Genomic DNA, 54,382 nt, shown 5'->3' on the forward strand with positions numbered 1-54,382 from the left:
GCGAAGAAGGCACCCCCGAGGAAAGCCACGTCCAAGAAGGCCGCAGCGAAGAAGGTATCGCCCAGGAAGGCACCCGCCAAGAAGACCGCGGCGAAGAAGACGGCTTCGCGCAAGACGGCCGCCAAGAAGACGACCGGACGGCGGAGGTAGGCCATGGCCAAGGAATCAGGTGCCGCCAAGGGCGGCGAAGGCTCCGGTCTCGACCTCCTGCGCAACGAGTTGGTCGACTTCCTCGGCGCCCAGGTCGAGAACCTCGCGGACAAGGCCGGTGACAAACTCTCGGGCCTCACCGACCAATTGCTCGACGCGGCCCAGAACGGCGGCCCGCTGCCCGGCGGCGGCATCATGAAGGCCGTCATCGGGAACAAGGGCAAGGGCATCAAGGACAACGTGGTCGACAAGGCCAAAGGGCTGCTCGGCGGCGGCAAGGGCAAACGGAAGTCCGGCGGCGGCAAGTCCATGAACATCCTCGAGGTCCAGGACGTGGGCGTGCCCCTCCGCGCGGCGTACGACCACTGGACGGCATACGAGGACTTCAGCGACTTCGCCAAGGGCGTGCGCAGCGTCTCCAAGGACAGCGACGACGTGCACAGCGACTGGAAGGTCAAGGTCGGGCCCTCCACCCGGGGCTGGAAGGCCACGGTTCAGGAGCAGGTACCGGACGACCGGATCATGTGGACCTCCGAAGGCGCCAAGGGCAGCACGCGCGGCTGTGTCAGCTTCCACTCCCTGGCACCGTCGCTGACCCGGATCGTGCTCGTCGTCGAGTACTACCCCTCCGGATTCTTCGAGAAGACCGGCAATCTGTGGCGTGCCCAAGGACGGCGGCTGCGGCTGGACTTCAAGAATTTCGTCCGCTACGTCTCGTTCGCCGATGAGGAACCAGAGGGATGGCGCGGGGAAATCCGTGACGGTGAAGTCGTACGCAGTCACGAAGAGGCACTGGAGGAAGAAGAACAGGGCCAGGAGGAGGACGAGGAAGAGTACGAAGAGGACGGCGAGTACGAAGAGGACGAGGAAGGTGACGGCGAGTACGCGGACGAGGACGAGGAACCCGAGGACGGCGAGTACGAGGACGAATACGAGGAGGACGAGGAGGAGGACGAGTACGCCAAATGACGTTTGAGCGGACTCGTCCGAGGTAGCAGCATTGAAGTAGCCGCAAGAAACGTCGGACGCTCAAGGGGCTGACTCACATGGCTGCACAGGGAAAGAAGATTCGCGGCAAAGCCCAGGAGACCGTCGGCAAGGCCAAGCAGAAGGCCGGCGAGGCGACTGGCAACGAGGAGCTTCGCGCCAAGGGCACTGCGGACCGATTGGCGGGCAAGACCAAGGAAAAGACCGCCGAGGCCGAGCAGACGGTGCGCGGCACCGCGGAAGAGCTGAAGGGCAAGGCCCGCAAGAACATGTAGGGCTCTCCCCCATGGGTCCCGGGACGGCCGGAAGGTCGGCGGTCCCGGGACCCGGTGACGTCGTTCTCGGTCTTCGCCCCGTCGTCTGCCCGTACCGTCATCCCCCGTCGTCGGCACGTCTCCGCCCCGTCGTCTGCCCGGAAGATCCGGAGGCGGTCCGCCCGTCTCGCAGCGAAGGAGGCCGACATGCCGGGGAACGACCCACTGCGTGATTACCACCGCAAACGCCACTTCGGCAGGACCTCCGAGCCTGAGGGCCGCGGCGAACGGCAGAGCCGCGGAACTCTCGACGAGCCCGCCTTCGTGGTGCAGATCCACGACGCGAGCACGATGCACTTCGACTTCCGGCTCGAGGTGGACGGGGTGCTCAGGAGCTGGGCGGTTCCGAAGGGGCCGTCGTCGGACCCGCACGAGAAGAGGCTCGCCCTGCCGACCGAGGACCACCCCCTGGAGTACGCGGACTTCGAAGGCGTCATCGCTGCGGGCGAGTACGGCGGCGGCACGGTCATCGTCTGGGACGAGGGCACGTTCCGGAACCTCACCGAGGACCGCCACGGGGACGAGGTCCCGATGGCCGAGGCGCTGGAGCGGGGGCACGCCTCCTTCGCCCTGCACGGTCGCAAGCTCCACGGCGGCTACGCGCTCACCCGCACCGGCTCCGGCTCGAACGGCGGCCGTGAACGCTGGCTGCTCGTGAAGAAGAGCGGCTCGAGCGGCGCCGCGCACGACGCCCCTCAGCCGCACCGTGCCCGGTCGGCCCGAACCGGCCGCACGCTCAAGCGGGTCGCAGAGGACGCCGCGGGCGGCAGCTGACCCCGCGCGGTCTCAGGCGCGCTCCCCGCCGGTGAGGCGCACGCACTCCGTGACGACCTCCCGCAGACTGCCGGTCCGCTCCAGGATCGTGCGCTGGACGGCTGCTCCGTTGCCGGTCCTCAGCACCGCCGCGAGCGCATCCTGGGCGTGTTTCGTGTCCCCGGCGCCGTCGAGGGCATCGCGCACATGGTCGAAGAGTGCCCGCACCACCGTTTCGGCCGGCGCCGGGCGCATCGTCCGGGGATGGAGCAGGCGGCCTTCGAGGCCGTAGCGGGCGGCCTGCCACGCGGCCAGCCGCAGCATGGACTCCCCGTGCCGCGCCGGCGGCTCCCCCGCCTGCCACTGGCGGGCCGCCGTCTCGACCAGCCCGCGGACGAGGACCGCGTGGAGCACCGTCGAGTCCGGATCCAGGCAGACGTCCGCGACCCGGATCTCGACCGTGGGATACCGATGGGACAGCCGGGCGTCGAAATAGATCATCCCTTCGTCCCGGAGGACTCCGGTGCCGACCATGTCCCGCACCTGCCGGTGGTACTGGTCGGCGGAGCCGAAGATCCCGACGGGGCCGGCCGACGGCCAGCGTCCCCACACCTGACTCCGGTAGCTGCTGTAGTGGCTGTCCTGTCCTTGCCAGAAGGGGGAGTTGGCGCTCAGCGCGAGCAGGACGGACAGCCAGGGCCGGATGCGGTCCAGGACCGCGACGCCCTCCTCGTCGGAATCCACGGAGACGTGGACATGGCACCCGCAGGTGAGCTGGTCCTGAAGGGTGAGCCCGAAGCGTTCGGCCATCCAGTGGTACCGCGTGCCGACGGCGACGGAGGGACTGACCGGGAGGGGGAAGGTGGCGAGGGCGGCGACGGCGACGCCCGTGTCCTCGGCGTGCTGCGCAGCCTCGGCCCGGCACCGCCGGATCTCGGCCGCGAGTTCCTCCATCCGGGTCCGGGGCCGCGTGGCGAACTCCAGTTGCTCGCGCTGCAACTCCGATTCGAAGACCTGCTCCTCCCCCGCCGTCTCCCTGGCGGCGGTGTCCAGGACGGCCGCCGACACGGCGCGGGGCTCCCCGGTCTCCGCGTCCACCAGGAGGAGCTCCTCCTCCACTCCCACGCTGCGCACGGCTTGCTCGCTGCCCTTCGCCGGTGTGCCCGGTCAGGCGGACCCGGCGCCGATCGCGTCCAGGGCCTCTCCCAGCGAGGTGACGGTGCGGACCGAGGCGCCGGGGCCGGCCGTATCCAGCAGCTCCCGTACGGGCGGCGAAGGCGCCGCGACGTACAGCGACGCCTCCCCCTGGAGCCGCGTCAGCAGGGCGAGCATGGCCGGATCGGCGGAGGTCACCGACTTCGTGTCCATCACGATGGCCCGGCTCTCCCCCTCCAGCACGTCGTCGAGCCGCTGCGACACGCCGGCCACTGCGTCCGGCCCGAGGTCGCCGCCGAGGGTGATGACCCATGCGTTGCCGCGCCGGCTGCAGCTGAGCACGCCGAGCGGCGGGGTCGATGGGCTGCCGTCGTATTCATGCATCCCCCACGTCTAGCAAACTCGTCCGCGCACTTCCAGACGGACTCCGTCGTCACCCCGGTCCGGGAAGGCGGGCGACGGCTCGGCGAACCGCCGGGCGAACTCCCGACGGACGAGGGGGATCCGGTGGCCGCGGTGGAGCCCGACACGCGCATCTTCAGGTGTCCTCGTCCTGACGTTCGAGCGGGCGGACCGCGGGGCCCTGGAGCACCCTGCCGTCCACGTCGAAACGCGAGCCGTGGCACGGGCACTCCCATGTCGTCTCGGCGTCGTTGAAGTGCACGATGCAGCCGAGATGCGTGCAGCGCGCCGAGACCCGGTGCAGCGCACCGGACCGGTCGCGGTGCACGGCGTGGAGACCGCCGTGCGGGCCCCTCACCACCGCGCCGCCACCGTCCGGGATGTCGTCCGCCGAGTCGGCGTGGCCGCCGGGCAGCCGGTCGGCGACCAGGTGCCTGGCGGTCTTCGCCCAGAGCCTCAGGGCGTCGGGCGCGTCGCCGGGGTGGAGCCGGACGGGGTCGTAGAGCCCGGCCCAGGGCGACGACCCCCCGGTGACCAGTGCGCTCAGCAGCCGCCCCGCCATCAGTCCCCCCGTCATGCCCCAGCCGCCGAACCCGGTGGCGACGTGGACCCGGCGGGTCAGGGGGTGGAGCCGGCCCACGTAGGGCACGTGGTCCGTGGAGAACGTGTCCTGCGCGGCCCAGCGGTGGGTGACCGCGAAATCCCTGAAGTGCTCCTCCGCCCAGCGTTCGAGCCGGTCGAAGTGGGCGGTGGCACCGCCGTCCTTCGGGTCTCCGGGAGTGAACTTCTCGCCGGTGACGACGAGCATGCGGCCGTGGCTCTCGTGCAGGGCGCTGCGCACCGAGCGGGTGCCCTCCTCCTCGGTCAGGAGCATGCCGGCGGGTTCCCCCGCCCCGGGTGGGAGGGGCCCGGCGACGACCGCCTCGCGGCGGGACTCCAGACGGGTGAAGAGCAGCGCCCGGTCGAAGACCGGGTAGTGCGTGGCGACGACGACGTGCCGCGCTTCGACGGTCCGGCCCGCGCTCGTGGTCAGACGGCACGGATCGCCCTCGTCGAGCCCGGTGACCCGGCTGCGTTCGACGATCGTCCCGCCGCTGCGCACGAAGTCCGCGGCGAGTGCGAGCAGGTACTTCCGGGGATGGAACTGGACCTGGTCGTCGAGCCGTACGGCGGCCGCGGCGGGGACGGGGAGGTCGGCGTCGCCGAGGAGGGACACCGCCAGCCCGGCTTCCGCGGCCGCTTCCGCCTCGCGCCGTATGACGTCGGCTTTCGCCGGATCGGCGACGTACGTGTATGCGGGCACATGTTCCAGGTCGCAGTCGATCCCGAGTTCCCCGGCCACCTCCGCGACGCGGCGCACCGCGTCGGCCTGGGAGGCCGCGTACAAACGGGCCGCGTCGGGGCCGCGCGCCGAGCGGATGCGGCTGTACGCCGTGCCCTGCAGCGCCGACACCTTCGCCGACGTGTGGCCGGTGACGCCCCGCGCGATCCGGTCGGCCTCCACGAGCACCACCTGCCGGCCCGCGCGGGCGAGCTCCCAGGCCGTGCAGATCCCGGCGATGCCGCCGCCCACCACCGCGACTTCGACGCGGACGTCCTCGTGCAGTGACGGATACTCGGGCCCGGGGTCGTACTCCGTCCACAGCGAGCCCGCGGAACGCTCGGAGATGGCCATCGGTGTACTCCTCGTCGGGACGGGCGGCGAACGCCGCCGGGCCGGGCCGGCACTCGGTGGACTCACCGCGCACCGCTCGTGATCGCGGTTCTCGCCGCGCGCGTCTTCGCGTCCCGGCTCATCCGCCGAGTCCGCCGCTGCCGAAGGAGCCGCCGCCCTGTTCGTCGCTGCGACGGCGCTCCTCGGGGCCGGGATGGGTGCTGTGGGATCCCAGCTGATGCGGGGTCAGTCGGGAGCCGTCGTCCGGGAAGGTCTCGCCGTCCGGTTCCCGGTTCTCCTCGATGTGCGTGCGTGCGGCCGGACGCGTGGGCTGCTCGGAGGGCCGGGGCCGTCGCGGCTGCGTCCTCCGGCGCCGGATGGCCCAGGGGATGACCCCGATGAGCACCGCGACGATCACGATTCCGGCGATGAACGGGCCGATGCCGCCCAGGGCCGGATTGCTCGCGGCTTGCGTGACGGGCGAGTCCTGGCTGACGATCAGTGGATTCATGTCCTCCGCCTTCTGCTGAGGTCGCCGACGAGGGCCGCTGGGGGCGTGCCCCGGCAAGGGAACGCCGTTCCGAGGCTCTCGGCCCGCGTCGGCCTTCAGGCATCCGCCTGCCCCGCAAGTCATTCGACACACATGCCGCCTTTGTCCGAGGACCGCCGCAGGGGGCCCGAATCGGTCGTCAGGACGGTGTGCCACCTGGCTCGAGCGCGTACAGCAGTTGCTGGGTCTCCGCCACGACGCCGCCCAGGGATGTGGCTGTCTCCGGGTCCTCGCTGGTCACCAGGGCCTTCAGCCGGCCGTGGGCGCCCCAGGCGTCCGGCAGCGCATCGGCCCGACGCTCCTGCGTGCCCGTCCCGCCGGGGCCGGGCGCGGGCACGGTCACCGGCACCGGCTCGGGCACGCAGACCTCCGCCGCACGGCGCAGCACCTCGCCCAGCGGTTCCAGCGCGTCCGAGTGCGGCGGTCGCAGGGAAGGGCTGCCGCCGGCGGCGTCGGCGAGGAGGCGCGTCAGGGACATCAGGTGGTGGGTGGCCCGTTCCCAGGCGGAGTCGCGCTCGGACGGCGGCAGGGCGGGGCCGCGGCGGCGAAGGCGGCGTCCCGGGTTGAAGCGGTAGCTCTCCCGCGTCCAGCCGCGTGCTTCGTGCAGCGCGGCGATGGTGGCGTGGAGGCTGCGCGCCCGGTCGTACCACCGCTCGGCGTCCGCCCGCTCGTAGCCGTGCTCCATGCCCGAGGCCATGGCGCGCAGGAGCTCCGCGGTCTCTCGGGGCAACCGGTCCAGGTGGGCACGTACGTCCTTCAGGTGCACCGGAGGCAGGACGAGCGCGTTCACACCGATCCCGATGAGGGCGCCGATCAACGTCTCCAGCAGCCTGTGGGCCACGTCGGCGAAGGACGTGGAGCCGTAGGCCAGGACGAAGAGAGCCGTGGTGGGAGCGTAGAGGCCCTGCGTTCCGAAGCGGGTCCAGTTGCCCAGCAGGACCGTCACGGGCAGGACGAGCGCCATGGCCACCGTGGTGTTGCCCGTGGCAGCCGCCGCCCCCGCGGCGAGGACGGCGCCGAAGCCGATGACGGCCACCTGCTGGACCGCGGACACCAGGGAGCGGTACACGGTGCTCTGCACCAGCGCCACGGCCGCCCACGGCGCCATCAGGGCCATGGGCGCCCCCCACCACCAGCCCGTCACGGCCCAGGCCAGTACGGCCGCCGCCGCGGCCTTCAGCGACTGGACGAGGGTGTTGCGCTCGCTCCCCGGCCCTCGCACGGCCCGGAGGGCTGAGCGCCGGATCGCCGCCGCTTCCCACCGCAGCCGACTCCACCACTGCACGTCTTCTCTTCCTGTTCCGTCGGGTCGTCCGCGCGCGCCGCGCCCGCACGGGACGTCCCGGGCACGGCGCGCCCGACGCGGCGGGTGCCCACCGGGTGTGCGTCGAAACGGCACGTGTACGGGGTGGCCGAGGGGGCACGCGCCAGTCGGGACTCCCCGGGAGGCGCAGCGATGCGCCCTCATGGAGGACGACGAGGTGTGCACGGCACGGAAACAGGTGAAGGGGGACCCATGAACAAGATGAAGCTGAAGAGGAAGGGCAAGGTGCCGCTCGTCTACAAGCCGGTCGGCTTCGCCCTGAGCTGGGGCGGCGGCGCGCTCGCCGGGCTCGCCTTCCAGAAGGCGTGGAAGGTGCTGCGGCACGAGGACAACGCGCCCGACGCGCTCGACCGGGACCGGAAGTGGGGCGAGATCCTGCTCGCGGCCGCCGTGCAGGGCGCCATCTTCGCCGTCGTGCGCAGCGTGGTCGACAGGTCGGGGGCCAAGGCCGTGCAACGGGCGACGGGCGTCTGGCCCAGCGGCGACAAGAGCGGCAGGGACTAGTCCGCCGCCGGGGTCGGACGCCGCACCCGGTCCGGCGTCCGGCCTCCGGCCGGCGGCTCGTACGCGGTCGCGCCCCTGCGCGGCCCCACATGGGTTGGAGGCGGTCACGATCCCACCGCAACCGGATCATTCGCACGCGCCCGTGCTGGAGGCGCTGGATGCCTACCACCGCAGCGGGCAGACGCCCTTTACGCCGCCCGGCCACAAGCAGGGCCTCGGGGCGGATCCGCGTGCCGTGGCCGTGCTGGGGCCGGGAGTCTTTCGGTCCGACCTCCTCGCCACCTCCGGGCTCGACGACCGCAGTGCCTCGGGAGGCGTCCTGGAACGGGCTCAGCGGCTCATGGCAGACGCGGTGGGCGCGACCCACACGTTCTTCTCCACCTGCGGCAGTTCCCTGTCCGTCAAGGCGAGTATGCTCGCCGTCGCCGGGCCGGGCGAGAAGCTGCTGGTGGGCCGCGACGCGCACAAGTCCGTGGTGGCCGGGCTGATCCTGTCCGGAATGCGGCCCGTGTGGGTGGATCCGCAATGGGATGCCGAACGGCATCTGGCGCACCCTCCGTCGGTGGACGCGTTCGACGAAGCGCTCCGCGAGCACCCCGACGCCAAGGGCGCGTTGGTGACCAGCCCGACGCCGTACGGCAGCTGCGCCGACCTGTCCGCGCTGGCCGCACTCTGCCACAGGCACGGCCTGCCGCTGCTGGTGGACGAGGCGTGGGGCGCCCATCTGCCCTTCCACGACGACCTGCCGACCTGGGCGATGGACGCCGGCGCCGACGTCTGCGTGACCTCCGTGCACAAGATGGGCAGTGGGCTGGAGCAGGGTTCGGTGTTCCATCTCAGCGGTGGACTGGTGGACCCCGCAGTGCTGAAGTCCCGTGAGGATCTGCTGGGCACCACGAGCCCTTCCGTACTCATCTACGCCGCCCTGGACGCCTGGCGGCGCCACATGGTCGAAGAGGGCAAGGAACTGCTCCAGAACGCCCTCGAACTGGCCGGAGCCGTCCGGTCGTCGATCGCCTCCATCGACGGGATGCATGTCGACGGACGCCCCGACTACGTCGGACCGGGGCTCGCGGCCGATCTGGACCCGCTGCCCGTCGTCATCGATGTGTCGGGCCTCGGCATCAGCGGCTACCGGGGCGCGGACTGGCTCCGTCGGCATCACCGCGTGAACCTGCATCTCGCCGATCACCGCCGCATCAGCGCACAGCTCACGTACGCGGACGACCACGACTCGGCGGCCGCGCTGCTGACGGCCCTGCGGGACCTGGCCGACAACGCCCCCTCGCTCCGCCCCGCGACCGCCGTCCACGTGCCGCCGCCCGTCGAGTTGCGCCTCGAACAGGCCGCCCTGCCGCGGGACGCGTACTTCGGCCCCACGGAGCAGGTTCCCCTGCGGGACGCGATGGGCCGGGTCGCGGCGGAGATGGTCACGCCGTACCCGCCCGGCATCCCGGTCGTCGTGCCCGGGGAACGTCTGAACGGGTCCGTGCTGGCGTACCTGGCAAGCGGCGAGGAGGCGGGAATGGTCGTGCCGGACACCGCGGACCCGCGACTGGCCACCCTGCGGGTGGTCGCGGAACGCGCCTGAGCCGGAGGTCGCGGCGCACCGGGCCCGGATGACGCGGCTCTGAGACGCCCGACCCTCGTCCGACCGCCCCATCCGGCAATACACCTCGTCCCACGTCTGTCGCCCCACCGGGCCGCCGTGATCTCCTACGGCAGTCGGCACGCGCTGAACTCACCGCCCGTGGGGGGAACATGTCCGAGAGCCCGCCCTCGGCCGCGGCGCCCGAGGGCCCGGGTTGCGATTCCGGGCGTCCCGCGCCCGCCGGGCCGCTGCCGCGTTCCGTGCGGATCGGGTACGGACTGGGATCCCTGGGCACGGGAACGTTCGGCACCGTGCCGGGTCTGATCCTGCTGTACTACCTCACCAATGTGCTGGCCGTACCGGCCGCGTGGGCCGGGGTCGCGGTGTTCCTGCCCAAGGCCTGGGACGTGCTGATCAATCCACTGGTGGGGGCGGCGGCCGACCGCAGCCGGGTGCAGGGCGGTTCACGGCGGCCGTTCCTGCTGGCGGGCGCGCTGTCGCTGCCTCCGCTGTTCGCGCTGGTCTTCGTCGCGCCCCCGGTGCGAGGGGCGGGCGCGGCCGTGTACGTGGGCGTGCTGTTCACCCTGGCCGCAACCGCCTACGCCGTGTTCCAGGTGCCGTACGTGACGATGCCCGCGGAGATGACGGAGGACGCGGTCGAGCGGGGACGCGTACTGGGCTGGCGGGTCGGTTTCCTCGGCGTGGCGATCCTGCTGTCCGGCGCTCTCGCCCCGGCGATCGCCCATGCCGAGGGCGACAGCGCCGGCGGCTACCGGCTGATGGGCGTGACGGTGGCGGCACTGCTCGCGGCAGGCATGCTCGGCGCCTGGTACTTCACCGGGCGCGCCCCGGTGGTTACCAGGAGCGAGGCAGAGCCGACGCTGCGCTCGCAGTTGGCGGCCGCCCGCGACAACGAGCCGTTCCGGTATCTGCTGGGGATGTGGGCGCTGCAGGCGCTGGCCGCGGGGACGATGCTCGCCGGGGCGCAGTACTTCGCCACCTACACGATCGGTGCGGCCGCGGCCGTCACCCCGCTGTTCGCCTGCATGATCGGCCCGTTGGTGCTGATGATGCCGGTGTGGAACCGGCTGACGCGGGCGCGCGGTGTGAAGTACGCCCAGTGGTGCGCCTCGTCGTTGTTCGCCGCCGGGGCGTCGGTCCTGTTCCTCACGCCGTGGACGGGCCCGGCCCTGGGCTACGCGGCGGTGGCGGTGGTCGGAATCGCCTACGCGGGCCTCCAGTTGCTGCCGCTGACGATGCTCGCCGACACGCTCGCGGTCGATGCGCTCCGCACCGGCAGGCGGCGCGCGGCGACCTTCACCGGGCTGTGGACGGCCGCGGAGACCCTCGCGTTCGCGCTCGGCGCCGGGCTCTTCGCGCTGCTCCTCGCGATAACGGGGTTCCGCTCCTCCGACGCCTCACGACAGGTCGAGCAGCCGGCCGCGGCCCTGACGGGCGTGACCGTCGGAATGAGCCTGCTCCCGGCACTGCTCACCGTGACGAGCCTGTGGCTGCTGCACCGGTACCGCGAAGAGCAGCCGGCCGTCTCGGGCACGACCTGACCGCGCCTGTCCACCACCGCCGACCCTACAGAGGACGAGAACCGCCATGCCGACCGATCCCGCACTCCCCCAGGGCCGCGCCGCCCATGACGTCCTCGGCGAACTGCGTGCGCTGCGCGCCAAGGACGCCCCCACGCGGGGCGGCCGGACCTTCGCGTACGTCTACGACCCGGGTCTCGACGGCCTGGACGAGCTGGCGGCGGAGGCGTACGCCGCGTACGCCTCCGTCAACGGCCTGGACATGACGGTCTTCCCGAGCGTCGCGCGCCTGGAGAACGATCTCGTCGCGGCGGCGGTGTCGCTGCTGGGAACGCCCGGCGCGCAGGGCTCGTTCACCAGCGGCGGTACGGAGTCGATCCTGCTGGCGGTGAAGACGGCGCGCGATCACGCGCGGGCGGTGCGCGGGGTGACCGCGCCCCGGCTCGTCCTGCCGTCGACCGCGCACGCCGCGTTCCACAAGGCGGCCGCATACCTCGGTCTGGAGACCGTGGTGGTGCCGGTGGACGCGCGGACGTTCCGTGCCGACGCGGCGGCGACGGCTGCGGCCGTCACCGAGCAGACTGCCCTGGTGGTCGCCTCCGCGCCCTCGTACGCGCACGGGGTGGTCGACCCGGTACCGGAGATCGCCGCCGCAGCGGCGGAGCGCGGCGTGCTCTGCCATGTCGACGCGTGCATCGGCGGATGGCTGCTGCCGTACCTCCGCCGTGCCGGACGGCAGGTGCCCGACTTCGATCTCTCTGTGCCGGGCGTGACCTCGCTCTCGGTGGACCTGCACAAGTACGGGTACTCCGACAAGGGCGCGTCCGTCGTGCTGTACCGGGATGCCGGACTGCGCCGCCACCAGTACTTCGCGCACGCGGGATGGCCGGGATACCCCGTGGTCAACCCGACGGTCCAGGGCTCCAAGCCGGCGGGCCTGCTGGCCCAGGCGTGGGCGGTGCAGCGGCACATCGGCGAGGACGGCTACACCGCGCTCGCCGAGCGAATCGCCGTGTCCATGGACCGGCTGCTGACGGGGCTGAGGGCCATGGACGGCGTACGGGTGCTGGGCGACCCGGAGGCGAGTCTCGTCGCCTTCACCCCGACCGGTGCGGACGGGGCGCCGGACGCGAGTCGGATGCTGCACCTGGCCGACGAGATGCGCGAGCGCGGCTGGTACCTCCAGCCGCAGTTGTCCTTCGACGGCCTCCCGCCGAACCTCCATCTGACGCTGACGCCGGCCACCCAGGGCCGCGTCGACGCCCTGCTGGGCGACCTTCGCACCTCGCTCGACGCGGCCCGCGCCCGGGAGCCGGTCACCGCCGACCCCGGCCTCGTCCGGCTCGCCGCGGACCTCGACCCGGACGCCCTGGGATCCGACGAGATCGCCGCGGTCCTGGCCTTCGCCGGGCTCGACGGCAAGGACGACGGCGGGGGCGCGGTCGGCCTGCCGCGCCGCATGGCCCCGGTCCTCGCCCTGCTCGACGCGCTGCCCCGGCGTCTGAAGGAGCGGTTGCTGATCGAGTTCGTGGGGTCGGTGTTCCGGGTCTGAGGCGACCGGCGAAGCGGGTTCAGAGCACGCGGACGCCGATGAGGCAGGTGTCGTCGTCGGTGTCGGACTTGCTGTGGGTGAGCAGGTGGTCCAGCCGCCGGTCGAGAGTCGCGGAGGCGGTCTGGGCCGTGCCGAGCAACTGGGTCAGGGAGTCGTGGACCGAGGTGTCGCGGCGCTCGACGAGGCCGTCGGTGTACATCAGCAGCGTGTCGCCCGGCTCCAGCTGGACGTCGGACTCCTCGTACTGCGCCTCACCGAGGGCGCCCAGGAGCAGTCCGCCGGGCATGGGGAGGGTGCTGGCGTCGGCGCCGCGCACGAGCACCGGGGGCAGATGTCCCGCCCTCGCCCAGCGCAGCGTGCGGGTCTCGGGGTCGTACAGGCCGCACACCGCGGTGGCGGTGACGTGTTCGGTGAGGTGGTGCGCCACGATGTTCAGCCAGGACAGCAGCTGCGCCGGGCCGGCGCCGGTGACCGCCAGGCCGCGCATGGCGTTGCGGAGGACGACCATGCCGGTGGCCGCCTCGATGCCGTGGCCGGCGACGTCGCCCACGCACAGCAGGATGCGCTTGGACGGCAGCACGACCGCGTCGTACCAGTCACCGCCGACGAGGGACTCGGATTCGGCCGGGCGGTAGCGCACGGCGACCTCGAGTCCGGGGGCGTCGAGCGGCGCACGGCGTGGCGGCATGATGGCGTGCTGGAGCTGGAGAGCGAGCCGGTTGCGCTCCGCGGACTCCTTCTCGGTGTGCTCCAGTTGGTCGCGGGTCGCGGCCAGCGCGACCTCGGTCCAGTGCTGCGAGGAGATGTCCTGGTAGGCGCCGCGCACGGCGATGAGGCGGCTGTCGGCGTCGAGGACGGGTTCGGCGATGACCCGGATGTGACGGGTGACGCCGTCGGGGCGCTGGAGGCGGAACGCCGTCGAGGCGGGCCGCCGGTGGTGCAGCACGGCCTGGAGGAAGCGGCCGATGGTGACCGCGTCGTCGGGGTGCGCATGGGCGGAGAGGTCCTGCAGGTGGACGGGGCTGTCGGTGACCGCGCGCCCGTACAGGGCGAAGAGCTGCCCGTTCCAGGTGACCTCGCCGCTGACCAGGTTCTCCTCGAAACCCCCTATGCGGCCGAGCCGCTGGGCGTGCTGGAGCAGGCTGGCCAGGCGCGCGGTCTCGTCCTCGATGCGCCAGATGAGCAGCACGGCGTGGCCGTGCCGGCTGATGCTGAGGTCGGCGACGGTGTCGAGCGGTACCTGGTCGACGAGGGCGGTGAGGGTCATCCGCCGGGCGCGGAACGGTTCACCTGTCGCGTAGACGCGTTCGACCTTGTCGAAGAGATCGCTGTCCGCGGCCGCCATGGGGTACGCCTCGAGCAGCAGCGCGCCGCTGACGGCGCTGCGGGGCCGGCCCGCCGGGTCGAGGAAGCGGCTGTTGGCGTGGCGGACCCGGAAGTCGGTGAGGTGGCCGTGCACGTCGAGGTGCGGGGTGAGGACGAGCGCCGGATCGTGCAGTCCCTCGGCCAGTTCGACGAGTTCGGACACGCCGGCGGGCTCCCGCGGCGTCCGGAGACCCGTGTCGGCGGGGGCGCTCTCCATGGTGCGGGCGCACAGTTCGGCCAGTGCGTCGAGCTGCCGCTCCACGGCGGGCGCCCGCTCCGGGAGGAGCTGTGGCCAGCAGATCTCCAGGACTCCGTTGATCCTGCCGCCGGTTCCGGCCGGGAGGGCGACCCGGCCGCCCTCCGCGGTCCGGCTGTGGCCGATGGACGGAACACCCGCCTCCGCGAGGGAGGGGATGTGCACCGGCCGCCGCTCGCCGAGCGCCTGGCGGGCGACGGTGGCCACACCGGGCGGCACGTACCGCCAGCGGGCCGCCTCGTCCGGGCTGAAGCCGGCGTGTCCGCTGAGCGAGAGGGAGCCGTCCGTCCCCGCGGTCCACACGGCGACGGCCGACGCCCCCAGCGGGGCCAGGGCGTGCTGGAGCAGCGACTCGGCGACCGCCTGGGTGTCGCCGGAGGCCAGCGCGGCGCTCTCGGCCGTACGCAGCCGCACGGAGACGGACCGGCCCGGTCCCTGCTCCTCCGGGTCCCCGTGGGCCCGCCGGACGAACTCGCCCGCGATGTCGGCGACCTCGTCACGGGCGGCCTGGTTGATGATGTCCGCCGCCAGTTCGAGCTGCGACAGTCCCGCCTGGTCGGCGAGTTCGGCCAGCTGCACGGCCGCCTGTGCCGGGCCGCAGCTGAGCCTTTCGATCAGCACGCCCTTGGCGAGCTCGATGAGGGCCCGTCCGTCGGCTGCCGCGTGCGCGGCACGGATCTCCCCGCGGAGCCGTTCCACCGTGGCGGCCAGGCGGCCGACGCTGGAGCTGCGGTCCGGTGCGCCCTCGGGCCCGGCGGGGGCGAGTCCCGTGCCGGGGCCACCGGGCTCCGAGGAAGGCGGAGGCGTGCCCGGCTCGGCCCCGTGTGCCGGGTCCGGTCCGGGCGGCGATCCGGTGCCGGACACCGGCACGGCCGCGGGAGCGAGCAGCGCGTCGTCACCGGGTGGGTTCCCGGCGGGCTCGGTTCGGCTCATGACGCTGCGGACTCCTCGGTGTCAGCGTGGTGAGGGAGGCTGTGCGTACTCCGGTACGGGTCGTTCGCCGCGGCGCGGCGTGCGTCACGGGGCACTCAGCCACCTGCGCAGGCAGGCCACGAGATCGTCGGCGTTCACGGGCTTGGTGACGTAGTCGCTGGCTCCGGCGGCGAGGCTCTTCTCCCGGTCGCCGGGCATCGCCTTCGCCGTGACCGTGATGATCGGCAGGGTCGTGTGCTGGGGCATCTGACGGATCTTGGACGTGGCCGTGTAGCCGTCCATCTCCGGCATCATCACGTCCATGAGGATCAGGTCGACCTCGGGGTGCGCGGCCAGCTTGTCGATGCCCTGCCTGCCGTTCTCGGCGTGGAGGACGCGGATGCCGTGCAGTTCGAGGATGCCGCTCAGCGCGTACAGGTTGCGGGCGTCGTCGTCGACGACGAGGACCGTACGGCCCTGGAGTCCCCCGGCGGCGCTCGGCGGCTGCTGGTGGGTCTCCTCCACCCGGACCAGCGGTACGACGTCTCCCGGCTGCTCGGCCGAGAGGTACAGCGCGATGCGTTCGCGGAGTTCGTCCAGGCTGGACAGCAGCTCCAGCGGACGCTCGTGGACGCGGGACTGGAGCGCGCGCTCGTCCGCCGCGTCGAGCCGGCGGTTGTTGTGGGCGAGTACGGGAACGGTCCGCAGCGCGGCGTCCCCGTCCATCGCGTCGAGGAAGCGCAGTGCCTGTCCGTCGGCCATGTCGAGTTCGAGGACCACGCAGTGGAAGGGGTCGGTGGCGAGGGCGGCGGCCGCCTCCTCCGGTCCGACCGAGGCGACGACCTCGAAGGTGTCCCGGTCGGGCAGATCGGCTCCGGCGAGTTCGCCGACCGCGCTCTCGGCCACGAGCGACAGCAGTCCGCGGGGGCGTTCCTCGATCACCAGCAGCCGCCGGGTCTGCCGGGCCCGCCCGGCGCCGAACGCCCCGGCCGGCCGCTCGCCCTCGACGGTCTCGACGGCTTCCTCGGTCTCCGCCGGAGGACGGGCGGGATCGTCGGTCTGGCCCTGGAAGTCGGCGCGGGCGACCGGGAGGTAGAGCGTGAAGGTGCTGCCCTGGCCCAGTGCGCTCTCGGCGGTCACCGCGCCGCCCAGCAGATGCGCGATCTCGCGGCTGATCGACAGTCCCAGGCCCGTGCCGCCGTACTTGCGGCTGGTCGTCCCGTCCGCCTGCTGGAAGGCACCGAAGATGACCTCGAGCTGCTGCTCGGCGATGCCGATGCCGGTGTCCTCGACGCGGAAGGCCACGACGGCGCCGCCGCGGTGGACGGAGTCGGGCAGTTCCGCCTCGGACGCCGGTTCGATACGCAGTTCCACACTGCCGCGCTCGGTGAACTTGACCGCGTTGGAGATGAGATTGCGCAGCACCTGGCGGAGCCGGGAGTCGTCGGTCACCAGGTCGGCCGGGACGCCGGGGGCGGTGGTGATGGTGAAGTCGAGGCTCTTCTGCGTGGTGACCGGCCGGAACGTCGCCTCGACGTAGTCGAGCAGCGGGCGCAGCGCGACGCGCTCCGGGTTGATGTCCATCTTTCCGGCCTCGACCTTGGACAGGTCGAGGATGTCGTTGATGAGCTGGAGCAGGTCGGAGCCGGCCGAGTGGATGATGCCGGCGTACTCCACCTGCTTCGGCGTGAGGTTCCGGGTCGGGTTCTGGGCCAGCAACTGGGCGAGGATCAGCAGGCTGTTGAGCGGGGTGCGCAGCTCGTGACTCATGTTGGCCAGGAACTCCGACTTGTACCTGGAGGCGAGAGCCAACTGCTGTGCGCGGTCCTCCAGTTCCTGCCGCGCCTGCTCGATCTCGAGGTTCTTGCCCTCGATGGCGCTGTTGCGGTCCGCCAGCAGGGCGGCCTTCTCCTCCAGTTCGGCGTTGGACCGCTGGAGCTCCTCCTGCTGGACCTGGAGTTCCTCGGAGCGGGACTGCAACTCCGTCGCCAGTCGCTGCGACTCGCCGAGCAGTTCGTCGGTGCGGGCGTTGGCGACGATGGTGTTGACGTTGACGCCGATCATCTCCATGAGCTGCCCGAGGAAGTCCCGGTGGACCGGGGTGAACGGCGTGAACGAGGCCAGTTCGATGACGCCGAGGACCTGTTCGTCCACGACGACGGGCAGCACGATCAGGCTTCCCGGCGTCGTGCGGCCGAGGCCGGAGGAGATGACGTAGTCGCCCGGCACGTTGTCCGCGGCGATCGTGCGGCGACTGCGGGCGGCCTGGCCCACGAGGGAGTCGCCCAGCCGGAAGCGGTCCTCGCCGGGTGTGCCCGCCGGGCGCCCGTACGAGCCGACGAGGCGGAGTTCGGCGCCGTCCTGGGTCTCCTCGGCGAGGTAGAAGGCGCCGTACTGGGCGGAGACGAGCGGGGTCAGCTCGTCCATGACCAGCTCGGCCACCACCGCCAGGTCGCGGTGGCCCTGCATCAGCCCGGAGATCCGGGCGAGGTTGGTCTTGAGCCAGTCCTGTTCGTGGTTGGCGCGGGTGGTGGCGCGCAGCGACTCCACCATCGCGTTGATGTTGTCCTTGAGTTCGGAGACCTCGCCCGAGGCGTCGACGGTGATGGAGCGGGTCAGGTCGCCCTCGGCGACGGCGCTGGTGACCTCGGCGATGGCACGGACCTGGCGGGTGAGGTTCCCGGCCAGCTCGTTCACGTTCTCCGTGAGCCGCTTCCAGGTGCCGGAGACTCCCTCGACCTCGGCCTGCCCGCCCAGCCGGCCCTCGCTGCCGACCTCCCGGGCGACACGGGTCACCTCGGCGGCGAACGACGACAGCTGGTCGACCATCGTGTTGATGGTCGTCTTCAGCTCCAGGATCTCGCCCCGCGCGTCCACGTCGATCTTCTTCGACAGATCGCCGTTGGCGACGGCGGTGGTGACCTGGGCGATGTTGCGCACCTGGTTGGTCAGATTGGTCGCCATGGAGTTGACGTGGTCGGTGAGGTCCTTCCACGTGCCGGCGACGTTCGGCACCCGGGCCTGGCCGCCGAGCCGGCCCTCGGTGCCGACCTCTCGGGCGACGCGGGTGACCTCGTCGGCGAACGCGGAGAGCGTGTCCACCATGGTGTTGATCACTTCGGCCAGCGCGGCGACCTCGCCCTTGGCCTCGACCGTGATCTTCCGGGACAGGTCGCCGCGTGCCACGGCGGTGGCCACCTGCGCGATGGAACGCACCTGCCCCGTCAGGTTGGAGGCCATGACGTTGACGTTGTCGGTGAGGTCCTTCCAGGTGCCGGAGGCACCGCGGACCGTCGCCTGGCCGCCGAGGTTGCCCTCGGTGCCCACCTCGCGGGCCACCCGCGTCACTTCGTCGGCGAAGGAGGACAACTGGTCGACCATCGTGTTGATGGTCTCCTTCAGCTCCAGGATCTCCCCCCGCGCGTCCACGCGGATCTTCTGGGTGAGGTCGCCCTGGGCGACGGCCGTGGTCACCTGGGCGATCGAGCGCACCTGCGCCGTCAGGTTGTCGCCCATCACGTTCACCGACTCGGTGAGGTCCTTCCACGTGCCGGAGACGCCCTTGACGTCCGCCTGACCGCCGAGCCGGCCCTCGGTGCCCACCTCACGGGCCACCCGCGTCACTTCGTCGGCGAAGGAGGACAACTGGTCGACCATCGTGTTGATGGTCTCCTTCAGCTCCAGGATCTCCCCCCGCGCGTCCACGTCGATCTTCTGCGACAGATCGCCGCGCGCCACCGCCGTCGCCACCTGGGCGATCGAGCGCACCTGCGCGGTGAGGTTGCCCGCCATGAAGTTCACGGAGTCGGTGAGGTCCCGCCAGGTTCCGGAGACGCCCTTGACGTCCGCCTGGCCGCCGAGTATCCCCTCGGTGCCCACCTCGCGGGCCACCCGGGTGACCTCGTCGGCGAACGCGGAGAGCTGGTCGACCATCGTGTTGATGGTCTCCTTCAGCTCCAGGATCTCCCCCCGCGCGTCCACGTCGATCTTCTGCGACAGATCGCCGCGCGCCACCGCCGTCGCGACCTGGGCGATGTCCCGCACCTGCGTGGTGAGGTTGCCCGCCATCGCGTTGACCGAGTCGGTCAGGTCCGCCCACGTACCCGAGACGCCGGGGACCTCGGCCTGACCGCCGAGCGTTCCCTCGGTGCCCACCTCGCGGGCGACCCGGGTCACCTCGGAGGTGAACAGGGAGAGCTGGTCGACCATGCCGTTGAAAACACCGGCGATCTCGCCGAGCAGACCGTCGGCGTCGTCGGGCAGCCGGGTGCCGAAGTCCCCGTCCCGTACGGCCGTGAGCCCCGCCAGCAACTGCCGGAGCTCGGGCTCCCCCACGGCGCCCCCGTCGTGCGACCCCGTCCGCTGCACCGGGCGCGTCTTCCCCACCATCGTCTCAGCCATGACCACCCTCGTTAGCCTGACCCGGCTCCTCCCGTCGACGACGGGTGGAGCGCTGCGGCCCTCCGGCGGAGGGCCCCCCGTACTCGTCGCCGACCGGTCCAAGAATCGTTGTCGTGCGACAAAATACGAGGCAGCGTAACCTGCCGCGGCCCTCCGCGTGGACACGGCCCCGGCATTTCGGACAGGTGACGGGACGGCGCGGCGCGCGGGACGCCGTGGCGGCGGACGGGCATCCGGACTTCGGCTGCCGGACTCCGGCTTCCCCGGCCGGTGGGTGCCCCCGACCGACGCGCGCGGCCGTCAGCCTTCGACCCCGGGGGAGGAATGGGCGGCACCGACCGGCTTGGACTCGGGGGATCCCCGCTGCCGCAGGTAGACGGAGAGGATGACGCGGTCCGGCTCCGTCCCCACTCTGCGCGGTTCCCTGGAATCCGGTGAGCCCTCGCGAGGACCGGCAGCACGTCCCCGACCACTACCGCCCGTTCTCCTGCTGACGCGCACGGTACGGGCGACGGCCGCGCCCCCGTGCCTCCGTCAGCCGCGCGGGGGTCGCGCGGGGGTCGCGCGACTCAGCGCCTTTCGCCGTCCGGGCTGACGACGCGGTTCGCCTCGTCAGCGACGAGCAGCGAGAGGAGCGCGGCCACCGTGAGCCCGGCCTCGGCCGGATGCCGCAGCACCTTCGATTGCTCGATGCGGTAGTTGTTCGAACGCCCCTCGCGCGTGTGCGACAGATAGCCCGCCTGTTCCAGGTCGGCGATGATCTTCTGAACGGCGCGTTCCGTCAGCCGGCAGTGTGCGGCGATGTCCCGGATCCGCACGCTCGGGTTGTCGGCGATGACAGCGAGCACACGGGCGTGATTCGTGATGAACGTCCATCCGTTGTGCGGTTCTGGCACTACACCCATGGCTCGATCTTAGGACTGAAGCGGGTGCACGAAAAGACATGAACTGAGTTTCGTGTAACTCTTGACGGGTCACATGTGCGGGGGTGACCTTGGAGGGGAAGACCGGTGGACTTGGGAGAGGCCGCCATGGCAGAGCATGAGTACGAACGCGGATTCTGGCCGTGGGGTGCCGGAACAGCGGCTGCCGCCGCCCCGGCGGCCCCACCGCTGCCTTTCTCCACCGACAGCTACCCGGGGGGCGGCGGCCGGCTGGTGATGGTGATCCGCGGCGAACTGGACCACGACACGGCTCCTGCTCTGCAGCGCGCCCTGCAGGAAGCCCTGGAACGTTCGCGCAGCGGCCTCCGACTCGACCTGCAAGCCGTGCCCTTCCTGGACTGCTCGGGTCTCAACGTGCTGCTGCGGCTGCGGCGTGACGCGCAAACCCACGGCAAAACAGTCGAGTTGGGCCCCCGGAGTCCCGCCGTGACGCGCCTCCTCACCCTGAGCGGCACCGCGTCGCTGTTCCCCTGCACACAGTAGGACCGCCGGCCGCGCGCCCCGCTTGCCCGCTTGCCCGCTTGCGACAGCGCACCCGCCGGGGCTCGGCCTCTCGCGCCACCTGCGGACGGCTCCCCGGTTCGGCCTCCCGCCGAGATGGCAGGCGCCTGCCGCCGCAGGGTCGCGCGCCGTTGCGAGTCGTCACGCTCTGCTGCGTGGCGGCGTGCCGTCGGTTCAGCTCCTACGGCGGCGAACCAGCCAAACGGCCGCCGCCGCCGCGGCTGCGGCCAGCAGCGCCGGGTACCGCCGGGCCACCCGGGTGGCCTGCGCAGCCTTCGCCCTGACAGGCTCAGGTGCCTTCTCGTCCCAGATGTGCCCCGCCTTGGCGGCCGCGGCATGAGCCTGCCCGGCGGTCCGGGATGCCTTCTCCGTGACCGTCCCGGGCAGACTGTCCCGGACCCGGGCCGCGCTCTCAGCGGCCTTGTGCCGCAACTCCCCTGCCGTATGGACGGCGCGATCCTTGACCTCGGCGGCTTTCGCCTGGCCACGAGCCTTGACGTCGGCCTTGTCGGCGAGTGCCTCGACCGTCTGCCCCAGCTCATGACGGGTCTGCTCGACCTGCTCCCGCAGTTCCTCGGCGTCGGACGCTGTGCGCCCCTCGTGAATCGGCTCGCTCATCGCTGCACACTCCCCTTGATCTCGGCCACGTCCGCTTTCACGCTCTCGATCGTCTGCTCCGGTGCGGGCGGTGCGGCCTGGTCGACCTGCTTCTTGCCCCGGAGGGCCAGCACTGCGGCGATCGCTCCCAGCACGGCTGTCACGATGAGCGCCGCAGCCCATACGGGCAGAGGCACCGCCAGGGCGGCAACAGCCGTCGCGGTGAGCGCCTGCAGCGCGAGAAAGCCCACCACGCCGGCCCCGCCGAACAGGCTGCCGCCCTTGCCGTAGCGCCGGCCCTTCTCTTTCATCTCCGCCTGCGCCAAAGCCAGTTCTCCGCGAACCAGCTCGGTGAGCTGCTGCGAGGCCCGCTGCACCAGCTCGCTCACCGGCTCCTGGGCGGAGGAGCCTGCGCGGTGCGCACCGTGGGAGTCCGACTGCGTGTGGCTTGACACGACGTTCGCCTCCGTTCTTCTCGATCCTGCGGAGCAGCGCTGCCACCCTCCGCCGTGCAGGCGCGAGTACCCAAAAACACGCAATTCACAGCGCGGAACCTCTGATCGGCACGTCGGGCAACCGCGTCGGCCCTCTGGTCCCGCATGTGGCCTACGGATTGTCGATGTTCCCGCCCCCGTGGGCATACGGACGTGGTGACGAACGAAACCACCGACACCCCGGATCCCGCCCACCGACGTCCGGAGCACGTGAGCGACGAAACGGTCCAGGCGCTCGGTTCGCTGTCCAAGGCGCTGGAGACCACGGAGCGGGCCCGGGGTCACCTCTACGCCTTTCACCAGCTGACCGGCAGCGCCGACCTCGAACTGGACAATGCCGTGCGCCTGCTGCGCGAGGCGGGCCATGCGGGACAGGCCGCCCTGGTCGAGCGGGAGATCCTGGGCCGCAACGTGATTCCGGGGCACTGGACGTTTCAGATCATCGAGGCCTACAACAAGACCTACTACCGGCCGTTCGCCGACCTGGAACACGCCATGGTGCGCGAACTCGCGGACGGGCGGGACCACCTCCACGAAGCCGAGATGAAGGAGTCCCGCCGGTCGCGCCACCATCCCGACCACACTGCGCGACCGCCGACCCCGGAGTGACCGGCATCAGCCGGCAGGGGCACAGCGACCCTCCGGAGAGGTCCGTGACGCCACGAGAAGCGAGGCCCCCTGCGCACCCCCGGCGCCGAGGCCACCGGGCCCACCCGGGGCGCACGGACGGACGGGAGAACGCGCCCGGTCAGCGCGCAGGAAGCGCGCGGGCGGCCGCTTCGGCCGCCTGTGTCGTGACGGTGACTGCGGCGCGTGCCGCCCGCCCGGTCGCCTTCCAGCCGAGCATGCGTACCGCCGTCGCCGGCGCCGGGGGGAACACCCCCAGCTGCCCCAGCATGGTGATGTCGTCACGGACAGCCTCGTGAGCGGTCACCTTTCCGTCACGGACGGCGAGGACGTGGATCTGCTCGAAGTCGATCTCCCGCCCGGTCGGGGGAACGGCCTGGTCGAGGGCACCGTCGCGGAAGCGCACGAAGGGGCCCGTGTGGCGCCCCTGCATGCGCAGCCGCACCCAGACCTGGTCGTCGTTGGCGGCGACGGCGAGGATCGGGAAGCGCAGGTCGCTGAAGGCGAACCGCATCCACGCACTCGAGGCGAGCACTCCCGCCGGACCCGGCACCGAACAGGCCGAGGGCGAAACCGCCGCCTCACGGTTGCGGAAGTCCGCCGCGACGACGTCGGCGGCCAGTGCCGGATCGCCGGTCTCGAGAACCCGGAAGAGCCCGTGGGCCAGTTCCGCAAGCCTTGTCGCCATGCCGTCCACACCTTCCCCTGCGCGTGCCTCCGAGTAGGCCCCGAGGCGCCGCGCCGTGCGGCCGCGCTCCGCGACGGGACAACGCGGCCATTGCCTAATTGAGGTAATAGACTACCTAATCAATAGGCCAACGCTGTCACCATCGTAGGATGATCGCCATGCCCGCCAAACGCACCTACGTGTCCCCCCTGCGCGAGCAGGCCGCCGCACGGACGCGCGAGCAGATCCTCGGGCGGGCCACCGAACTGTTCGCCGACCGCGGGTACGGACTGGTCACCGTCGCCGACATCGCGAAGGCCGCCGGCGTCTCACCGAAGACCGTCTTCGCGAGCGTCGGCACCAAGGGCGACATCCTGGACCGGATCGTCGACCAGGGCGTGGCCGCGTCCGGCCACGAGCGCGCGGTCGAGCTGGTGCTCGGCCTCCGTACACCCCGAGAGGTGCTGGCGGCGCTCGCCCACGGAACCCGAACGGGCAACGAAGGGCACTTCCAGGTCCACGAGGCCATCCACAAGGCGCTCCCCGTCCACGAGGACGGTGACGCCCTGTGGCAGCGCGCCACCGCGGCCTACCGGGACGCGATCACCACCGCCGCCCACCACCTGCACACCCTGCCCTCCGCACCCGCGGGCACGACGGAGGAGACGGCGGACGCGCTGTGGTTCTGGTTCGGCCCCTCCTCCTGGCGCACGCTCGTGGTCGAGAACGGCTGGCCGTGGGACCGCGCCGAGGAGTTCCTGCGCGCGACGGCCATCGCCACCCTGTACCCGGAGGCGTAGCGGGCGCCACGCGCCCCTCCCGGGAACGTGCCGTGCCACCACCGGAACGCGTCACCCCCACGGGAATGTAATGAGCATGAGAACGGTTGTGCCTGTCGGCCCAGGTGGAGACGGTCGGACCGCCGGTCCGGTCCACCCGCCCGGTGGTGATATCGGCGAGAGGGGAAAGAGAGATGGCACGCAACGACAGGCGCCCCGTCGTGACGCTCCGTTCTTCGGCTGGGACGGGTCACTTCTACGTGACGCGCAAGAGCCGGCTGAACGACCCCGACCGGCTCGTACTGCGCAAGTACGACCCGTCGGCGGGCCGGCACGTGGAGTACCGCGAGGTGCGCTGACGCCCTGCCCGCAGTAGGGGGAAGCCCGCTCGCGAAGGAAGGAAGAGCGATGAAGATACGCAAGTCGCTGCGCGCACTGAAGGCCAGGCCCGGTGCCCAGGTCGTCAGGCGCAGGGGGACGACGTTCGTCCTCAACAAGAAGGAGCCGCGCTTCAAGGCCCGCCAGGGCTGACAGCCGGTGGGATCCGGCCGCCGCGGACACCGCGGCGGCCTTTCCTTTGCCCCGGCCGCCGTATCGGATCGTGTCCGGTGCGCGCCCGGTCAGGTTCCGTCGGGGGCGAGGGGAACGACGGCCTCGATGGTCTTGCCGTCTCGGGCCGGGGTGACGGCGACACTGCGGCTGAGGCGCTGGACGAGCGGCCAGCCGAAGCCGCCCGGGGTGACGATCTGCGAGCGCGGCGCACTGCTGGGCGGTGTGGGTGAGCGGTCGGTCACAGTGACGCGGACGGCGCCGCCGACGATTTCGGCGCGGAAGGCCGCGATGCCGCCTCCGTGCCGCAGCGCGTTGGTGACCAGTTCGGAAGTGACGAGCAGGATGTCGGTGACCACGCGCGGCGGCAGAGGTGCCCCGGCGAGGCCGTCGAGGAGCCGGCGCACCCGTTCCCGGGCGTCGGCGGCCGTTCCGGGGCACGGTTCGTGCGCCGAGGCCATGGGTTCGCGGAGTCGCTCCCCGTCGGGCCGGGGTACCCGCTGGTGGCCGTCCGCATCCACCGCGGCCACGGGCTGCCGTTCACGCGTACCGCTCGCCGTACCGGGACGCTCCTCGCGCCCGGCGGCATCGTTCGTCATGCCTCCCCCTCGCACCGTCGCCACGTCCGTCGCCTCTGCCCACACTGTGCCGTGTGCCTCTCCGGTGCGGCGCTCACCGGACGTGGTGACCGTCACTGCATGTTCCACGGACCTTCTCCAGCGCGGCGGTCGTCGTGGGGGCGACGGTGAAGAAACGAGCGGTGTCGGTGAGGTCCAGCAGTCGCCGGACGGTGAAATGGGGCTCGGCGAGCACGAACGGGACGCCGGCCGCCAGGTGGCGCCGGTGCGCCTCGATGAGGGTGTGGAGGAAGGAAGAATCGGCGAAGGTGACCCGGGACAGGTCCACGACGACGCCGAGAACGGTTCCGTCGAGGGGCGCTGCGAGCGGCTGAGCCAGCGTCTCTGCCTCGTCCGCGTCGAATTCACCGCAGACCCGTAGGACGCGTACGTCGTCGACCGAGGTCACGGTCACTTCCAAGTCTTCACTCATCGAGGCATTGTCCCAGTTCACGAGCTGCGAGCGAAGAGTGGGGGCGCCTCGGACCGTCGCACGGGCCGCACGACCCGCGTGGGGAGCGTCCGAAAAATGATCACTGGACGGATTCGCGGAGCCAGGGGATGACTGCGACGAGGTGGAGGCCGTCGCAGTAGCGGTCGGCGAGCATGTCGAAGCGGGTGGCGCCCCGGCCGCCACAGCACTCCGTGAAAACGTGCGGGTGATCCCGCCACGGCCATCCGCCTGCGGCAACGGCGGAGGCATATCCGCTCCCCACGCCGCATCCGCCAACTCCCCACGACCCGCCACAGGATCAGTGGTCAGGGTGGTGTTGGCCGCGCCCAGACGCGGGATCCGGCACGAACAGGCTCAATCGGTACGTGGTCGGCTGCACCAGTCGCCCACACAGCGTGTCGATCCGGGTCGTCGCCCAATCGATCCGCTCCTCCCCGGCACGCAAACGGTGCAGGTGAGCACGCCACTCCGACTCGTCCTGAGTCTCGAAGACCACCTCCCACCGGCCCGCGCCCGGAGCAGTGCCGGCCGCAGCCTGCCGTCTCGCGTCCTGCCGGCGTCTCCTCTTCCCCTGTCCCGGCACTGGCTCAGCATCCCTGTCCCGGCAACCCACAGCAAGGTGATTGATCCCGGCCGCGGGCCGCGAGGTGTTGATCATTCGTCAGACAGTGCCGGGGGCCCGTCCTCAGTGCCTCAAGGGACCCCGCACCATCGGCACGCTGGGAGACGGCCGGTACTCCGTCGAAGGACCCAGCCGGAGCAGCCCGCGGATCTCCGAGACGGACAGCGCGCAGGCCGCAGTGGCGATGGTCGTCGATCGCCTGCCGCCGGGCTGTGGCCCGGCCTTCATGGGCGACGCAGGAGAACCGGCCGCTTACGAGAGGTACGGGACGTCAGGTAGGGCGGGCCCACGGCTTGGCGGAAACGGAAACCGTGACCCCAGCCGCTTCGACGACACGCTCTAGGCCGGCGGGACGGGTGGCGTGATGCCCGACGTGCTCTGCGCGTCCGGTTCTCCCGGAGCCCGGACCGCGGCCGCGATGCCGTCGGCATCCGTGAAGTGGTCCAGGGTGCCCGTCAGTTCAAGCAGCCGTTCCAGCAGCTCGGGACGGTGGTCCAGACGCAGCCGCGCCCCGGCGGCCGTCGCGAGACGGTGGATCATGAGCAGGGCCGCCAGCCCCATGGAGTCGCACAGGGTCAGCTTCCCGCAGTCCAGCCGCAGCAGGCGCGGAGACGGGTCCGCCTCCAGGCAGGCCCGGGCGGCTTCGATGAGGTCGTCGGCCGAATCCACGTCGAGGTCGCCGTCGATGCGGACGCACACCTCTCCTGTGCCGCCGTTGCCTGTCTCGAGAGTGAAGGCGCCGTCGGGAGATGCGGTCATGCCGCGGCTCCCGGGCCGGGGGCCGTGGGACGGGGGTTCCGCCCGTGGAGGGCGGCGCCTCCCTGCGCGAGGAAGTCCAGGGCCCGGGGGAAGTCCTTCAACTCCTGCCGCAGGAGCTCCAGACCGGGCAGGAGCACCCGGGCGGGTACGCCGCGGGCTTCGAGGATGTCACCGGTCCAGTCGAGGAAGCCGGTGAACAGCCGTGCGTCGTCGGTGTAGAGCGCGGCGGCGAGGAAGTCGACGATGTGGGCGACGTCTTCGGCGGTGCGCTCGCGCTCGGCCTCGCCGTACGACCGCATCGCCGGCAGCCGCTGCTCGAGCCCGGCCAGGGTGTTCTTCACCAGTTGCCGCTTGCCGCGGCTCACCATCGTGTATTCCTGGTCGCTCAGATGGGGCAGGTCGTCGACGGCCGGACGGGCGGCGTCCAGGTGCGGGCGGGGCAGGCCCCGGCCGAGAACGTCGGCGGCCTCACGGGCCCCAGCGGCCCAGGCGTCGGCGCCGAGCAGCCGTGCGTACCGGCCGTCGGAGGCGAACGCCGCCCCGCCCGCGATCACCGGTACGCCCGTGGCCTGGACGGCTGTGATGGCCGCGTGCGCCGTCGGCAGCCGGGTGGGGAGGGAGGAGGACAGCGCCACGACGTCCGGCGCGGTCCGGTGAAGATGGGCGATGAGATGCGGGGTGGGGACCTGGGCGCCGAGGAAGTCGACGGTGTGACCGCGCAGGCGCAGCGTCTCGGCCAGGATCCGCGCCGGCAGGGCGTGCCACTCGCCCTCCACACAGGCGACCGTGACGGTCACTCGGGTCCGCCGCCCCGTCCCGTCGGATTCCGGGGGTATCGGGGTGGCCCGGTGTGCCATGGCGGCGATGACGCGGTCGTGGATGGCGGTGGCGGCGTGCTCCTGGGCGACGGTGATGCGTCCGGCAGCCCACTCCGCCCCGACCCTGTGCTGCACCGGCGCGATGACCTCCAGCAGGATGTCCTCGGCGGCGAGGCCGGAGTCCAGCAGATCGAACACGCCCCGCGCGGCCGTGAGTTCGTCCCGTGCGTCCACGGCCTGCCAGAGCTCGTCCCGGGCACGCGACAGCAGCTCGGGACGGGACGCTGCGGCCGCTGCGCCGGCGGCGTGCCCGGTCCGGGCGGTTTCCACGGCCCCGACGCCGTCGCCGGCCCGGCCGTCCGCGACGGCTCCGCGGGCCTGGTCGCCGAAGGGGGCCTCCGCGGCGCCGGCGGGACCCGCCGAGCCGAACCGTACGTCGTGAATGTCGGTCATGCGGTGTACCTGCCCGGGGTGCGGCCGTCGACGGCCGTGAGGTGCGTGCCGTGCGGCGCGGTGATCGCCACCAGCGCTATGTCGTCGTGAGGCCCGGTGCCGACCCACTCGGAGGCCAGCATCTGCAACCGCTCCACGACCGCCTCGGCGGGCAGGCCGGCGCATTCGGCCAGCGCCGCGCGCAGCCGCTCCTCGCCGAACAGCACATCGCCGAGGGGACCGCCCTTCGCCTCGGTGACGCCGTCCGTGTACAGCAGACACGTCTCGCCCGGACCCAGATCCACGTGCGCGGTGCGGGCGCTGACCTCGGGCAGGGCGCCGATCAGGGTTCCCGAGGTGTCGGCTTCCTCGACCTGGCCGGTGTGCCGCACGATCAGCGGCCTGGGATGTCCGGCGCTGGTCAGGCGGAGGCGGGTGGTGCGTCCCTCACGGCGCACGGAGGCCAGCACCAGAGTGGCGTAACGGGCGTGCCGGTTGTTGATCAGTGCGCCGTTGAGCCGCCGCAGCAGGTTCTCGTGATCGTCGGCCAGGGGCAGCAGCGCCTGCAGGGTGTTGCGGATCTTGCCGGTCAGGACGGCGGCGGCCAGGCCCTTGCCGCACACGTCGCCGAGCACGGCGAACGTCTCCTGGTCGGGCGAGGTGCTCGGGTGCACGTCGTAGAAGTCGCCGCCCACGCGCTCGGTGTCGCGCGAGGCGCGGTAGCCGCCGGCGAACTCGACCCCGTGCACCTGCCGGAGCTTCGGCGGCAGCAGCTCCACCATCAGCGTCGCCGTGATGCTCGTCTGTTCCGTGTACAGGCGCGCGGCGGACAGTGCCACACCCGCGCGGGCCGCGAAGACCCGCGCGAAGACTTCCTCCGAGGCGTCGAACGCGGGGGTCTCGCCACGGCGCAGCAGGATGAGCGCACCGGCCGGCACGCCGTGCCCCGGCAGCGGGGTGACCACGACGGAGCCGACGGGCCCGTCCAGCCCCTCGGGCACCGCCCAGTCCGGCAGGGCCGACGGATCGATCCACCGCGACGGTACGGGTGGGAAGCCCTGCAGCGCCTCACTCAGGCCCGGTACGGCCGAGGGGTCGATGCGGCCGGTCGTGTGGACGACGGAGCTCCCCCGCACGCTCGCCGCCATGGGGTGGCGTTTGCCGGCGGCCGGGGCGACGAGGAGGGCCGCGTCGGCCAGGTGCTCTGCGGCCATCCGGACCGCCACCTCCATGCACCGGTCCACGTTGAGCGACGCGAGCAGCCGGGTGGAGGCGTCCGCCAGGAAGGCCGTGCGTTCCCGTTCGTCGTGCAGGGCCGTCTCGGCCACGACGCGGTCGGTGTCGTCGACGAGCCACCAGACCACGTCCCCGTTGTCGCCGGCCGCCGGGTGTGCCTCCAGGGTGAGCTCCTGGTGCCGGCCACGCACCGCAGCCGTCGGGCCGGTGCCGCCGTCCTCCGTCGCACGCCGGTGCGCGTCGGCCAGCCACGCGGGCACCACCTCCTCGAGCCGCGCCCCGCTGAGCGCGCCGGGGAACAGCGCGGCGGCGGCCGCGTTCACTTCCACGACCCCGCCGGCCCGGTCGGCGACCAGGGCGGGGTACGGCGCCTGCGTCCAGGAGGCGCCGCCGTGGAGAACCAGGCCCCGCGACCTGCGCGAGGAGCCTTCGAAAGTCGTCATGTCGCCAAGGCCCGAGAGCGAGCCTCATCACCTTCCGCTGGAAGCCAGGACGGGTGCCACCATCCCGCACCCTCCCCCGTGCCATCAAGTGACGGCGACATCCCGCCACCCGCCGCCAGGGCACGCCCGCGCAACGCGGCGGCCCGGTCAGGTGGTGACGGTGTGCCAGGTGGGAAGTGGGGGCACACGCGGAGGAGACGCCCGGCCCGGGAAGCGGGCCGCGGGGAGTGATTGCGCGAGATGGGGGTGGTCATGACCGCGGACGACCATACGCGGCCGAGTCTGCCGGACGTCACGGCGGCGGCCGCCCGTGGCCACGTACGGCGCCTGCTGGCGTCCGGGCTCGGCGGCCGGACCGCGCACGCGGATGCGCGTACGGACGCGAGCACGGTTCTGGCCGACGCTCTCCTGGTCACGTCGGAGCTCGTGGCGAACGCCCTGCGGCACGGCGGGGGTGTCGCGGCCTTCACCGCCTCGCTCAACGGCGACACCTTGCGGATCAGCGTCGCCGACCGCACGGTCCAGGCTCCCCGCTGCAAGCGGACTGCCGACGAGGTCCTGCCGGGCGGGCGCGGCTGGCCGATCGTGCAGAGGCTCTGCTTCTCCGTCGAGGTCGTCCCCTCCCCCGGCGGCAAGACCATCCATGCCTGCCTGGGCGTCGTCTGACACGGAGACTCCGCCGGACCGACACGGCCGATCCCCGAGTCCGTCCGTCCCCGGCCGGAACCGCGTCGCTCCGGCCGACCGTTCCGGGGACCTCTGGTGAAACCTGCCCATGACACCTCGATCGCGGCACCGGGCCACCCGGCACCCGGAGCGCCGCGGCACCCGGAACACAGCGCGCCGGCCGCGTACTCCCCCGCTCCCCCCGCCTCCGGCCACCGATGCTCCCCCGCGTCCCGCGGTGGGCGCCCCGACGGCCGTCCATCGGGGGCTTTTACCCGCGCGTCGGGATCGCGTCAAGTCCCGATTCTTCGGAACGAGACCGGAAGACCTCCACTCCGGCCTACTTGTGGTGCGGGCCTCACCGAAGGCGGGGCACAGCACACCGCAGCGGAACGCACACCCGGCGAAGGAATTCCACCGGCCGGTTTCCGCTCCGGAATTCTCCCCGGGCCTGTCGGGGAGGGGAAATCATTTATTGGCGCGAAAAGGAGAAACCGATGACCCGTATTGTTCACAACCACAACGAGGACCGTCCCAGGCGCCGAGGTTTCCGCCTGGCAGTGATCTTCGCGTCGGCCGCCGCGATTTCCGGTGCCGTCGCGCTGCCGGCGTCCGCGGCGACTGCGGCAGCGACTCCGGCCGCGGCCCACGCCGTGGCTCCTGCGGTGCTGGTCACCGACGGTGGTGCGGGCGGCGCCGGCGGCGCCGGCGGCGGCAGCGTCTTCGGCGGGGGCGGTTCCGGCGGCTCCGGTGGCTCCGGCGGCGGCAGCGTCTTCGGCGACGGAGGCGAGGGCGGTGAAGGCGGCGCCGGCGGTGACAGCGTCTTCGGCGGAGGCGGCGGCGGGGGCGGCGGCGGGGGCGGCGGGGAGAGCGTCTTCGGCGAGGGCGGCGACGGAGGCGGCGGCGGAGACGGCGGAGAGAGCGTCTTCGGTGACGGCGGCAGCGGGGGCACCGGCGGCGGGGGCGGCGACAGCGTCTTCGGTCCCGCCGGTGACGGCGGCGGCGGCGGTGACGGCGGCGACACCGTCTTCGGTGACGGCGGCGAAGGCGGCGGCGGTGGAGCCGGCGGCGAAAGCATCTTCGGTGACGGCGGCGGCGGCGGTGACGGCGGAGACGGCGGCATCAGCATCTTCTGATCGCCGCACCCAAGGCGGTCCGAGGACCGCCACGACGGGGTGGGGGCCGGCCCGGCCCCCACCCCCACCGGGACCCGGGCGTCCGGAACCGTCTTCCCCGCGCCTTAACCGACCGTCTCCCCCCTCTCCCGACTTGTCTCGTCCACCTCGTCTTCTCTCGTCTCGAAACGGAGCACCCCCCCATGTCCAGGCAAATCTGGCAACGATCGATCGTTCTCGCGGTGGCCTCGGTGGCCGTCGCCGCCGGGACCGCGTGCGCCGCTCAGGCGCCGCAAAGTCCCGCACAGGGCGCCGGCCTCTCCGTCGATGCCGCCGCGCTCGGCAGCCGGTCCGCCGGCGACTGCGGCAAGGGCGGGGAAGGCGGCAAGGGCGGCGAACCCGGCCAGCCGGGTGAACCCGGCAAACCCGGCCGGCCCGGCTGTGCGGATCCCGAGGACCTGAAGGACCTCAAGGAGCTTGAGGAACTCGAGGGGATGGAGGACCTGGAGGAACTGAACGACCTCAAGGACCTCAAGGACCTCAAGGACTTCGAGGCGTTCGGCGAGCTGCCGGACAAGCCGAAGGACGAGCTGTCGGTGGTGGACAAGGTGCGGATCGTGGTGGCCCTGCTGACCGACGAGGCGACGACCGACGAGGTCGCCGAGAAGTACGACGTCTCGAAGAAGGAGGTCGACACCTGGAGGGAGCAGGTCCTCGACGGGGACTGGGCGGCGCTGAAGAAGTAGTCCGCCCGCCTCTCCGGTCCCGTGACCACAGCGTGCGGTCACGGGACCGGAGGGCCGAGCGCGTACGGAGGGACGGAGCGGTGACGGCCGGCCTCCCGGGTCCGATGGCCCGGGAGGCCGGCCGCCGTCGTCGGGCCGCCCGCCGGACACCGGCATTCCGGGACACAGGTCTACCGGGCACGGGCCTTCCGTACATCAACCGCCATTACCGGCGCCCGGGGTGCATGTCAAGTTCCGAATTCGCGCGACGTGACGGCACCGGGCACGGCACGGCCTACTGGACATACAACACATCCAGTCCTTGCGATTCCCTTCGGCATTTCCCGCGCACTGCGCGTCCGGAGAAAGCGGATAACGGAACCGAAGAATGGGGTCAGGGACGGCTTTTCTCCGGAGAAGGGAGACGTTCATGCGATTCAGGCGAATGGGTTCGTGGGCCGGTCGGCTCGGTCTGGTGGTGGCTGCCGGTCTGCTCGGTGCGGGTGTGATGGCGCCCGCCGCGACGGCGGCACCGGCAGGACCGCAGCCGGCGGTGTCTGCGGCACAGGCCGCCGCGCATCTTCCCGCGGGCGACGGCGGCGGGCCGTTCGACGTCGAGTTGGGCGACGAAGGCAATGTCCAGGTCGGCGACCGGGCGTGCGTGGGCAATTGCAACAACACCGCCAACGGCGCCGAGGGTGAGGACGGCGGCTTCTGCGCGGGTCTGTGCGACGGCAGCGCCAACGGTGGCAACGGCTCCACCGGAGAGGCGGGCCAGGAGGGCGGCGACGGCGGCGACGGCGGAATCTGCGCGGGCATCTGCCACGGCAGTGTCACGGGTGGCGATGGCGGTGGCGGCGGCGACGCGGCCGGTGAGGGCGACGGTGGCACCGGCGGAGCGGGGGGCGACGGCGGAATCTGCATCGGCATCGGTTGCGACATCAGCGGCGCCGGCGGCCGGGGCGGCGACGGAGGTGAGGGCTGACGGCCGAGCTGATCGTCGGAGCGGCAGTGTCCGCCCACGGGACGTCCCGTAGCGGCCGGCCGCTACGGGACGTCCGCCCGGCCCGGCGGCGGACCCGGTCGTGGGTGACTCAGTGCAGCACCGGACCGCACCGGTCCGGCCGGCCGGACCAGTCCACCGCCCGCCTGCCGCCTGCCGCCTGCCGCCTGCCGCCTGCCGCCTGCCGCCTGCCGCCTGCCGCCTGAAGACTACGAGCGGCGCCTGCGCAGGTAGTGACCACCCGCCGCGCCGATGACCGCCAGGGCGGCGGCCGCACCCGCCACCGCAAGCGGGAGGCCGTCCGAGCCGTCGGTGGCCGCCGCCACCGGGGCCGCCGCACTCCCCCGTACACCGCCCGAGGCGGACGAAGCATCCGCCGCCGGGGGCTGCTCCGCCGTGGGTTGGGCGACGGCTCCGGGTGTCGCCCGGCCCTGAGGGGCCGGTGTGCTCGAAGCGCTCGGTGCACCGGCGTCGCTGCCGGCGCCCCCGCCCCCGCCCCTCTCGTCGCCACCACCGGCGCCGTCGCCGGAACGGGCGCCGGTCAGGACCACGTCGGAGCAGGAGTAGTACGTGTCGGGAGTGTCGGAGTTCCGCCAGATCGTATAGATCACATGCCGCCCGGCCCGGTCGGCGGGGAGCGTGCCCTTGATGCGGTAGGCGCCGTCCTGGAGCACCGGGTCGGTGGCGGTGAGGAAGGGTTCGCGCTCCAGGTCGTCCCAGGAGAGCGGCGTTCGAGGGTCGTAGCCGTCCTTGGTGAGGTACACGCTGAAGGTGCCCCGGTGCGGGATCGTCGAGGAGTAGGCGAGCGTGAACCGCTCGCCGGCCCTCATACGGGAGGTGGGCCAGTCGGCGCGTGGCGCGTCCAGGCCCCGGTAGGCCTCGATGCCCGCACTGCACAGCTGCCCGTCAGGGATCACCCGGCGGTCGTCGCCCGCCACGTCCGCCACTCGGATGTTGTCCCATTCCTTCAGCATCGCGCGGCCGCCCGCGTCCACCGCCGCGGCACAGGCGGCCGATTCCGTATGACCGCCCCGGGGACCGCAGGCGACCGCCCGGCTGACCGGATCGGTGGGAGCGCCATGGGCAGCGGCGGGGACGGCACCGACCGCCACGAGGAAGAGCGGAGCGCCGAGGAGAAGCGCGGCCGCTGCCGCTGGTGCGCGGTGGGTGAACGACATCGCTGGCCAGACCTCCCGGGATCGTGCCCAGGAGTACGGGCGCGGTGGCCGGGGCGTTCACCGCGTGACGCGGCGGCCGGGCGCTCATCGTGAGAGTCCTTGCGCGGCACGACCGGCCGGCACAGGGCCGGGGCTCGGCGAGCGGCGGCTATGCGTCGTCGCCGGCGGTGCCCGCGGTGTAGCGGGTCCGGGCCCAGAGCGGCAGGACGAACCAGCACAGCAGGTACCAGGCGAGCACGCCGGCGACCAGGTAGGGCACGAAGCCGTCGTGCGTCGCCGTGCGAAGGATCAGGAACAGCGCGGAGATCAGGGTGGCGAGCAGCAGCACGATCCCGATGAAGGTGAGGCGCGAGGCCCAGGTGACCGTCTCCGGCTTGATGCGCCGCCCGGTGACGATGCGGTGGAAGGCGACCGGGGCGATGAGGGCCCCGGTGGCCAGGGAACCGAGGATGACCGTCACGATGTAGATGGTCTTGTCGGTCTGGTCCAGCCGCTGGAAGATCGGGGTGAACACGACGGTCAGCAGGAAACCGAACAGGATCTGCACACCCGTCTGCACGACCCGTATCTCCTGCACGAGCTCCTGCCACTGGCGGTCGGCCCGCTCGTCCTCCGTCTCCCCCCGGCTGTCCCGCCGCTCGTTCCCGTCCGGGACGCGTTCTCCGCTCATGGCGCGGCCTCCTCGTCGAGGGGTATGCCGGATATCTACCCCGGACGGCGGATTCCGCTCCTCGGTCCGCTCCTCGGTCTTCAGACCGACTGCCCGGCCGGCCCTTCGCCCCCGTCGGCACGCCTCAGTCGTTCGGCGAGGACGAACGTGACACTGATCAGCAGCGCCCAGGCGCCGAACTTGGTGAGCGCCACCGGTTCCCAGCCGCCGAGCTGGTGCGGATAGCTCCAGGCACCGGCATAGGTGGCGGCGTTCTCCGCGACCCACAGGAAGAAGCCGATCAGCACGAAGGACAGGGCGAGCGGCATGCGGTAGCGCCGGGGGCCGACGGTGAAGCCGACCCAGGCTCCGGCGGTCACGGCCACCATTGCCGCCGCGAGCGGCCAGCGGAAGTCCGGCAGCCAGTGGTGGGAGAAGAAGTTGAGGTACACGGCGACCGCGACCAGCGCCGTCGCCGTGGCGCGGTAGCCGGTGAAGCGCAGGTCGAACAGGCGCCAGGCTCGGCAGACGTAGCTTGCGACGGCCGCGTACATGAATCCGCCGTACAGCGGCACCCCGGCGATCTTGGTCAGCGCTTCCTCGGGGTAGCTCCAGGAGCCCATGCGCACTTTGACCAGTTCGAACAGCAGTCCCACGACATGGCAGGCTGCGATCACGAGGGTGTCGCGGCTGCTCTCCCAGCCCAGGCGCCGGGCCGCGAAGGTCAGCAGCAGGCCGTAGACGAGGACCAGGTCGTACCGGGCGACGGGCAGTTCCGGCAGCATCCGGGAAACCGCGATGCCGCCGAGGAGCGCCACGGCGAAGGCGCAGCACCTCGCCTGCAGCATGCCGAACCTGAGCAGCTGGCGCATTCCCCCGAAGAGCGTGTGCATGTCCGAAAGGACGCAGTCGGACGGCATGTGGTTTGCATGAGGCGGCACCGAGCCGGCGGCGCCGCCGTGTTCCCGCCGCTGCCCGCCCGGTCTCACGTTCCGCCTCCGCGACGTCACGGTACGTACGGCTCGGTCGGGATGGCGGAGCGCTACGGGGCACACCATGACCGCCTGACGGTGTCAAGCCCCGAATTCCCGTCTCGGGACAGAAGCCGTGTGCTCGGGCCTACTGGTACCGGAGGCGCTGCTCGGTACCGACGACGCGGAGGCGGCGCTTCTGCCTCGACTCCCCGGACCGCGATGACTGCAGGTGAATGACTCATGTACACGTCGATGCACTCCCGCGCCGAGGTCAGCGTCGGCGGCCCTGACGGACCGGCTCGGGCTGCGGCGCCGGCCGCGACGGCCCCGGGCGGAACCAGGGCGGACGGGGAGCCGCGGGGCACCGGCGACTCCGCCGGGAACCGCCGGTGGCCGTACGCGCTGGGCGGCGCCCTCCTGGTGCTGATGTTCTTCGGAATGTGTGCCCTCGGTGCCCTGATGGCGACGAGTTGCTATGAACTGATCCGCGAAGGTTCGGGGCTGTACGAGCTCTACCTGCAGTCGGCCCTGTTCGCGGGAATGGGCTTCGTCGGCCTGTGCGCCCTGCCCGCCATCGCCGAACGCAACTGCGTCGGACGCTTCATCGCCCGCCGTGTCCCGGTGTGAGGCGTCTGCCAGGATCGCCGGCATGACGAAGACCCAACTGACGATCAAGGACCTCATCATCGACTGCGAGGACCCCGAGCGGCTGGCCGCGTTCTGGGGGCGAGCTCCTGGGGAGGCCGGTCGCGGCGAGGACGGGTCCGTACACATGGCTCGGACGGAGCGAGGGGCCGGGATTGGGATTCCAGAGGGTCGCCGAGGCGAAGTCCGGAAAGAACCGTCTCCACTTCGATGTCGCGTCGCCGGACCCGGCCGCCGCGCAGGCGCGCGTCGAGGCGTTGGGCGGCCGGCTGCTCGAGCAGTACGCGCCGGGCGGCTTCCTGGTGATGGCCGATCCGGAGGGGAACGAGTTCTGCATCATTCCGCCCGGACCGTTCGAGGTCGACGACGAGGGGCGCACGGACTACCTCGGCGATCGCCACGGCTCGTGACCTGCTCAGGGCTCCGGCGCCGCGCGGCCGTAGTGGGCTCGCACGGGGCACGCACCGGACGCTCGCAGCGAGCCGGGCCCGCCGGGGCGACCTCACGTACCCGTACCGGAGTGCGCGCTGAACGCCGCGTCGGCGCCGCCGAAGGACCCGCTTCACAACGACGGGCCCTTCGGCGGCTGGGACGCGGGCGCCTGCGTCAGCCGAGATGGTCGGCGACGATCTCGGCGAACGCCTCGGGGGTGAGCACTTCCACGCCGAGCTGCTGGGCCTTCACGGCCTTGGAGCTCGGTCTGCCGCCGGCCGAGGCGGCCACGAGGTAGTGGGTGGCGGCGTTGACGCTGCTGCCGGACCGCCCACCGGCCTTCTCGATGAGTGCGGCCATGTCGGTACGCCCATAGCCGTCGAGGGGGCCGGTCATCCTGCCGGTGACCACGACCGTCCTGCCTGCGAGCGGCCCCTGCCCGGCCGCTTCATCCTGGACCGGTTCGGTCATGTTGACGCCGGCGGCGACCAGCTTGCCGATGACCGGGGCGAGTTCGGCGATCTGCTGGACGACGACCGGGGCCTTCTCGGCGCCGATGCCGTCGACACCGCGCAGCGCCTCGGCGTCCGCCGCCCGGATGGCGTCCATGGTGCGGAAGTGCGCGGCGATACGGCGGGACATGCTGCGCCCGGTCCCCAGGATGCCGAGCGCGCAGAACACCCGGCTCAACGGCCTGGACCTGGCCGCCGCCATCTGCTCGGCGAGCTTCGCGCCACGCTTCTCGCTGCCGGACGCGACGGCGAGCCGGTCGACCCCGAGCGTGAACAGGTCGGCGATGTCGGCGACGTCCCCGGCGGCCACCAGCGCCTCGACGCAGCGTTCGCCGAGACCGTCGATGTCGAGCTGGTCCCGTCCCGCGGCGTACAGGATCGCGGCGGGCAGCCGGCAGGCGGCGCCCTTGGCGCACCGCCACCGCTCCTGGCTCCTGTCGATGTCGCCTCCGCACTCGGGGCAGTGCTCCGGCAGCGGCACCGGCCGGGCCTCGTCGAGCCGGAGTTCGGCGACCGCCGCCTGGACGCGCGGGATGATGTCGCCCGCCTTGTAGATGGTCACGGTGTCCGTCAGGTGCAGGTCCCGCCGCCGGATGTCGGCGGGGTTGTGCAGAGTGGCGAAGGTGACGACGCTGCCGTCGATCTCGACGGGTTCCAGCACGGCGCGCGGTGCGATGACACCGGTCCTGCCCACCTTCCACTCCACACCGAGCAGCTTGGTCCGCCGCTCCACGGGCGGGAGTTTGTAGGCGACGGCCCAATGCGGGTAGCGGCTGCCGAAACCGGCCGCGGCCTGCTCCTCGGCGGCATCGGCCTTGATGACCACGCCGTCGATGCCGAACGGCAATTCCGCTCGCATCGCGGCGATGCCGTCCACCCGCCGCTGCGCCTCGTCGAGGGTCTCGCAGAGGTGCAGGCCGGCCTGTGTGGCGGCCGTCGTCCGCACGCCGGCGTCCTCGACGGCTCGGAGCAGTTCGGCATGGGTGGCACCGGGGGGCAGGAACGACTCTCCGTCCAGGTCCACCACGCCGTACGCCCAGAAGGCCATCGGCAGCCGGTAGGGCCGGTCCTTGGCACGCAGCGTGCCCGAGGCCCCGTTACGCGGATTGGAGAACACCTTGGCGCCGTGCGCCGCCCGGACGGCGTTGGCCGCCTCGAACTGCTCCTGGGTGAAGAGGACTTCACCCCGCACCTCGAACGTCACCGGCCGGGGCAGTTCGGCGGGGAGCCCGTCGATCGTGCCGATCACATGGCTGACGTCCTCGCCGTGGCTGCCGTCGCCGCGGGTGACGATCTGCACCAGACGGCCGGCCCGGTAGCGGGCTGCTATCGCGGCACCGTCCATCTTCGGCTCGACCGTGAAGCCACCGGTGGACGGGCGCCCCAGCCGCCGCTCCAGCGACACGCCCCAGGCACTGAGCTCATCGGGGGCGAACACGTTGTCCAGCGAGAGCAGCCGCGTGGTGTGCGCGACGTCGCCCACGGGGGCCGCGCCCGCGCCGACCTTGTCCGTCGGCGAGTCCGGCAGGACCTGGCCTGGGTGGTCCTTCTCCCAGTCGGCGACGGCACGCAGGAGCCGGTCGTACGTCACGTCGTCGAGCGCGCTGTCCCCGTCGCCGTAGTACGCCGCGGCGGCCTCGCGTGCGCGCCGGACGGCGTCCTCGTACTGGGCATGGCTGGACAGCGCCTCATCGGCGCGAAGAGTCGTCATGCAGGAGATCCTTGCGCAGGGGTCTGACAGTGAGGATGTCCCTGGCGTCGTTCGGGGGTCTGACTCCGGGTCTGACTGACGTTTCGGCTGTCCGTCCGTTGAATCGTCGGCCGTCGGGGGACGCGGTGGGTACGGAGGGCACCGGTGCCTTGCGGCGCCGAACTCGCCCGGTTCCCGACGGCGAATGCACTGCCTCAAGGGATTCGTCGCCCGCGAGGTCTACAGGCACCTCGGGAGCACGGGGATGGTGCACGCAGCGGGCTCGACTGGAGGCACATCATGACGCCGAGCCGACGCTCGGCATCCTGTACGGCCGCTTCCGTCGACGGTGGCTGTACCCCGTACGGACCCTCGCCCCAGAACGTCGATTTGACCTCGCCGAACCCAGCCACGAACGCATTCTACGGACTCCCCCGTCCCGGCTTGCCGATCTTCGGGAGCTTCGGTGGCACTCTTCGCAGTCCTGCAGCCGTGCGGGGCGGCGGGCCGCATGCGGCTTGGCATCGGGCGGCGTTGACCGCTCCGGCTTGCCCGGCCGGCAGGTGGACACTCGACAGCACGATCAGGCGCAAAATGCGCCGAACACTACGTTTAGCCCAGTTTCGTGATCCCTCGCACTACGCTCGAACCTCGATGTGGATCAACGAGAACGGGAGAATCCCATGGCCAAGATCGCCATTTTCGGAGCCAACGGAACCGTCGGCTCCCGCATCGTGGACGAGGCGCTCGACCGCGGCCATCACGTCACCGCCGTCGTACGCGACCCGTCGAAGTACACCAAATCCGCCGAACGTCTGACCGTGGTCACGGGCGACGTGCTGGACCCTTCCTCCGTCGCCTCCGTCGCCGAGGGGCAGGACGTGGTGGTCAGCGCGGTCGGCGGGGGCAACGGGCCGGGACACCTGGCCGTCATCAGGCCCAGTGCGGAATCCTTGATCGAGGGACTCCGGATGTCGGGCGACCCGGCTCCGCGGCTCATCGCGGTCGGCGGTGCCGGCTCACTGCGCACGCCGCCCGGCAGCCTCGTCTGCGATGCCGAAGGTCTTCCGGAGGACCTGCTCCAGACCATGCACGCCCATGGTGACGCGCTGGACTTCTACCGCACCGTCAGCGATGTGAAGTGGACGAACTTCAGCCCCGCCACATCATTCGCGCCCGGCGAGCGAACCGGCACGTACCGGACGGCTCAGGACGACCTCGTCGTCGACGAGGACGGCAACAGCGACATCTCCACCGAGGACTACGCCGTCGCACTGATCGACGAAATCGAGACCCCCCAGCACATCGGGGAGCGTTTCACCGCCGGCTACTGAGCACGACGGCGATGGTGGCACCCACGGGCGCCACGTGTCCGACCGAGGGCCAGGCCCATGCCGAGCCCTGTCGTGTCACCGGAGACGCCGGCCGCCGCACCCGGACGCCGCGAACCGGTTCACGCCTGCTCGGCGAGGAGGCGCTCGAGGGGCCGCCAGTCCACGTGCGCGGCTTCCTCGCCCGGGGGAACGAGGGAGTGGGTGAGGGTGAGCCACTCCCGGAGTTCGGGGGCGTCGATGCGGAACAGAGCCCGGCCGGATGACGGCCCGATCTGCAGCATCACGCAGGGGTCGCCGGCCGGACCGGGAGCCGGCCAGGCCTGTACGTCCCCCGCGCCGGCCCGAGCGCGCATACCGGCGGTCAGGAGGTCCCGCTCCACGAACCAGGGGATGCCGGTCTTCTCTTCGGGGTCGGGATGGAACGTGATCCGCGCCGCGTAGGGGTCCTGGCTGGTGTAGTGGAACGAGGTCACGACGCGCAGGGAGACGCCGTCCCGCTGCAGCATGGCCTCGGTCCACCAGATCGCTTCCCGCGCCCCGGCGTAAGGCTTCTCCTGGCCCATGGCTCCTGATTCCCTGGGATCGATGGAGGCGGCCCGGTCTCAGACCGCACATGACGGCGCTCTTCTCACCCCTGTGCGCCCCGGCACACCTCGTGACACCGGTACCGCCGAAGCTCACCGGCCCCGGCGGGACGTCAGCCGGCCCGGCGCACCAGGCCCCCGTTCCAACGGTCCGGGGGCCTGGTCGCGACCACCGCCGGATCAGGCGGGGGTGATGTTCTCCGCCTGCGGGCCCTTCTGACCCTGCGTGATGTCGAAGGTGACGGCCTGGCCTTCCTGAAGCTCACGGAAGCCGGTGGCGTTGATGTTCGAGTAGTGAGCGAAGACGTCGGGGCCGCCGCCGTCCTGCGCGATGAAGCCGAAGCCCTTTTCCGAGTTGAACCACTTGACGGTTCCGCTGGCCATGCCAGTGCCTTTCAGTCGATATCGGATCCGCACCGCGCGGACCCGGAGGTGATCGCCCTGGTCCTCAGGCACTGCACAGCAAAACGCCCACGCCAGGGCGCGGGCAGGTACTGCGAACCACGACATCTGGCGAAGACGCTACACGGTGGAACCGCGCGCCGCCAGAGAGTGACAGCCATCAAAGTCGAAATCCGTCGCCGCCTCTGACCAGCCCATCGAGCCTGCGAGGGGATCACCCACGACTACCGCGGAATACCCGCGAGCAGGGCCGTCGGACGCTGCGCCGTCCGCTCCGACGTGGAACGCGGGGCGCGGGGCGCCCACCCGGGGCGGCCGGGCCCTCTGCCGCACGCCGACGACACGAGGCCCTACGCCGGCGCGTCGGCCGACGCGGTTCATCCGCCGGGCGGAGGAACCGGAGGGCGAAGTAACATGCCCAAAGCGAACATTTCACACTGTTGGGCGGTCCACGGCGGGAAGCTCCCATGAGTACGCCACCACACACCACCATCCGTCCGAAGGTCACCACCATCGACGGCCTGTCGATCCGATACGCCGAGGGCGGGCACGGAAACCACGACGCGATCCTGCTGAGCCCCTGGCCGGAGAGCATCTGGGCCTTCGAGCGGATCTGGGGACACCTGGCCGACCATGCTCGGCTGACGGCCGTGGACCCGCCGGGATTCGGCCGGTCGGAGCGGCGTGACGAGCTGCTCTCCCCGCAGGCGATGGGCGAGTTCATCATCAAGGTGGCCGACGCGTTCGGACTCGGGAACCCGCATCTCGTGGGCCCCGACATCGGCACCTCGTCCACACTGTTCGCCGCCGCCGCCCAACCCGGCCGCTTCCGCACCCTCGTCGTCGGCAGTGGCGGAGCCGCGGTCCCGCTCCGGCTCACCGGGCCGTTGAAGGAGTGGGTCGAGGCTCCCGATCTCGAGCCCTACCGGCAGATCGACGGACGGGAGATCGTCGACGCGGTCCTCGCCACGATCGAGGGCTACACCCCGCCGCCGGAGATCCGGGAGGACTACCGGGCGTCGTACGCGGGCGAGCGGTTCGCCGAGTCGATGCGGTACGTGCGCGCCTATCCCGAACAGCTTCCTGTTCTGGGGGAACTTCTCCCCGAGATCAGGACCCCCGTGCGCATCGTCCAGGGCACCGAGGACCCCGTCGTGCCCGCGGCCAATGTGGACTACCTCCACGAGCATCTGCCGCACAACCGGGTGGACTTCATCGAGGCGGGCCACTTCTGCTGGGAGGAGAAGCCGGCCGAGTACGCGCGCCTCGTGACGGAGTGGTGGGACGAGAGCCGGCACGAAGTGTGAGCCCGGCCCGAAGCGCAGCGGAGGCGGCCACGGGTCCACGTCCGCGGCACCGCTGCCCCTCCCTCGGACGTGGTGGGGACCGGGACCGGAGCAGCCGCCCGGGCCCGGTCGCCCCTCGATCGGTACGGAAACCCGTCGGCCGGCGCCGCCGTCGTCGGCGCCGGCCTGGTCCGGTTCGACGACCACGGTGCGGGGTCGTCAGGCCGCCTTGAGCCGCGCGGCTATGCCGACCACGCGCTCGGCCTGGTGGCGGGCGGCGGCGCGGGTGGTGTCGTCCACGGGGTTGGTCCCCTGCCCGTCCACGTGCGAGGTGCCGTAGGGGTTTCCGTCCGCGAACTTGACCGGGTCGGTGAAGCCCGGGGCGACCACGATGCCACCGAAGTGGTGGACGCTCGTGTACAGCGCCTGGAGCGTCGTCTCCTGACCGGCGTGGAGGGTCGCGGACGAGGTGAAGCCGCTGTAGACCTTGTCGGCCAGCTTCCCCTGCGCCCACAGCCCGCCGAGGGTGTCGATGAACTGCTTGAGCTGCGAGGAGACGTTGCCGAACCGGGTGGCCGATCCGAACAGTACGGCGTCGGCCCACTCGATGTCCTCGGGTGTCGCCTCGGGGACGTCCACGGTGGCGGCCTCGTTGGCCGTCCATGCGGGGTTGGCGTCGATGGCCGCGCGAGGGGCCAGCTCGGCCGCCTTCACCAGACGGACCTCGGCACCGGCCTTCACGCCGGCATCGCGGAGTTCCTTGGCGATCTCGGCGATCGTGCCGGTGGAGGAGTAGTAGACGATCGACAGCTTGACGGGAGTGGCCACGGCGGCGGCTCCATTCCTTGGTGGGGGTGTGTGCTGCGGTCCGGGGAGTCGACTGCGACTAGACGACCGGTCCACTATTAAAGTAGACGACCGGTCCACCCGAGTCAAAGGCCGAAGGACCCGGCCGTTCGCCCCGGACTGCCGCCGCCCGCGGAGCGAGCCCCGCGGGCGGCGGCCTCAGCCGGCGACGACGGCCCGGCCGGGGTCGTTGGGATGCGACTCCAGGGGCGTGACCACCGAGGTCATCCAGGGCCAGAGCGGCAGCGTGCCGAGGACACGCCCGTAGAGCTCGCTGTGATTGGCGGCCCGCCACAGACCGATGCTGCGCAGCTCGCCCACCGGGCGCCACAGCCTGACCAGATGGCCGCCCTCGGCCAGCTCCCGGGCCCGTACGGCCTCCGCGGCCCGCCGGCGGTCGACCTCCGCAGGGTCGGTGCCTTCGGGGACGGTTGTCGTGAGCTCCACCAGGAATTCCTTCATGATCGCTCTCCCTCTCTCCGCTTTCCCTCTGCCTCTTCGTGCGAGGGGCTCCTCGACACGGGCCGCCGGCCGAGGCGCGCCCTTTGAAATAATTCGACCGGTCGTCTACTTTGCCATAGGCGACCGGTCGGCTAGCAAATCCGGTCGGTCCTCGTCTCCCACGAAGAAGGTCATCATGAGCACACAGATCCAGAAGGTCGCGGTCGTCACCGGAGCTTCGCAGGGCATCGGAGCCGGGCTCGTCACCGCCTTCCGGAAGCTGGGCTACGGCGTCGTCGCCACCTCGCGGCGCATCCCCGCGTCGGAGGATCCGCAGGTCGTCACCGTCCAGGGCGACATCGCCGACCGCGCTACCGCGCAAAGCGTGGTCAGCGCCGCCGTCGAGCGTTTCGGGCGCATCGACACCCTGGTCAACAACGCGGGGATCTTCATCGCAAAGCCTTTCACCGAGTACACCGAGGACGACTACAGCGCGGTGCTCGGCGTGAACCTGGACGGCTTCTTCCACCTCACCCAACTCGCGGTGGAGCGCATGCTCGACCAGGGCGGCGGTCATGTCGTGCAGATCACGAGCACGCTGGCCGACCAGGCCAACTCCAGCGTGACCTCGGTGCTCGCCTCCCTGACCAAGGGTGGACTCCAGTCGGCGACGAAGGCCCTGGCCATCGAGTACGCGGGCCGCGGCATCCGAAGCAACGCCGTGTCGCTGGGAACGATCAAGACGCCCATGCACCCCGAGGAGCACCACGGGACGCTCGCGGCCCTGCATCCCGTCGGCCGCATGGGCGAGGTGAGCGACATCGTCGGCGCCGTGGTCTACCTCGAGAACGCCCCCTTCGTCACCGGCGAGATCCTTCACGTCGACGGCGGACAGAGCGCCGGGCACTGAGCGCGGGCGGACGCACCGGCCCCGCCCCCGATCGGGGCCGATCACATCTCACGAGGAGGACGACACCCCATGGCCTCACCGCTGCGGGCTCTCGGCGCGGACAATCCCGTCCTGGCCGCGCCCATGGCCGGCGGTCCCAGCACCCCCGCCCTGGTCGCGGCAGCGGCCCGGGCGGGCGCGCTGGGGTTCCTCGCCGGTGGATACCGGACCGCCGACGCGCTGGCCGAGCAGATCGAACAGGTCCGGAGCCAGGGCGTCGGCTTCGGGGTCAACCTCTTCGCACCGAACCCCGTGCCGGTCGAACCGCGGGCCTTCCGGCGCTACGCCGCCGCGATCGCGCCGGACGCCCGGGCATACGAACTCGACGTCCTGGCAGCCGACATCGTCGAGGACGACGACCACTGGTCGGACAAGATCGATCTGTTGCTGTCCGAACCGGTTCCCGTCGTCAGTTTCACCTTCGCCGTCCCGCCCCCCGCCGTCATCGCCGCGCTCCGCGCCGTCGGCACCCTGGTGGTCCAGACGGTCACCACACCCGAGGAGGCCCTGCCGGCGGCAGAGGCGGGCGCGGACGTGCTGGCCGTGCAGGCGTCCGCGGCCGGAGGGCACTCCGGCACGCTCACCCCCGCACTGGTCCCGGCTTCCGTGCCGCTGCCCGAGCTGCTGGGGCGAACTCGTGCGGCGGTGTCGCTGCCGCTCATCGCCGCGGGCGGAGTGGCAACCCCGGCCGGCGTGGCCGAGGCACTGCGCGCCGGGGCGGATGCGGTGATGGCCGGCACGGCCCTGCTGCGGGCGGACGAAGCCGGTACGTCCCTCCCCCACAAGGCGGCCCTGGCGGACCCGGCGCGCCGCCGGACCGTGGTGACCAGGGCGTTCACGGGCCGGCCCGCAAGGGCACTGGCAAACGGGTTCACCGACCGCCACAGCGGCCGGGCTCCCTCCGGCTATCCTGCCCTGCACCATCTGACGAGGCCGATGCGCCGGGCCGCCGCGGCCGCCGGCGATCCCGAACGGATCAATCTGTGGGCCGGGACCGGGTACCGCCACGCCACCGCCGAGCCGGCCGACCGGATCCTGACGAGGCTCGCCTCCCGGGTCTGAACGCCTGCCGGTGCCCCCGGCCGCGTCGGGTGGCACCGGCGGCCCGGGACACGGATGCCGTCGGGCCACCCGGCTGCCGCCACCGCGGAACTCCGGTCGGCGGGCAGAGCGGCGGTTCACACCTCGGCCGCGGCCTCCTGAGGTGTGCGGACACCCAGCAGGGCCAGGCAGTTCGCCCAAAGGGCGCTCAGCCGGGACGTGTTGTTGTAGAGCTTGGCGAACAGGACCTGCCCCTCGAGCTGCGCGACGACCGATCGCGCCGCCTCGCGGGTGTCGGCGACGGTGACGTCGCCGCGCTCCCGCGCCTCGGCGACGACCGACTCCACCATGTCGACCTGAGCGTCGAAGATCTCCTGCAGGCGCAGCCGGATCGCCTCGGTCTGGTTGCTCAGCTCCAGCGTGAGGTTCCCGAACAGGCAGCCGGAGACCGTGCCGCAGCTCTGCTGCCCGGCGCGCTGACTCGCCTCGGTCTCCTCGAAGAGCTGCCGGAGCCTGGCCAGGGGGTCCGCATCGCCGTGCAGGACCCGGGTCCACTCGCGGCGCTGGCCGGCCCAGTGCTCGTCGAGCACGGCCAGCGCCAGCGCCTCCTTGGACTCGAAGAAGTAGTAGAAGCTCCCCTTGGGCACCCCGGCCGTCTTGCAGATCTCGGCCACGCCCAGCGCCGAGTATCCGCGCAGTTCGATGAGCGACTGCGCGGCGCTGATGATCTTCTCCCTGGCGTCACTGGTGCGTCCCATGCTTGCGAGTATACGACCGCTCGACTAGCTTGTAATAGACCGGTCGGCTAGTAGCGTCCCGACCGTTCCGATCGCAGTCCGCGCCCCCTCGTGACCGGCCCTGCCGCCCGTACCGCCCGGCCGGGAACCGAGGCGCACGCACAGACGAAAGCTGGAACAATGAGCCACCCGATGCCCGAGGTCCTGCAGCGCTGGAAGGCCGCCTTCGACGGCCACCGGCCCGACGAGATGGCCGGCCTGTTCACGGCCGACGCCCTCTTCCAGGGCTTCGGACCCGACGTCCTCACAGGCCGCGACGCCGTGCGGGGCTACTACGAAGCCGTACCGTCCGGTCGGCGGGCCGAGGTGACGGTCCTGCACACCTACACGATCGGCGAGCAGGTCGCCGGAGGGTTCGCCGACGTCACGTTCGGCGCCGCGGACGGCTGGGAGGCCCGTGTGCACCTGTCGCTGGTCCTCCGCCGCGACGACGGCCGCTGGCGGATCCGCCAGTACCACGTCTCCCGCGTCGACTCCGCGCAGTAGCGGACGGTCCAAACCGCCCCCGGGCCGTCGACGGGGCCCGGGGTTCGACCGGTCTACGGTGCGGTCGGTCTACGGTGCGGTCGGGCGCCTGTGCCGGAGGCGGCCGGAGTCGATCCGGTACGCCGCGGTCACCGCCAGGACCACCCCGGACGCGAGCAGCAGCCCGTGGACCAGGGCCATGCCGAGCGAGACCGCGAGTCCGGCGCAGATCACGAACGGCCACGCGCGCCCTCTTCGGTACTCGCGCGGCGGACGGGGCCGTCCGGCCGCCAGGGCGCGCGCGAAGCGGGGATCGTCGTGGAGGAGGCGCGCCTCCAGTTCGGCGATCCTCTCGTCGTCCGCGTACGACATGCCCTCACCTCACCGCGCCGGCCCCGCCGAACCTCCGCAACCATCCGGCCATCGCCCGGCGGGCCCGTACGACTCCGCGCCGGGCGGCGAGCCGGGTGCGGCCGGGCCGGCCGCGCCGAGACGTTTCCACCGGCACCGGCTCCATTCGTGCCATGGCTGTGAACGTCCGCCCGCGGCCCGGCGCGGCCGGGACGCAGCGGCCGGACGGAGCCGTGGGGGGAGGTTCCTTCGCCACACCCTCGCGCGCGGGACACCGGATGCGCCATGGGTGCTGACACCCATATTCGCCCCCACGGCACCCCTGACGCGGCTGCTCGGGCAGCGGACGGGACGCTGGAGGCCCGCGGCTCGACCGCCGCGGGCCTCCTGGCTGCGCGCCACCACCGCCTCCCCGCCGGTCCGGCGCCGATCCGGCCGGGTGTCCGGGGAGGCTGCCGCTGGAACCGCCGGCCGTGGGTGCGGCTCACCGGCCGGAAGCGCTCGGTGGCCGGCCCGGCCGGTGGCGGGCACGGCTCGTGGCAGGCACGGGCCGCTCCACGGGGCCTCAGCGGCGAGCGGGACTCATGCCTGCTGCCATATCTCGTCCACCCACTCGGGGTGGTCTATGAACGGGTTCCGGTTGTGCTGGAACTTCTCGAAGATGGTCTGGTTGCGCTTCTTCTCGAAGTCGTCCGGCGGGTCCTGCTTGCTCCACTGCTTCAGCACGGACACCCGGCCGATGTGGGGCGCCGAACCGTTGTCGACGCTGTCGTTGGGTTCGAGGTCGGCGAAACCGTCGCCCCCGTCGTAGCGGACGGCCATGTAGAGGATCATCCGGGCGACATCGCCCTTCACCTCGTCGCGCGGCTCGAACGAGTCGCCGTCGGTGCGGTTGCCCGGCGCCTCCTCGACCTCCTCGCCGCCGGCGTCGAAGTCCTTGTTCCCGCGCGTGCTGTTGACGGTCACATCGGTGGGACGCAGATGGTGGATGTCCGTGCCGGGACCGACGTCGGTGCCGAAGTCCCCGTGGGACTTGGCCCAGACGTGCTCCCGGTTCCAGTCGTCGTTCCCGGTGCCGTTGGCGTCCTTGCTCTGTGAGCGGCCGGTGTACAGGAGGATCACGTTCGACGGGTTCCCCGGATCCTCGTCCGTGGCCTTCAGCGCGTCCCAGACCTGGTCGTAGGTGAGCCGGGTCTGTTCGCTGACGATGGTGTGGAGGGCCTTCTTCAGTTCCGGCCCCGTCTTGCCCAACGCGTCCTTGTAGTACGTGTCGTCGTACGCGCCGACCGGGCCCGCGGTCCGGGCCGGGGTGGGCGCGGGCGGTGCCTGGGTGGTGGCCATCGCGGCGGCGGGGGCGGCGATTCCGGTGACTGCCACGGCAACGACGGCCAGGTGCCACGGCTTGCGGCGCTTGAGGCGGTGGGTGGACATGTGTGGGGGGTGTCCTCTCCCTGTTCGGGCGACCGGCGGCGCACTCTCGTACACGCCGACGCAAAGCAACAGTTGTTCGAACAGGGAGCTTTCCACGCGAGGGCCGTCACCGCGTGGACGGGCTGCGCCCATCGTGTGCCGACACCGTGAACACCGAGAGGGCGCCGTCCTCTACCCACCCGGGCACGGGCGAATCCTCTGTTGTGCCGATGGGCAACAGCACCGGCCAGAAAGGGCGTTGGCCCCGGAACGCCCTTGATGCTCGCGCATCTGTTCCACATAATCGCTAGGCGCTCTACGAACTCATCCCCCACTGGGTTCGGACGCACAACTGCGTGCTGCCGTGACACAACGGCCGTACGCGGGTGCTCCGCCATGCCGTCCTCGGCACGGCGTGCCGATTCTCGTGGGCCGGGCTCGGGACGCGTATCCCCCCACGAGAGGAAGTCTGTTGACGAACCATCTCAAGCACCTCCGGCGCGCCACGGCAGCGGGCGCGGTCGCCCTCGCCGCCTTCAGCCTCCAGCCCGGCTCGGCCTTCGCCGCCTCCGAACCGACCCCACGCGGTGAGGTGGGCACGACCGTCGTCGGCGGGACCAAGGCGGAGCAGGGTGAATTCCCCTTCATGGTGCGGCTGTCCATGGGCTGCGGCGGCTCGCTGTACACCAAGGACATCGTGCTGACCGCCGCCCACTGCGTCGACGGCAGCGGACCGAACACCGGGATCACCGCGACGGCCGGCGTCGTCGACCTGGAGGACCCCGCAGCGGTCAGCGCGAAGTCGACCGAGGTACTCCAGGCGCCCGGCTACAACGGCAAGGGCAGGGACTGGGCCCTCATCAAGCTCGACAAGCCGATCGACCTGCCGACCCTGCCGATCGCGGCGGACGACAAGCTCAACGACGGCGAGTTCGACATAGCCGGGTGGGGTGCGGACAAGGAGGGCGGCAGCCAGCAGCGGTACCTGCTCAAGGCCAAGGTGCCGTACATCGACGACGCCACCTGCCAGAGCGCTTACGGCGACGAGCTGACGCCGGGCGAGGAGCTCTGCGCGGGCCTGCTGGACACCGGTGGTGTCGACACCTGCCAGGGCGACTCGGGCGGCCCCATGTTCCGCAAGGACGAGGCCGGCGCCTGGACCCAGGTCGGCATCGTCAGCTGGGGCGAGGGCTGCGCCCGTCCGGGCAAGCCCGGTGTCTACACCGAGGTCAGCACGTTCGCTGCGGACATCAAGCAGGCCGCCGAGGGTCTGGGCGGCTGACCGGGCGAACCGGGCGGCCGGTCTTCTGACCCACCTGCCCGGCCCGCGCACCCGCGGGCCCCGCCGCCGGGCGCGTTCCCGCCCGGCGGCGGGGCCCGCCGATCATGATCCGATCGGCGCGGGCGTCGGCCCCCGCGGGAAGACAGGCGCCCCCGACGAGCCGTGACCGCTCCCGCGTTGTGTTCGGCCGGCCGGCGGCAGTCGTCAACCGCCCTGCGGGAGCGGCGCGTCCGTCCAGCCGAGTGGGTACATCGCGCCGTCCGCGGCCGGGACGGCCGGTTCGCCTCCCGCCTCGTTGAAGGCGGTGAGCGCGTCGATCAGTGCCGCGCGCCGGTCGGGGGCCATCCGCGCCACGATCGTCTCGACCTCCCGCCGCCGCCTGCTGGTGACGTCCTCGACGAGGACGCGGCCTTCGTGCGTGAGCCGCAGCACCGTCTCCCGCCGGTTGGCCGGATTCGTACGGCGTTCCGCGAGGCCCACGGCGATCAGCCGGTCGAGCATACGCATCGCCGTCGAGGGATTGACACCGAGGCGCTCGGCGAGCACGACGAGCTTGGCCGGTCCGTGCATGGACAGCATCACCAGCAGCCGGAGCTGGGGCAGTGTCACCCGGTCCTCGACCGCCGCCAGCGAGCGGGCGGAGACGGCGACGAGCAGCCTGGACGCGGTCAGCACGGCGCGCGTCACCGCCTCGACGTCGTCGACGTGCTCCCCGGACTCCCCCGTGTCGGCCATACCCCCATTTCTACCCTGTTCCCGCACGACGCCGCCCCGGGCCCCAGGCCGTTGCCGTTCCCGCACGACGCCGCCCCGGGCCCCCGGCCGTTGCCGTTCCCGCACGACGCCGGCCAGCGTCCGTGCCGCCGGGCGTCCCGCAACGCCGCCCGGCGGTTGTCGGCCCTGCTCGGGCCGCCGGGGTCCGCCCCGGCCTTCCTGCCGTCCGCCCGGAAATCACGGCGCGCGGTGAACACACCGGAGCGCGCATCCGTACCTGTGGCTGCGTGCCGTGCCAGCCGCCCACAACAGCTCCCGGCGATCCGAACGAACCAGAACACCATGCCGAACCGGGAGACATCATGAGTCCGAACCGACGTGCAGCCGAGTCCGGGGTATCCCTGCGGACCCTGGGCATCATCGCCGCGGTGTGCGCCGTCATCGCCACCGTACTGATCGTGACCCGCGGAGGTGACGAGGACGCCTCGGCCACCCCCGCACCCGCCGGGGTGGCCGCTCCGGGTGGCTACGGCCAGAACGCGGGCGCGGGTTACGGGCACTCGTCCGGCGCCGGCCATGCGACGGGAGCGGAGGACGCGGGCTCGGCGGACGACGCGGGAAGCGTTCCGGCCGGGCCGCAGCCGGTGACCGAGGTGGACAAGACGTTCCTGGTCAAGGTGCGCCAGGCGGGACTGTGGGAGATCCCGGCGGGCCGGCTGGCGCAGACCAACGCCTCGAGCGAGGCCGTCAAGCGCGCCGGTCTGCACCTGCTCGACGGGCACAGCAAGCTCGACCAACTGGTCCGTGAGGACGCGAAGATCCTCGGAGTGCCGCTGCCGGAGGAGGCGACGGCCGAACAGCAGGACTGGGTGAGGCAGTTGGAGAACGCCCGGGGAGCCGAGTTCGACCGCCTCTTCGCCAACGTCCTGCGCTCCTCGCACGGAAAGATCTTCGCCACCATCGCCGAGGTGCGGGCGGCTACGCAGAACGACCTGATCCGCCGTCACGCACGCCAGGCCAACCAGACGGTCCTGGACCACATGGAGGTCCTGGAGGACACCGGCCTGGTCGACGGCGCCACGCTCGCGGAGGTGGAGAAGTCCGTCGCCCCGCGCCAGTGAGGGCGGCGCCGCGCGGAGCGGGTCCGCCGAACGGTTCGCCCGCCCCTGGCGCTCTGATTTGCACTATGCAATGATTCCGCCGAGGAGGGCCCGGCGACGGGCCGGTCCACGTCCGGGAGCTGGGGCGCTGGCACGGTGCGCAGCTCACCACGGCATACGGCGCGTCGGCGGAAGCCCTCCTCGCCAGACCTACCGGTGCTCGGGGTTCGGGGAGTCGAAGCGGCAGCCCGCGTCCCACTCGGTGCGCTGGTTGCCGTGCGCGGGGATACCGCCGGCCCGCTTGAGCAGGGCGGCCACGTGCAGCAGATTCCACGTCATGAACGTGGTGTTGCGATGGGTGAACTCGTTCTCGGGTCCGCCCGAACCGGGGTCGAGGTACGAGGGACCGGGGCCGGCTTCGCCGATCCAGCCGGCGTCCGCCTGCGGCGGGATGGTGTAGCCGAGGTGCTGGAGGCTGTAGAGCACGTTCATGGCGCAGTGCTTGATGCCGTCCTCGTTCCCGGTGATCAGGCAGCCGCCGACCCGTCCGTAATAGGCGTACTGACCCTTGTCGTTGAGCAGGCTGGAGCAGGCGTACAGCCTCTCGATCACCTGCTTCATGACGGAGCTGTTGTCGCCGAGCCAGATGGGGCCGGCGAGGACGAGGATGTCGGACGCCATCACCCGCTCGTAGAGCGCCGGCCAGGCGTCGGTCTCCCAGCCGTGTTCGGTCATGTCGGGCCACACCCCGGTGGCGATGTCGTGGTCGATGGCGCGTACGACCTCGACGCGGACGCCCTGGCTCTCCATCAGGGCGCGGCTCCGGTCGATCAGACCTTGGGTGTTGCTGGTTTCGGGTGAGCGTTTCAGGGTGCAGTTGACGAAGAGGGAGCGCAGGTCGTCGTATCGAGCGGGCGGCGCGGCGGAGCCGGACGGCTGAGTGGTCACGAGGTCCTCCTGGGGGTCCTCCGCAGTGGCGTTCACCGGGGGTGCGGCGCGTCCATCGTGCGGGCGGGGGGCGATGGCCCGACCGCCGCGGCGCCCCGGCCGGTCCACGATCACTCCGACAGCGGACGCGGTCCCGCTCCCCCGGCCGGTCTCGCCGGGATCCGCGTACGCCTTCCCCGGCGCCCGGCCGCTCCCCCGACGGCACTGCGGCCCCCCGCGGCGCTCACTCGACGGACGTGGTCCAGCGCGGGCCCGTCTCCGCCCACGCCCTGTCCCATGCCTCGAGGTTGCGCCGCTGAAGGGCGAGGCCCGCCAGGCGGTACGCCGCGGCTCCGGACGCCACGACGGCGACCCCGGCGAGCGCCGCCCAGCCCATGCTGCGGCTTCGGATACGGTCGGCCTCGAGCGGCGGGTCCGTGGGGGTGCCGTCGGCGTCCGCCCAGATGTGGACCGTGCTGTTCGCGGACAGTCCGGGTTCGACGGCGGTTTCCGCCGTGCGGGTGTGTCCCCCGGAGTCGGTGAAGCGCACCTCGGCCGGGTACAGGGTCTCTCTCGCCTCGGCCGAACCGGGTTCCGGGTGGCGCGGCACATCGTGTACGAGGACGGCGGGGACGTGGTGCCGTACCCGCGCCTGGTGGTGGGCGATCCGTTCGTAGTGGCGGTGGGCGGTTTCACCGGCCGCGCACATGGCCGCGGGGGCGGCCGCGGCTACCGCCACCAGCAGGAACAGGCCGATCCATCCCTGCAGCCGGTCGGCAGGGCGGAGCAGCGGGTTGCGCCGCCATCGCCACAGCGGCAGTCGCGGGCTCTCAGGAGGTGGCTGGGCCTGGGGGATGCTGCTGGTCACGGGTCTCTCCTTCCGGTCTCTCCTTGCGGCGCCGGCGATCTCTCCT

At 71.9% G+C, this 54,382-nt stretch carries 56 protein-coding genes and 1 pseudogene; 26 read left to right on the forward strand and 31 right to left on the reverse strand.

Going from position 1 to position 54,382, the window contains the following annotated elements:
- Positions 1 to 153: 153 nt before the first annotated feature.
- The 3 genes from BLT82_RS15345 to BLT82_RS15355 all read left to right on the forward strand — a co-directional run bounded on the left by BLT82_RS15345 (position 154) and on the right by BLT82_RS15355 (position 2,225).
- On the forward strand, positions 154 to 1,119 hold the full coding sequence (locus BLT82_RS15345; RefSeq protein ID WP_093655026.1) for an SRPBCC family protein: 966 nt from the start codon (positions 154 to 156) through the stop codon (positions 1,117 to 1,119).
- Between the two features lie 77 nt (positions 1,120 to 1,196).
- Positions 1,197 to 1,412 (forward strand): CsbD family protein, encoded by a 216-nt coding sequence (locus tag BLT82_RS15350; RefSeq protein WP_093655028.1) that lies wholly within the window; start codon positions 1,197 to 1,199, stop codon positions 1,410 to 1,412.
- 186 nt (positions 1,413 to 1,598) lie between these two features.
- Positions 1,599 to 2,225, forward strand: coding sequence for a DNA polymerase ligase N-terminal domain-containing protein (locus BLT82_RS15355; protein ID WP_093655030.1), 627 nt, complete (start codon positions 1,599 to 1,601; stop codon positions 2,223 to 2,225).
- A gap of 12 nt (positions 2,226 to 2,237) precedes the next feature.
- On the opposite strand, the gene BLT82_RS15360 is transcribed toward BLT82_RS15355, so the two are convergent.
- From BLT82_RS15360 to BLT82_RS15380, 5 genes are all read right to left on the reverse strand, one after another.
- Complete coding sequence (locus BLT82_RS15360; protein WP_093655032.1) at positions 2,238 to 3,338, reverse strand: glutamate--cysteine ligase 2; 1,101 nt, start codon at positions 3,336 to 3,338, stop codon at positions 2,238 to 2,240.
- A 33-nt stretch (positions 3,339 to 3,371) separates the two neighbouring features.
- The gene (locus tag BLT82_RS15365; protein WP_093655034.1) at positions 3,372 to 3,743 is read right to left on the reverse strand and encodes an STAS domain-containing protein; all 372 of its coding nucleotides are present in this window, start codon (positions 3,741 to 3,743) and stop codon (positions 3,372 to 3,374) included.
- Positions 3,744 to 3,897: 154 nt separating this feature from the next.
- A complete protein-coding gene (locus BLT82_RS15370; protein WP_093655036.1) occupies positions 3,898 to 5,436 on the reverse strand; it encodes an FAD-dependent oxidoreductase in 1,539 nt (512 codons plus the stop codon).
- 118 nt (positions 5,437 to 5,554) lie between these two features.
- A complete protein-coding gene (locus tag BLT82_RS15375; protein ID WP_093655038.1) occupies positions 5,555 to 5,926 on the reverse strand; it encodes a DUF6479 family protein in 372 nt (123 codons plus the stop codon).
- A 178-nt stretch (positions 5,927 to 6,104) separates the two neighbouring features.
- A complete protein-coding gene (locus tag BLT82_RS15380) occupies positions 6,105 to 7,250 on the reverse strand; it encodes an FUSC family protein (protein ID WP_244291985.1) in 1,146 nt (381 codons plus the stop codon).
- A gap of 231 nt (positions 7,251 to 7,481) precedes the next feature.
- On the opposite strand from BLT82_RS15380, the gene BLT82_RS15385 reads away from it, so the two are divergent.
- The 4 genes from BLT82_RS15385 (at position 7,482) to BLT82_RS15400 (ending at position 12,477) form a co-directional block, all read left to right on the forward strand.
- A complete protein-coding gene (locus tag BLT82_RS15385; protein ID WP_093655043.1) occupies positions 7,482 to 7,793 on the forward strand; it encodes a DUF4235 domain-containing protein in 312 nt (103 codons plus the stop codon).
- Positions 7,794 to 7,935: 142 nt separating this feature from the next.
- On the forward strand, positions 7,936 to 9,384 hold the full coding sequence (locus BLT82_RS15390) for an aminotransferase class I/II-fold pyridoxal phosphate-dependent enzyme (RefSeq protein ID WP_244291986.1): 1,449 nt from the start codon (positions 7,936 to 7,938) through the stop codon (positions 9,382 to 9,384).
- A gap of 311 nt (positions 9,385 to 9,695) precedes the next feature.
- On the forward strand, positions 9,696 to 10,946 hold the full coding sequence (locus BLT82_RS15395) for an MFS transporter (RefSeq protein ID WP_404204194.1): 1,251 nt from the start codon (positions 9,696 to 9,698) through the stop codon (positions 10,944 to 10,946).
- Between the two features lie 46 nt (positions 10,947 to 10,992).
- The gene (locus BLT82_RS15400) at positions 10,993 to 12,477 is read left to right on the forward strand and encodes a pyridoxal phosphate-dependent decarboxylase family protein (RefSeq protein WP_093655047.1); all 1,485 of its coding nucleotides are present in this window, start codon (positions 10,993 to 10,995) and stop codon (positions 12,475 to 12,477) included.
- 19 nt (positions 12,478 to 12,496) lie between these two features.
- Here the strand turns inward: BLT82_RS15400 and BLT82_RS15405 are convergent, their stop codons facing one another.
- From BLT82_RS15405 to BLT82_RS15415, 4 genes and pseudogenes are all read right to left on the reverse strand, one after another.
- Positions 12,497 to 15,031 (reverse strand): SpoIIE family protein phosphatase, encoded by a 2,535-nt coding sequence (locus BLT82_RS15405; RefSeq protein ID WP_093655049.1) that lies wholly within the window; start codon positions 15,029 to 15,031, stop codon positions 12,497 to 12,499.
- 84 nt (positions 15,032 to 15,115) lie between these two features.
- Positions 15,116 to 19,399: a HAMP domain-containing protein gene (locus BLT82_RS15410; protein WP_208867918.1), complete on the reverse strand. Its 4,284-nt coding sequence runs from the start codon at positions 19,397 to 19,399 to the stop codon at positions 15,116 to 15,118.
- Positions 19,400 to 19,711: 312 nt separating this feature from the next.
- Positions 19,712 to 19,798: pseudogene (locus BLT82_RS38685) on the reverse strand (DUF6766 family protein); the annotation flags it as partial.
- Between the two features lie 182 nt (positions 19,799 to 19,980).
- On the reverse strand, positions 19,981 to 20,316 hold the full coding sequence (locus BLT82_RS15415; protein ID WP_093655053.1) for a MarR family transcriptional regulator: 336 nt from the start codon (positions 20,314 to 20,316) through the stop codon (positions 19,981 to 19,983).
- Between the two features lie 126 nt (positions 20,317 to 20,442).
- Between BLT82_RS15415 and BLT82_RS15420 the strand changes: the two genes are divergently transcribed.
- Positions 20,443 to 20,838 (forward strand): STAS domain-containing protein, encoded by a 396-nt coding sequence (locus BLT82_RS15420; RefSeq protein ID WP_093655055.1) that lies wholly within the window; start codon positions 20,443 to 20,445, stop codon positions 20,836 to 20,838.
- Between the two features lie 192 nt (positions 20,839 to 21,030).
- Here BLT82_RS15420 and BLT82_RS15425 read toward each other — a convergent pair whose 3' ends face one another.
- A complete protein-coding gene (locus BLT82_RS15425) occupies positions 21,031 to 21,474 on the reverse strand; it encodes a DUF3618 domain-containing protein (RefSeq protein WP_093655057.1) in 444 nt (147 codons plus the stop codon).
- On the reverse strand, positions 21,471 to 21,842 hold the full coding sequence (locus BLT82_RS15430; RefSeq protein WP_093655246.1) for a phage holin family protein: 372 nt from the start codon (positions 21,840 to 21,842) through the stop codon (positions 21,471 to 21,473). The genes BLT82_RS15425 and BLT82_RS15430 overlap by 4 nt, the downstream gene beginning before the upstream one ends.
- Before the next feature lie 315 nt (positions 21,843 to 22,157).
- Here BLT82_RS15430 and BLT82_RS15435 point away from each other — a divergent pair, with 315 nt between their 5' ends.
- Complete coding sequence (locus tag BLT82_RS15435) at positions 22,158 to 22,556, forward strand: hypothetical protein (RefSeq protein ID WP_244291987.1); 399 nt, start codon at positions 22,158 to 22,160, stop codon at positions 22,554 to 22,556.
- Positions 22,557 to 22,695: 139 nt separating this feature from the next.
- Here BLT82_RS15435 and BLT82_RS15440 read toward each other — a convergent pair whose 3' ends face one another.
- Complete coding sequence (locus BLT82_RS15440; protein ID WP_093655059.1) at positions 22,696 to 23,262, reverse strand: ester cyclase; 567 nt, start codon at positions 23,260 to 23,262, stop codon at positions 22,696 to 22,698.
- Between the two features lie 158 nt (positions 23,263 to 23,420).
- On the opposite strand from BLT82_RS15440, the gene BLT82_RS15445 reads away from it, so the two are divergent.
- The 3 genes from BLT82_RS15445 (at position 23,421) to ykgO (ending at position 24,551) form a co-directional block, all read left to right on the forward strand.
- Positions 23,421 to 24,041 carry a TetR/AcrR family transcriptional regulator gene (locus tag BLT82_RS15445; protein ID WP_093655061.1) on the forward strand — a complete coding sequence of 207 codons (621 nt, stop codon included), beginning with the start codon at positions 23,421 to 23,423 and terminating at the stop codon, positions 24,039 to 24,041.
- Positions 24,042 to 24,214: 173 nt separating this feature from the next.
- On the forward strand, positions 24,215 to 24,379 hold the full coding sequence (gene rpmG, locus BLT82_RS15450) for a 50S ribosomal protein L33 (RefSeq protein ID WP_093655063.1): 165 nt from the start codon (positions 24,215 to 24,217) through the stop codon (positions 24,377 to 24,379).
- Between the two features lie 49 nt (positions 24,380 to 24,428).
- The gene (gene ykgO / locus BLT82_RS15455) at positions 24,429 to 24,551 is read left to right on the forward strand and encodes a type B 50S ribosomal protein L36 (RefSeq protein ID WP_093655065.1); all 123 of its coding nucleotides are present in this window, start codon (positions 24,429 to 24,431) and stop codon (positions 24,549 to 24,551) included.
- Positions 24,552 to 24,640: 89 nt separating this feature from the next.
- On the opposite strand, the gene BLT82_RS15460 is transcribed toward ykgO, so the two are convergent.
- A complete protein-coding gene (locus BLT82_RS15460; RefSeq protein ID WP_093655250.1) occupies positions 24,641 to 25,168 on the reverse strand; it encodes an ATP-binding protein in 528 nt (175 codons plus the stop codon).
- Positions 25,169 to 25,241: 73 nt separating this feature from the next.
- Positions 25,242 to 25,619, reverse strand: a complete 378-nt coding sequence (locus BLT82_RS15465) for an STAS domain-containing protein (RefSeq protein ID WP_093655067.1) — start codon at positions 25,617 to 25,619, stop codon at positions 25,242 to 25,244.
- A 689-nt stretch (positions 25,620 to 26,308) separates the two neighbouring features.
- On the opposite strand from BLT82_RS15465, the gene BLT82_RS38825 reads away from it, so the two are divergent.
- Positions 26,309 to 26,605: a DUF6193 family natural product biosynthesis protein gene (locus tag BLT82_RS38825; RefSeq protein ID WP_404204270.1), complete on the forward strand. Its 297-nt coding sequence runs from the start codon at positions 26,309 to 26,311 to the stop codon at positions 26,603 to 26,605.
- Here BLT82_RS38825 and BLT82_RS15475 read toward each other — a convergent pair.
- Genes BLT82_RS15475 through BLT82_RS15485 form a run of 3 tightly spaced genes read right to left on the reverse strand, consistent with a single transcriptional unit; the run spans position 26,602 to position 29,950 of the window.
- Positions 26,602 to 27,021, reverse strand: coding sequence for an STAS domain-containing protein (locus BLT82_RS15475; protein WP_093655071.1), 420 nt, complete (start codon positions 27,019 to 27,021; stop codon positions 26,602 to 26,604). The two genes, BLT82_RS38825 and BLT82_RS15475, sit on opposite strands and share 4 nt — an antisense overlap.
- Positions 27,018 to 28,292 (reverse strand): cobalamin B12-binding domain-containing protein, encoded by a 1,275-nt coding sequence (locus BLT82_RS15480; RefSeq protein ID WP_244291988.1) that lies wholly within the window; start codon positions 28,290 to 28,292, stop codon positions 27,018 to 27,020. The genes BLT82_RS15475 and BLT82_RS15480 overlap by 4 nt, the downstream gene beginning before the upstream one ends.
- Complete coding sequence (locus tag BLT82_RS15485; protein WP_093655073.1) at positions 28,289 to 29,950, reverse strand: PP2C family protein-serine/threonine phosphatase; 1,662 nt, start codon at positions 29,948 to 29,950, stop codon at positions 28,289 to 28,291. The genes BLT82_RS15480 and BLT82_RS15485 overlap by 4 nt, the downstream gene beginning before the upstream one ends.
- A 252-nt stretch (positions 29,951 to 30,202) precedes the next feature.
- Between BLT82_RS15485 and BLT82_RS15490 the strand changes: the two genes are divergently transcribed.
- The 4 genes from BLT82_RS15490 (at position 30,203) to BLT82_RS37575 (ending at position 33,441) form a co-directional block, all read left to right on the forward strand.
- Entirely contained in the window at positions 30,203 to 30,616 is a 414-nt protein-coding gene (locus BLT82_RS15490) for an ATP-binding protein (RefSeq protein WP_093655254.1), read from the forward strand.
- Positions 30,617 to 31,113: 497 nt separating this feature from the next.
- Entirely contained in the window at positions 31,114 to 31,752 is a 639-nt protein-coding gene (locus BLT82_RS15495) for a hypothetical protein (protein WP_093655075.1), read from the forward strand.
- Positions 31,753 to 31,934: 182 nt separating this feature from the next.
- Positions 31,935 to 32,477, forward strand: coding sequence for a hypothetical protein (locus BLT82_RS15500; protein WP_093655077.1), 543 nt, complete (start codon positions 31,935 to 31,937; stop codon positions 32,475 to 32,477).
- 409 nt (positions 32,478 to 32,886) lie between these two features.
- Positions 32,887 to 33,441 carry a hypothetical protein gene (locus tag BLT82_RS37575; protein ID WP_208867908.1) on the forward strand — a complete coding sequence of 185 codons (555 nt, stop codon included), beginning with the start codon at positions 32,887 to 32,889 and terminating at the stop codon, positions 33,439 to 33,441.
- Between the two features lie 227 nt (positions 33,442 to 33,668).
- Here the strand turns inward: BLT82_RS37575 and BLT82_RS15510 are convergent, their stop codons facing one another.
- The 3 genes from BLT82_RS15510 to BLT82_RS15520 form a co-directional block, all read right to left on the reverse strand.
- Positions 33,669 to 34,637, reverse strand: coding sequence for a lytic polysaccharide monooxygenase auxiliary activity family 9 protein (locus tag BLT82_RS15510; RefSeq protein WP_093655081.1), 969 nt, complete (start codon positions 34,635 to 34,637; stop codon positions 33,669 to 33,671).
- 148 nt (positions 34,638 to 34,785) lie between these two features.
- On the reverse strand, positions 34,786 to 35,307 hold the full coding sequence (locus BLT82_RS15515; protein ID WP_093655083.1) for a DUF6328 family protein: 522 nt from the start codon (positions 35,305 to 35,307) through the stop codon (positions 34,786 to 34,788).
- A gap of 80 nt (positions 35,308 to 35,387) precedes the next feature.
- The gene (locus BLT82_RS15520) at positions 35,388 to 36,179 is read right to left on the reverse strand and encodes a DUF817 domain-containing protein (RefSeq protein ID WP_244291989.1); all 792 of its coding nucleotides are present in this window, start codon (positions 36,177 to 36,179) and stop codon (positions 35,388 to 35,390) included.
- Between the two features lie 321 nt (positions 36,180 to 36,500).
- Here BLT82_RS15520 and BLT82_RS15525 point away from each other — a divergent pair, with 321 nt between their 5' ends.
- Both BLT82_RS15525 and BLT82_RS15530 read left to right on the forward strand, forming a co-directional pair.
- Positions 36,501 to 36,887, forward strand: a complete 387-nt coding sequence (locus BLT82_RS15525; RefSeq protein WP_093655085.1) for a hypothetical protein — start codon at positions 36,501 to 36,503, stop codon at positions 36,885 to 36,887.
- 107 nt (positions 36,888 to 36,994) lie between these two features.
- Positions 36,995 to 37,315 carry a VOC family protein gene (locus BLT82_RS15530; protein ID WP_342029411.1) on the forward strand — a complete coding sequence of 107 codons (321 nt, stop codon included), beginning with the start codon at positions 36,995 to 36,997 and terminating at the stop codon, positions 37,313 to 37,315.
- Positions 37,316 to 37,511: 196 nt separating this feature from the next.
- Here BLT82_RS15530 and ligA read toward each other — a convergent pair whose 3' ends face one another.
- A complete protein-coding gene (gene ligA, locus BLT82_RS15535; RefSeq protein ID WP_093655087.1) occupies positions 37,512 to 39,560 on the reverse strand; it encodes an NAD-dependent DNA ligase LigA in 2,049 nt (682 codons plus the stop codon).
- Between the two features lie 662 nt (positions 39,561 to 40,222).
- Between ligA and BLT82_RS15540 the strand changes: the two genes are divergently transcribed.
- The gene (locus tag BLT82_RS15540) at positions 40,223 to 40,873 is read left to right on the forward strand and encodes an NAD(P)-dependent oxidoreductase (protein WP_093655089.1); all 651 of its coding nucleotides are present in this window, start codon (positions 40,223 to 40,225) and stop codon (positions 40,871 to 40,873) included.
- Between the two features lie 119 nt (positions 40,874 to 40,992).
- Here the strand turns inward: BLT82_RS15540 and BLT82_RS15545 are convergent, their stop codons facing one another.
- Both BLT82_RS15545 and BLT82_RS15550 read right to left on the reverse strand, forming a co-directional pair.
- Positions 40,993 to 41,436 (reverse strand): SsgA family sporulation/cell division regulator, encoded by a 444-nt coding sequence (locus BLT82_RS15545; RefSeq protein WP_093655091.1) that lies wholly within the window; start codon positions 41,434 to 41,436, stop codon positions 40,993 to 40,995.
- Between the two features lie 201 nt (positions 41,437 to 41,637).
- Entirely contained in the window at positions 41,638 to 41,841 is a 204-nt protein-coding gene (locus tag BLT82_RS15550; RefSeq protein ID WP_093655093.1) for a cold-shock protein, read from the reverse strand.
- Positions 41,842 to 42,326: 485 nt separating this feature from the next.
- On the opposite strand from BLT82_RS15550, the gene BLT82_RS15555 reads away from it, so the two are divergent.
- On the forward strand, positions 42,327 to 43,166 hold the full coding sequence (locus BLT82_RS15555; RefSeq protein ID WP_093655095.1) for an alpha/beta fold hydrolase: 840 nt from the start codon (positions 42,327 to 42,329) through the stop codon (positions 43,164 to 43,166).
- Positions 43,167 to 43,364: 198 nt separating this feature from the next.
- On the opposite strand, the gene wrbA is transcribed toward BLT82_RS15555, so the two are convergent.
- Entirely contained in the window at positions 43,365 to 43,973 is a 609-nt protein-coding gene (gene wrbA / locus BLT82_RS15560; RefSeq protein WP_093655097.1) for an NAD(P)H:quinone oxidoreductase, read from the reverse strand.
- A gap of 177 nt (positions 43,974 to 44,150) precedes the next feature.
- Positions 44,151 to 44,453, reverse strand: coding sequence for a muconolactone Delta-isomerase family protein (locus BLT82_RS15565; RefSeq protein WP_093655099.1), 303 nt, complete (start codon positions 44,451 to 44,453; stop codon positions 44,151 to 44,153).
- A gap of 175 nt (positions 44,454 to 44,628) precedes the next feature.
- Between BLT82_RS15565 and BLT82_RS15570 the strand changes: the two genes are divergently transcribed.
- Positions 44,629 to 45,342: an SDR family NAD(P)-dependent oxidoreductase gene (locus BLT82_RS15570; protein WP_093655101.1), complete on the forward strand. Its 714-nt coding sequence runs from the start codon at positions 44,629 to 44,631 to the stop codon at positions 45,340 to 45,342.
- A 69-nt stretch (positions 45,343 to 45,411) separates the two neighbouring features.
- Positions 45,412 to 46,443, forward strand: coding sequence for a nitronate monooxygenase (locus BLT82_RS15575; RefSeq protein ID WP_093655103.1), 1,032 nt, complete (start codon positions 45,412 to 45,414; stop codon positions 46,441 to 46,443).
- Between the two features lie 116 nt (positions 46,444 to 46,559).
- Here BLT82_RS15575 and BLT82_RS15580 read toward each other — a convergent pair whose 3' ends face one another.
- Complete coding sequence (locus BLT82_RS15580) at positions 46,560 to 47,180, reverse strand: TetR/AcrR family transcriptional regulator (protein WP_093655105.1); 621 nt, start codon at positions 47,178 to 47,180, stop codon at positions 46,560 to 46,562.
- Positions 47,181 to 47,339: 159 nt separating this feature from the next.
- On the opposite strand from BLT82_RS15580, the gene BLT82_RS15585 reads away from it, so the two are divergent.
- The gene (locus tag BLT82_RS15585; RefSeq protein ID WP_093655107.1) at positions 47,340 to 47,705 is read left to right on the forward strand and encodes an SgcJ/EcaC family oxidoreductase; all 366 of its coding nucleotides are present in this window, start codon (positions 47,340 to 47,342) and stop codon (positions 47,703 to 47,705) included.
- A gap of 69 nt (positions 47,706 to 47,774) precedes the next feature.
- Here BLT82_RS15585 and BLT82_RS15590 read toward each other — a convergent pair whose 3' ends face one another.
- A complete protein-coding gene (locus BLT82_RS15590; RefSeq protein WP_093655109.1) occupies positions 47,775 to 48,056 on the reverse strand; it encodes a DUF3040 domain-containing protein in 282 nt (93 codons plus the stop codon).
- 561 nt (positions 48,057 to 48,617) lie between these two features.
- Positions 48,618 to 49,466, reverse strand: a complete 849-nt coding sequence (locus BLT82_RS15595; RefSeq protein ID WP_093655111.1) for an endonuclease I family protein — start codon at positions 49,464 to 49,466, stop codon at positions 48,618 to 48,620.
- Between the two features lie 451 nt (positions 49,467 to 49,917).
- Between BLT82_RS15595 and BLT82_RS15600 the strand changes: the two genes are divergently transcribed.
- Positions 49,918 to 50,727 carry a S1 family peptidase gene (locus BLT82_RS15600; protein WP_093655113.1) on the forward strand — a complete coding sequence of 270 codons (810 nt, stop codon included), beginning with the start codon at positions 49,918 to 49,920 and terminating at the stop codon, positions 50,725 to 50,727.
- Between the two features lie 204 nt (positions 50,728 to 50,931).
- Here the strand turns inward: BLT82_RS15600 and BLT82_RS15605 are convergent, their stop codons facing one another.
- Positions 50,932 to 51,462 carry a MarR family winged helix-turn-helix transcriptional regulator gene (locus BLT82_RS15605; protein ID WP_093655115.1) on the reverse strand — a complete coding sequence of 177 codons (531 nt, stop codon included), beginning with the start codon at positions 51,460 to 51,462 and terminating at the stop codon, positions 50,932 to 50,934.
- A gap of 341 nt (positions 51,463 to 51,803) precedes the next feature.
- On the opposite strand from BLT82_RS15605, the gene BLT82_RS15610 reads away from it, so the two are divergent.
- Entirely contained in the window at positions 51,804 to 52,562 is a 759-nt protein-coding gene (locus BLT82_RS15610) for a DUF4142 domain-containing protein (RefSeq protein WP_208867909.1), read from the forward strand.
- Between the two features lie 189 nt (positions 52,563 to 52,751).
- On the opposite strand, the gene BLT82_RS15615 is transcribed toward BLT82_RS15610, so the two are convergent.
- Positions 52,752 to 53,489, reverse strand: a complete 738-nt coding sequence (locus BLT82_RS15615; RefSeq protein ID WP_093655260.1) for a flavodoxin family protein — start codon at positions 53,487 to 53,489, stop codon at positions 52,752 to 52,754.
- Between the two features lie 223 nt (positions 53,490 to 53,712).
- A complete protein-coding gene (locus BLT82_RS15620) occupies positions 53,713 to 54,336 on the reverse strand; it encodes an Rv1733c family protein (protein WP_093655117.1) in 624 nt (207 codons plus the stop codon).
- Between the last annotated feature and the right edge of the window lie 46 nt (positions 54,337 to 54,382).

It is taken from the genome of Streptomyces wuyuanensis (assembly GCF_900103455.1).
In the GTDB taxonomy this organism is placed as follows: Bacteria; Actinomycetota; Actinomycetes; order Streptomycetales; family Streptomycetaceae; genus Streptomyces; species Streptomyces wuyuanensis.

Bases quoted from the DNA above. Each gene is read 5' to 3' on its own strand.
- BLT82_RS15445 (WP_093655061.1), top strand. From the start codon at position 23,421: ATGCCCGCCAAACGCACCTACGTGTCCCCCCTGCGCGAGCAGGCCGCC.
- BLT82_RS15350 (WP_093655028.1), top strand. From the start codon at position 1,197: ATGGCTGCACAGGGAAAGAAGATTCGCGGCAAAGCCCAGGAGACCGTC.
- BLT82_RS15555 (WP_093655095.1), top strand. From the start codon at position 42,327: ATGAGTACGCCACCACACACCACCATCCGTCCGAAGGTCACCACCATC.
- BLT82_RS15610 (WP_208867909.1), top strand. From the start codon at position 51,804: ATGAGTCCGAACCGACGTGCAGCCGAGTCCGGGGTATCCCTGCGGACC.
- BLT82_RS15415 (WP_093655053.1), bottom strand. From the start codon at position 20,316: ATGGGTGTAGTGCCAGAACCGCACAACGGATGGACGTTCATCACGAAT.
- BLT82_RS15545 (WP_093655091.1), bottom strand. From the start codon at position 41,436: ATGGGCCAGGAGAAGCCTTACGCCGGGGCGCGGGAAGCGATCTGGTGG.
- BLT82_RS15515 (WP_093655083.1), bottom strand. From the start codon at position 35,307: ATGAGCGGAGAACGCGTCCCGGACGGGAACGAGCGGCGGGACAGCCGG.
- BLT82_RS15540 (WP_093655089.1), top strand. From the start codon at position 40,223: ATGGCCAAGATCGCCATTTTCGGAGCCAACGGAACCGTCGGCTCCCGC.
- BLT82_RS15465 (WP_093655067.1), bottom strand. From the start codon at position 25,619: ATGAGTGAAGACTTGGAAGTGACCGTGACCTCGGTCGACGACGTACGC.
- BLT82_RS15525 (WP_093655085.1), top strand. From the start codon at position 36,501: ATGTACACGTCGATGCACTCCCGCGCCGAGGTCAGCGTCGGCGGCCCT.
- BLT82_RS15490 (WP_093655254.1), top strand. From the start codon at position 30,203: ATGACCGCGGACGACCATACGCGGCCGAGTCTGCCGGACGTCACGGCG.
- BLT82_RS15405 (WP_093655049.1), bottom strand. From the start codon at position 15,031: ATGAGCCGAACCGAGCCCGCCGGGAACCCACCCGGTGACGACGCGCTG.
- BLT82_RS15480 (WP_244291988.1), bottom strand. From the start codon at position 28,292: ATGACCGACATTCACGACGTACGGTTCGGCTCGGCGGGTCCCGCCGGC.
- BLT82_RS15565 (WP_093655099.1), bottom strand. From the start codon at position 44,453: ATGAAGGAATTCCTGGTGGAGCTCACGACAACCGTCCCCGAAGGCACC.
- rpmG (WP_093655063.1), top strand. From the start codon at position 24,215: ATGGCACGCAACGACAGGCGCCCCGTCGTGACGCTCCGTTCTTCGGCT.
- BLT82_RS15460 (WP_093655250.1), bottom strand. From the start codon at position 25,168: ATGACGAACGATGCCGCCGGGCGCGAGGAGCGTCCCGGTACGGCGAGC.
- BLT82_RS15585 (WP_093655107.1), top strand. From the start codon at position 47,340: ATGAGCCACCCGATGCCCGAGGTCCTGCAGCGCTGGAAGGCCGCCTTC.
- BLT82_RS15475 (WP_093655071.1), bottom strand. From the start codon at position 27,021: ATGACCGCATCTCCCGACGGCGCCTTCACTCTCGAGACAGGCAACGGC.
- BLT82_RS15425 (WP_093655057.1), bottom strand. From the start codon at position 21,474: ATGAGCGAGCCGATTCACGAGGGGCGCACAGCGTCCGACGCCGAGGAA.
- ligA (WP_093655087.1), bottom strand. From the start codon at position 39,560: ATGACGACTCTTCGCGCCGATGAGGCGCTGTCCAGCCATGCCCAGTAC.
- BLT82_RS15440 (WP_093655059.1), bottom strand. From the start codon at position 23,262: ATGGCGACAAGGCTTGCGGAACTGGCCCACGGGCTCTTCCGGGTTCTC.
- BLT82_RS15365 (WP_093655034.1), bottom strand. From the start codon at position 3,743: ATGCATGAATACGACGGCAGCCCATCGACCCCGCCGCTCGGCGTGCTC.
- BLT82_RS15345 (WP_093655026.1), top strand. From the start codon at position 154: ATGGCCAAGGAATCAGGTGCCGCCAAGGGCGGCGAAGGCTCCGGTCTC.
- BLT82_RS15355 (WP_093655030.1), top strand. From the start codon at position 1,599: ATGCCGGGGAACGACCCACTGCGTGATTACCACCGCAAACGCCACTTC.
- BLT82_RS15410 (WP_208867918.1), bottom strand. From the start codon at position 19,399: ATGGTGGGGAAGACGCGCCCGGTGCAGCGGACGGGGTCGCACGACGGG.
- BLT82_RS15520 (WP_244291989.1), bottom strand. From the start codon at position 36,179: ATGCACACGCTCTTCGGGGGAATGCGCCAGCTGCTCAGGTTCGGCATG.
- BLT82_RS15590 (WP_093655109.1), bottom strand. From the start codon at position 48,056: ATGTCGTACGCGGACGACGAGAGGATCGCCGAACTGGAGGCGCGCCTC.
- BLT82_RS15495 (WP_093655075.1), top strand. From the start codon at position 31,114: ATGACCCGTATTGTTCACAACCACAACGAGGACCGTCCCAGGCGCCGA.
- BLT82_RS15575 (WP_093655103.1), top strand. From the start codon at position 45,412: ATGGCCTCACCGCTGCGGGCTCTCGGCGCGGACAATCCCGTCCTGGCC.
- BLT82_RS15500 (WP_093655077.1), top strand. From the start codon at position 31,935: ATGTCCAGGCAAATCTGGCAACGATCGATCGTTCTCGCGGTGGCCTCG.
- BLT82_RS15605 (WP_093655115.1), bottom strand. From the start codon at position 51,462: ATGGCCGACACGGGGGAGTCCGGGGAGCACGTCGACGACGTCGAGGCG.
- BLT82_RS15385 (WP_093655043.1), top strand. From the start codon at position 7,482: ATGAACAAGATGAAGCTGAAGAGGAAGGGCAAGGTGCCGCTCGTCTAC.
- ykgO (WP_093655065.1), top strand. From the start codon at position 24,429: ATGAAGATACGCAAGTCGCTGCGCGCACTGAAGGCCAGGCCCGGTGCC.
- BLT82_RS15580 (WP_093655105.1), bottom strand. From the start codon at position 47,180: ATGGGACGCACCAGTGACGCCAGGGAGAAGATCATCAGCGCCGCGCAG.
- BLT82_RS15570 (WP_093655101.1), top strand. From the start codon at position 44,629: ATGAGCACACAGATCCAGAAGGTCGCGGTCGTCACCGGAGCTTCGCAG.
- BLT82_RS15550 (WP_093655093.1), bottom strand. From the start codon at position 41,841: ATGGCCAGCGGAACCGTCAAGTGGTTCAACTCGGAAAAGGGCTTCGGC.
- BLT82_RS15420 (WP_093655055.1), top strand. From the start codon at position 20,443: ATGGCAGAGCATGAGTACGAACGCGGATTCTGGCCGTGGGGTGCCGGA.
- BLT82_RS15400 (WP_093655047.1), top strand. From the start codon at position 10,993: ATGCCGACCGATCCCGCACTCCCCCAGGGCCGCGCCGCCCATGACGTC.
- BLT82_RS15595 (WP_093655111.1), bottom strand. From the start codon at position 49,466: ATGTCCACCCACCGCCTCAAGCGCCGCAAGCCGTGGCACCTGGCCGTC.
- BLT82_RS37575 (WP_208867908.1), top strand. From the start codon at position 32,887: ATGCGATTCAGGCGAATGGGTTCGTGGGCCGGTCGGCTCGGTCTGGTG.
- BLT82_RS15510 (WP_093655081.1), bottom strand. From the start codon at position 34,637: ATGTCGTTCACCCACCGCGCACCAGCGGCAGCGGCCGCGCTTCTCCTC.
- BLT82_RS15375 (WP_093655038.1), bottom strand. From the start codon at position 5,926: ATGAATCCACTGATCGTCAGCCAGGACTCGCCCGTCACGCAAGCCGCG.
- BLT82_RS15485 (WP_093655073.1), bottom strand. From the start codon at position 29,950: ATGACGACTTTCGAAGGCTCCTCGCGCAGGTCGCGGGGCCTGGTTCTC.
- BLT82_RS15370 (WP_093655036.1), bottom strand. From the start codon at position 5,436: ATGGCCATCTCCGAGCGTTCCGCGGGCTCGCTGTGGACGGAGTACGAC.